The sequence below is a fragment of the Rhodococcus sp. BE178 genome, assembly GCF_050433545.1.
GTDB lineage: Bacteria > Actinomycetota > Actinomycetes > Mycobacteriales > Mycobacteriaceae > Prescottella.
The window spans coordinates 288,358-342,568 of sequence record NZ_JBNPXA010000004.1; the positions used below are offsets into that span (position 1 = coordinate 288,358).

Below are 54,211 nucleotides of genomic sequence, written 5' to 3' on the forward strand. Positions count from 1 at the left end.
GCCTGGGTCCGGTCGCGGCGATCGGCATCGCGTGCACGTACCTGGTGATGATGACGTTCCTGCCGGTCGCGCTGTCCGCGGTGGGGCGCTGGGTGTTCTGGCCGCGCAAGCCGAAGGTGGACGGCGCCACCGACCTTGCCACCCACGGGATGTGGGGCCGGATCGCGGAGTTCGTCGGTCGCCGCGACCGTCCGGCGTGGATCGGTGCGACCGTGCTGCTGGCGGTGCTGTTCGCGGTGGGCATCGGCAGCCTGCAGACCTCCGGCCTCACCGCGTCCGAGAACTTCACCAACGAACCCGACGCCGTGGATGGCCAGGCGCTGTACGACGCCAACTTCGATCAGGGCGCCGGGGCGCCCGCGGTGGTCGCGACTAGCGCGTCCGGCGTCGACGCGGTGATCGCGGCCGCGAGCGGGGTGGAGGGCGTACGCCAGGGGCCGGGATCGGTGTGCGTGCAGGTCGACATCGAGAAGGCGAAGGCGCTGTTGCAGAGCTTCGGCGGCAACGTCCCGCAGCAACTCCCGCCCGGGTGCGCGCCCACGACGCTGAACGTCGCGCCCATCGACGGGCGCACCGTGATCAATGTGGCCCTTGCCGATTCGTACGATTCGCCCGAGGCGCTGCAGACCGTCGAACGCCTCCGCGACACCCTGCACGCGGTGCCCGGCGCGGACGCCCTCGTCGGTGGCAGTTCCGCCGCGACGCTCGACGTGCAGACCGCGTCGGTGCACGACCGGAACCTGATCATCCCGATCGTGCTCGTGGTGATCTTCATCGTGCTGGCGATCCTGCTGCGGGCGCTGCTGACGCCGCTGATCCTCATCGCGACGGTGGTGCTCAGCTTCGCCGCGACGCTGGGTGTGTGCGGGTTCTTCTTCACGCACGTCTTCCACTTCGCGGGAGCAGACCAGTCGTTCCCGTTGTTCGCGTTCGTGTTCCTCGTCGCCCTCGGCATCGACTACAACATCTTCCTGATGACCCGGGTCCGGGAGGAGACGCAGGAGCACGGTACGCGGTCGGGCGTGCTGCGCGGCCTCGCGGTCACCGGCGGCGTCATCACGTCGGCGGGCGTCGTGCTGGCCGGCACGTTCGCGGTCCTCGGCGTGCTGCCGCTGGTGTTCCTCGCGGAGGTGGGCTTCGCGGTGGCGTTCGGCGTCCTGCTGGACACGATCGTGGTCCGCAGTGTGCTGGTCCCGGCGCTCTCCCACGACATCGGCAAGCCGATCTGGTGGCCGTCCGCGCTGGCGCGGGCCAAGGACTGAACGAGCCAGCGCCGGTGGAGGTCAGGCGATTTGGAAGCGGTCGTCGCCGAGTTCGACTTCGACTCTCAGAGAGCCACCGACGGCCTCGACGTACCTGCGCAAGGTTTCGATCTGGATACGCGCAAGGTCGCCGCGCTCGATGTTGGAAACGCGGTTCTGGCCGACACCGAGACGGTCCGCGACCTGGCTCTGCGTCATTGCCGCACTTTCGCGGAGCTCCTTTAGTCGGTAGGCCCGGACCTCCTCGATCATGCGGTTCTTGTGCGCGTCCACGGCGGCCCTGTTGACGGGCCGCTTGACGAGCATGTCGTCGAGACTCTTCGCCATCACAGTCACTTCCCTTCCAAACTCGCGAGATGGGTATCGAAACGGTCGTCGGCGATTGGGATGTTCGTCTTGTACCACTTCGTCCACTGACCTGATTTGTCCCCCGCGACGAGCAAGATCGCCTTCCTGTCGGGGTCGAAGGCGAACAGGACCCGCAGTTCCGAGCGCCCACTCGATCCCGGTCGTAGCTCCTTCATGTTCTTGTGGCGGGATGCTTTCACCGTGTCGACTAGTGGTCGCCCGAGCTGAGGTCCACGTTCTTGCAGCAGTTCAAGCGCCGCGACGACCTGCTCGTAGGATGACTGATCCAACTGCTCGAGCCATTCCCCGATGAACTCGACGTCCACGCTCCAGATCGACACAACCTCAGAATATCATGTATGAGTGATATCACCTATAGGTGCTATGCAACGCATCGCCGGGCGACGAAGTCCTCGAACTACAGACCGGCGATCTCGCGGTACCGATTCGCCGACACCTCACGGTAGGCGGGCAGTGGCTCGTCCACGGATCTCTCCCCTCACCGACAGTCGTACCGAACCAGCGTGGCACATCGGTTGACGGATCGGCCGGGAAGTGGTCGGGTGGTAATTGATGGATGGCGCGCCCGGTACGCGCCGCGTACCCGGTCGAGCTCTCCACCGACGATGCTCTGCAGCCCAAACACTTTCGCGAGCATCGCCTCTTCTACCCGCACGGTGACGTGACTCGTAGGGAAGGAATGAGATGTCAGATCCGAACTACACCACCGACGACTCCGGAATCCCGGTACCCAGCGACGAACATTCGCTCACCGTCGGACCCGACGGGCCGATCCTGCTCCAGGACTACTACCTGATCGAGAAGATGGCCCAGTTCAACCGCGAGCGGGTGCCCGAACGGCAGCCGCATGCCAAGGGCGGGGGTGCATTCGGCACCTTCGAGGTCACCAACGACGTGAGCGCCTACACCAAGGCCGACCTGTTCCAGCCCGGCAAGACGACGGAGATGCTGGCCCGCTTCTCCACGGTCGCCGGCGAGCGGGGCAGCCCGGACACGTGGCGCGATCCGCGCGGGTTCGCCCTGAAGTTCTACACCGAGCAGGGCAACTTCGACATGGTCGGCAACAACACCCCGGTGTTCTTCGTGCGCGATCCGATGAAGTTCCAGGACTTCATCCGCTCGCAGAAGCGGCGGGCCGACAACAACCTGCGTGACCACGACATGCAGTGGGACTTCTGGACGCTGTCCCCCGAGTCGGCGCACCAGGTGACGTGGCTGATGGGCGACCGCGGTATCCCCCGCACGTGGCGGCACATGAACGGGTATTCGAGCCACACCTACATGTGGGTCAACGCGAAGGGCGAACGGTTCTGGGTGAAGTACCACTTCAAGACCGATCAGGGCATCGAGTTCTTCACGCAGGAGGAGGGCGACCGGAAGGCCGCCACCGACACCGATTTCCACATGCGCGACCTGTGGCAGGCCATCGACCGCGGCGAGTACCCGACGTGGACGCTGAAGATGCAGATCATGCCGTACGAGGAGGCGAAGACGTACCGGTTCAATCCGTTCGACCTCACGAAGGTGTGGCCGCACGCCGACTACCCGCTGATCGACGTCGGCACCATGAAGCTGGACCGCAACCCGGCCGACTACCACTGCGAGATCGAGCAGGCCGCGTTCGAGCCGAGCAGTTCGGTGCCCGGCACCGGGCCGAGCCCCGACAAGATGCTGCTGGGCCGCTGGTTCTCGTACCCGGACGCGCACCGGTACCGCATCGGCTCCAATTACAAGGAGCTGCCGGTCAATTCGCCGCACGCGGCACCGCTGGGCTCGTACACCAAGGACGGGCAGCTGCGGCACCACAATCGGGGCGACCCGGTGTATGTGCCCAATTCGAAGGGCGGCCCGCACGCCGAGCTGGCGGTCTCCGGAGAGTCGCCGGGCTGGTTCACCGACGGCGAGATGGTGCACCAGGCGTACACGCTGCGCAAGGACGACGACGACTGGGGCCAGGCCGGCACGATGGTCCGCAAGGTCCTCGACGACGCCGGGCGAGACCGGTTGGTATCCAACATCGTCGGGCATCTACTCGACGGCGTCACCGAGCCCGTGCTGGTGCGGGCGTTCGAGTACTGGCGCAATGTCGACAAGGGTCTCGGCGACCGGATCGAGAAGGGGGTCCGCGCCGGTCAGGGGTGACGCGGATTCACAGGAACGCCTGCGCCGTCCACAGGTGGAACAGGGCGTAGGCCCGCCAGGGCCGCCACGGCTCCGATGCCGTGGCGGCCTCGCGCGCGGTCTTCACCCCCAGTGCCCGACGCAGCACCAGATCGCCGGACGGATACGCGTCGCGGTCGCCGAGGACGCGCACCGACAGGTAGTCCGCCGTCCACGGCCCGATGCCGGGCAGCGCGAGCAGTCGGGTGCGGAACTCGTGCGGATCGACGCCCGGATGAAGCTCGAGCCCGTCGGACGCCGCGGCGGCCAGCGCCTGCACGGTGCGGGCGCGGGCGCCGGTGAGGCCCACCGCTTTCTGGATGACGAGCGGGTCGAGTCCGGCCAGTTTCTCCGGTTCGGGGAAGCTCACGAACCCGTCGAACTCGGTCGGGGTGCCGAATGCCGTCACGAATCGCGATCCGAATGTTCTTGCCGCTGAGAGCGACACCTGCTGTCCGAGCACCGTCAGCACGGCGGTCTCGAAGCCGTCAACGGAGCCGAGCACGCGCAGCCCCGGGCGGGCGGCGACGTGGTCCGCGAGCGCCGAATCCGTGCAGAGTGCCGCGTCGATCACGGCCGGGTCGGCGTCGAGGTCCAGCCAGCGGCGCACCAGCGATTCGAGGTGCGGGACGTCGTCCGGATGCGCCGGCAGCACCGTCGCCGTCACATGATCCGGGGCGTCGAACTCCACCGTCACCACGGCGGGGCCGTGCGGGCCCGGGACGACGCGGGTGTGCGCGCCGGTGTCGCTGTCGTGCCGCTCGAGCCCGTCGACGGCGTGCGCGGCCAGCGCGCCGAGCATCGGGGCCGTGGTGAAGGGCGGACGGAACAGAAGGCTCAGTGTTACCGCATTCGTCATTCGTTCTCCAGCCCGTAGCTCGCCTCGCCGCGCTCAGCTGTTCACGAGCTGACTGACGCGCTGGTACGACAGGCCGAGCAGAGCGCCGATGTCCCGCACGGGGACGTTCGCCGCTGCGAGTTCCTGGGCGAGACGCTGCGACTCTGCGAGCGCCCGGGCCTCCGCGGCTTCCGCCTCGGCGCGGACAGCCTTGATCTCAGCCGCTCGGCGTGCCAAATCCTCCCCACCCTCGTCGAGCTGAACATGCACGCTGACAGCCACGTCCCGGAGCGTCGCCCCGGTTTCCAGCGCAATGAGCTCACGTGCCATCTCCTCCGCTTCGGAGAGGCGTCGAGCCTGGGTGAGGCCGTCGATCGCGGGCACTCCAACCATCCACCAGCGACCGTCTCTGGTGACAATCACGTCGTAGTTCTTTGTCACTACTCTTCCTCCAATCCGGTGACCCGCAGCGTGATGTTGAGTCGCCCCGACGTGAGCCCGCAGCCCGGGTCGGCGGTGCCCGGAAAGACCTTGGGCACACCGTGGTACGCGAAGCGGGACGGGCCACCGAAGACGAACAGATCGCCCGAGTGCAGGCCCACGTCGGTGTACGGCTTGCCGCGGGTCTCGGCATTGCCGAAGCGGAAGGTGCAGGTGTCGCCGATGCTCAGCGACACGACCGGCGCGCCGCAGCGCTCCTCCTGGTCGCGGTGCATGCCCATGCGGGCGGCGTCGTCGTAGAAGTTGATCAGCGCGGCATCGGGCTCGTAGGCGGCGCCCGCGGCCGGGTCGTCGTACGCGTCGGCGACGGCGCGTTTCCCCAACTCCGCCAACCATTCCGGCACCGGCAGCACCCGGCCGCCCCCGGCGTCGTCGGCGACGCGGCTGTAGCGGTACGGCTGCCAGTGCCAGCCGAGGCAGACGGTCTGTACCGACATCTCGTGCCCGGTCGGCAGCCGGGCCGCCCGCATCGGTACCGGTCCGCGCGCCCACTCGCGGCACGCGTCGACGATGCCGCGCTGCCGGTCGACGTCGAGCCAGTCGGGGACCAGCACCGCACCGTCCGCGACGGTGCGGCGGGGCCGCGGGATGAGCGCCGACATCTAGCGACTCCCCTTCCGGCTGTGCGCCTTCCAGGCGTTGTACTTGTCCCGCAGGCACACCGCGCAGGGCCGGTAGCCAGCGGCGATCGCGGTGTCCTCGTCCGCGAAGAACACCCGCTGCGTCACGTACCCGCCGCGGGCGATGGCGCGGGCCGCACCGGGGCAGTCCAGCGTGCCGTAGATGCGATCCTTCCGGTGCCCGCCGAGCGTGCCGGGAGTGGCGCTCTCGTGCGGCTTCCCGTCCCTGCCGATCAGCGTGTACATCGCCGGGTCACTCCGCATCGTGCAGGACCAGACCGAGTGTGCGCCGGATGCCGCTGCGCACCGTGCTCACCCCGTGCCGCATCGGCGCGGCTGACCAGCCGCGCACCGACTGCACCGGCCGGTCGTTGGTGGTGAACACGAACGCATGCCCCTGCCGCAGCACGGTGGCGGTGCCGCGGGACTGGGCGCGGGCCCGCTGCTCCACGAGCAGGAACTCGCCGCCCTCGTGATCGACGCCGGGCCGGTCGAGCCCGATCACCACCTGCAGCGGAAACACCAACTCGCCGTACAGGTCCCGGTGCAGCGCGTTCCAGTCACCGGTCCCGTAGCGCAGCAGCAGCGGGGTGGGCCGGCGCTGCCCGGCGGCGTGGCACATCGCGAGCCACTCGTCGAGGGTGTCCGGCCACGGCGCCGGCCGCCCGAGTCGCCACGCCCACTCGCGGGCCACGGGGAGCAGTTTCACGTAGAACATCGCGCGCATCTCGGCGATCGGCGCGGGCAGCGGGTAGTCGAAGTACCGATACTGCCCGGCCCCGTAGCGGTGCCGGGCCATGTCGACGGTGGACCGGAACCGGCCGGCGTCGTCGTACAGGTCGACCAGCTCCCGACACTCGTCCCGCGTGAGCAGTGGGCGGGCGCTCTGGGCACCGCCGAACGTGTCGAGCTCGTCGAGCAGCGGCACCCAGTCGACGGCGTCGACGCGCTCGGTCAGCGTCGCGGCGCTCATGCCGCCTCCAGTGTCAGCAGCGCGCGCTTGGTCTCGGCGCCGCCCGCGTACTGCCCCATGCTGCCGTCGCTGCGGACCACCCGGTGGCACGGCACGAACAGCGGCAGCGGGTTGGTGGCGCACGCGGTGCCGACCGCCCGCACGGCGCGCGGGCTGCCGGCCGCCTCGGCGATCTGCGCGTAGCTCGCGGTGCGGCCGTACGCGATGTCGGGCAGGTGGGTCAGCACCGAGCGCCGGAACCCGCGCGACAGCCGCAGGTCGAGGGGGACGTCGAAGCGGGTGCGGCGGTGGTCGAAGTACTCGTCGAGCTGGCGGGCCGCGTCGGCCAGGCGGGCGGGCGCCTCGAGGATCCGCGCGCTGACCTGTTCGGCGAGCATCGCGAGCACGGCGTCGTGGTCCTCGCGGGCGTACGCCACCCGGACGAGGCCCGCCTCGGTGGCGGCCAGCATCAGCCGTCCGACGGGGGTGTCGACGGTGCGGTAGGCGATGTCGAGCAGGCCGTCACGGTCGGCAGCGGCCGTCAGGCGGGCGTGCAGCGAGCTCAGCGCGTCGGCGTCGGCGTCGTCGTGCGCATCGGGGAACGTCAGGGCGCTCATCGTGCGGCTCCTTCCTGTGCGAGCGGTTCGGGGTCGGCGGCGGCCGGATAGGTCCGTCGCAGGCGGGCGACGCCGTCGGACGCGGCCCGTCTGGCGGCGTCGGTGCTGTTGCCGAGGATCCCGGCGACCTCCGCGTAGGGCAGGCCGGCGAGGTGGTGGTAGACCACGGCGGCGCGCTGGGTGAACGGCAGGTCCGCGAGCGCGTCCCACAGTTCGTGGTTCCACGAGCCGGGCAGTCCCGTGACGGTGGCCCGGTCCGGTACCTCGTCGGTCGGGATCGGAACCCGCTGTCGGGTCCGGTGGACGTCGACGGCCTTCCGGTGCGCGATGGTCACCAGCCACGCCTCGACGTTGGCGCCGGGCGGCAGGTCCGGGTAGGCCCGGAGCGCGGCGAGGAAGGTCTCCGACCAGGCGTCCTCGGCGTCGAGCGGGCCGAGCAACGCCCGGCACACCCGCAGCACCACCGGCCCGTGCTCGGTGACGATCTGTTCGAACGGTTTCAGTCCCACACCCTGTAGACGCTCCGGGGCGCCGGAACGTGAGGTGTCACCGCCGTCAGAACAGTCCATCCTGGATTCCCACGGAGGCCGGGCTCTCCAGATCCAGCAGGAACTGCTTGCGTTCGAGCCCGCCGGCGTACCCGGTGAGCGAGCCGTCGCTGCCGACCACGCGGTGACACGGCACGATGATGCCGATCGGGTTCCGGCCGTTCGCGGCGGCCACCGCGCGGATCGCGGCCGGGTTGCCGAGGTGCTCCGCCAACTGCAGGTACGTCCAGCGTTCGCCGTACGGGATGGTCCGCAGCGCGTCCCACACCCGCTGCTGGAACTCGGTGCCCGCCGGCGCGAGCGGCACCGTGAACTCGGTGCGGGCGCCGTCGAAGTACTCGGCCAGCTGCGCGGTCACGTCGTCGAATCCCGCGTCGACGCGCGGGCCGAACCGCTCGCTGTCCGGCAGGTGCCGCTGCAGGTGCATGTAGAGCCCGCACAGGCCGGCCGGTGTCCGGACCAGCGTCAGCGGCCCGACGGGCGATTCGACCACGGTGTGCACGGCATCCACGTCCTCGATACTCCCAGCACCCACCGACAGTTCGCGAGGATCGGGCAGGATGGCGGGATGCTGCCGTTCCCCGTCAATCCACTCCAGATCCTCCCGACGGTGCAGAAGGCAGCACAGTCGTCCCTGCAGTGGTCCGTCGACACCGCCGTCTTCGTCGTGGGCCTTCCGACGCGGGTGGCCGCGCTGCTCGACGAGGCCGAGGGCCTGGTGCGACAGGTGTCCGGCGTGGTCGATGGCGCAGCCCGCGCGGTGGCCGCGGCGGACGCCGTGATCGCCGCGTGCGCGACGCTGGTGGACCGCACCGCGGTGGTCGCGAACGAGACCGAGGTCGTGGTCGCCACCGCGGCCCGCTCGGCCGCGGTCGCCGACGAGCTGCTCGGCATCTACCAGCCGCTGGCGCTGGCGGCCGCGCCGCTGGCGTCGCAGTTCGTCGACGAGATCAGCGAGGACGAGGTTCATGCCGCGGTCAGGCTGTTCGACCAGCTGCCCGAGCTCACCGACCGGATGACCGCGCTGATGCCGATCCTCGCGACCCTCGACACCGTCTCCCCGGAGATCCACGAACTGCTCGAGGTGGTCAAGGACGTGCGGCAGGCGATCATCGGAGTTCCCGGATTCCGCTTCTTCCGGCGGCGCGGGGAGGACAAACTGGGAGAGGGCGAGTAGCCGACACCCCACCCGCCCGGAACCTTCGAACGGGAGAGCCCGATGGATCCGCAACCGCGAGGCACGCTCGACCGCGCAGGCGACGGCGTCGACCTGCGCATCACCCGCACGTTCGACGCCCCGATCGCGGACGTCTGGGCGTCGATCACCGAATCCGACCGCACCGCAGGATGGTTCGGCCCCTGGGAGGGAGAACCCGGCGCCGGCAACACGATCCGGGTGCAGTTGGCGTTCGAGGAGGACACACCGTGGAGCGAGATGCTGATCGACGCGTGCGATCCGCCGCGGCACCTCGCGCTGTCGGTGACCGATCCGGGCGGGGCCTGGCGGCTGTCCGCCGATCTGCGTGAGGCGGACGGGGCCACCGAGCTGACGCTCACCCACCTCGGCATCCCCGTCGACACGGTCAGCGAGGTGGGGCCCGGGTGGGAGTACTACCTGGACATGCTCGTCGCGGCACGCCGGGGCGCGACGCTCCCCGAGTTCGGCGACTACTTCCCGGCGCAGAGCGGGTACTACCGGGGCCTCGCCGACGACCTCGGCTAGTGCTCGACCGACTTCGCGAGCAGCGGCAGCGTCCGGAAGGGCACCACCTGCGAGAGCACCACCACCGACACCGACCGCGCGACGGTCGACGAGTGGTGCAGTTCGATGAGCAGCGTCTGCAGGTCGTCGTGCGACGCGGCCGCAACGCGGCACAGGACGTCGCCGACGCCGGTGGTGGCCCACGCCTCGACCACCTCGGGGAACTCCTCGAGTTCCTTCGTCAGCTGCCCCAGCGAGCCCTGCGCGATCTCCAGTGTCACGAACGCCTGCACCGGGTATCCGGCTGTGCGCAAGTCGATCTCGGGGCCGTAGCCGGTGACAATCCCGGACTCCTCGAGTCGGCGCAGCCGGGCCTGGACGGTTGCTCGCGCGACCCCCGCCCTACGGGAGAGTTCCAGCACCCCGATCCGCGGCTCGTCCCGCAGCCGCGTGATCAGGTCGACGTCGAGAGCATCGAGTCGGTGCCCACCCCGATCCACGACTGGTCCGGACTCTCAGGGCGTGACTCGGGAGCGGGCGACGATCACCGGGCACTGCGCGTGGTAGAGGAGTGACTGGCTGGTCGAGCCGAGGACGGCGCTCTCGAACCCGCCGAGGCCGCGGCTGCCGACGACCATGGCGCGAGCGGATGCACTGAGCGAGACGAGGTGCTTCGTGGGGCCGGCCTTCGCGATCACCGTTTCGGCGGACACCGACGGGAACTTTGCGCCCCATGTCGCGATCAGCCGGTCGATGCGGCCGCGGGCCTCCTCGTCAGCCTCCTGGCTGCCGCGCCGGCGGCGGGCGTGGATCGCGATCAAGTCGGCGTGGCGGATCGACGCCTCCTGCATCGCGGTGCCGACCACGATGTCGGCACTATCCGAATGGTCCACACCTGCAATGATCGGGCCGGATGTGGGCGGCACGGGGCTGCCGTCGGCGCCGCGGATGATCGCGACCGTGCACTTGGCGTGGTGCGCCAGCGACAGGGCCGTGGAGCCCAGCACCATCCGCTCGAAGAAGCCGGCACCGACCGAACCGACGACCAGCAGGCTCGCGTTCTCGGACAGATCGACGAACGCGCGATTGACCCGGCCGCGCAGCAGTTCCACCTCGACGTCGACGGTGTAGTCCTCGACGGTGGCGGCCTCGCGGGCGGCCTTGAGGGATTCGCGCCCGAACGCCTCTTCTTCCTCGAGGTCGTCGGCGACGAACGGGAAGTCGTTCTCGGTGTCGATGACGTGCACCAGTTTCAGCGGCACCTTGCGGGCGTGCGCTTCGACGGCTGCCCACTTGACGGCATGGATCGCGGCGTCGGATCCGTCGACGCCGACGATCACCGGCCTGGTCTCGTTCGCTGGTGACATCGTCCACTCCGATCGCCTCGGTGCTGCACATTCGGTATCAGACTAACGGCGAAACCCGTCCGGGGGCGTGAGCTTGGGACGGCGGTGCCGGAGAGGTTCAGGAGGCGATTTCGTCCGACGGATCCTGATTCGTCCGGTTGACTGCGGCTTCCTCGAACTCTGTGAGACTCGCGCGGATCAGGGCGACGTATCTGTCGGTGTCGGGCATCATCCCGCGGTCGGCCATCACGGTCAGTGTCAGGTCTCCACCAGCAGCGGCCGCCAGGAAATGACGCAGACCGTCCCCGTCCACCGGCGGCTGCCCGCCGAACACCGCCGCGGCCGGCGCACCGTTCAGGGTGAGGCTGTCGACCCCGAATGCCACGTTGCTGATCATGGTGTGCTGGTGGCGGGGGTGGCCGGGGTCAAGATTGGCGGCTTCCCTGCGCGTGTATATGAACAGTCGCATCATGGGCGGAGGCACCGTCTCCATCGCCGCAGCGGCCCTGCGAACCGCAATGTGGGAGGTGCGGGCCTTCTCGGACTTCGACGATTCGGCGATGCGCGCCACCCGTTCGAGCGGATGCTCGACATCGGTATGCATGTCGACGTTCATGATTGCCAACTGGTTCGCCGATTCCCAAGCCTCCACCTGCCGCACCGATCGTGGCACGATCGCGACGAGCGAGCCCGGGTGGGGCTCGCCCTTCTCGGCGAGGTAACGCGCGAGAGCATCCCCCACGACAGCTAGCAGGGCGTCGTTCACGGTCGCGCCGGGAACGGCTTCTCTGATACGGCGGAGCGATGTCGTGGGCAAAGTGATCGGCACCATGGCGCCGGATCCACTCACCTTGCCGTTGAAACGGATGCCCGGCTGTTCGGCGTTCGCCAACCAGGCACCGGACATCTCGGCCTCGTTCAGGGCCCGATCGGCGGCACGGTTGCCCGGAACATCCTTCGCGAACCGGATCAGCTGACGCGGAAAACCCAACACCGACTTGGCGAGCAGCCGGGCACCGAGGCACCGCGCTGGGTGGGCAGGGGCAGGAGTGCACGTCTCGTCCGAGAAGACCTTTTCCACCAACTGCAACACCCCCAGCCCGTCTCCGATGCTGTGGTGGGCCTTGAGCGCTACCGCGGTGAGGCGGCCTGGCTGATCGACGATCCCGGAGACACCGGTGAAGAAGTGCAATTCCCACGGTGGTCGGGTGAGGTCCATACGTGAGGTCAGCAACTCGGCGAACGGCGCCTCGAGGGGCGCCCATCCGGGTTCGCTGACTGTAGTGGCCCGCACGTGGGCACTCAGATCGAAGTCGGGAACAGGGATCCAGTGCGGATGTTCCAGACCCAGCGGCACACGGCGGATGCGATGGGTGAACATGTGGTGGTGGCCGAGCCGTGCACGAACCCACTCGACTGCGCGTTCCTGGGTTAGCTCCGCATCCGGATACTGCGTGGTGTCGAAGACATACACGACAACGAAGTGCCCCAGGTGCCCGTCGGTCTCCCCGTAGATGAACTCGGCATCCCGGGTCGGAATGGGCCAAGTTCCCGCCGCGAGCCAGTCGGCAAATCTCATACGCACCTTACTCTTTTGGGTTCTTCTGCTTACAGGATGCGCAACGCGCAAAAGCCCTGAAGCACGCTTCAGGGCCTCGCGACTCCGTTCGAGCCGTGCGCGGACGAGCGGAACCGACCGACTGCCGCGCTACTTGTTCTTGATCGCGTTGCTGCCGATCCCCATGAGGGTGAAGTTGTTGGCCATCCAGAAGATCATTTTGTTGAGGTAGTCAGGAATCATTGTCAGCCCTTTCCGGAAGTAGGCATTGGTCAGGTGAACAAGGCGAGCAGATACTGCGTGATCGAATTCACGAGACTGACAGATCCGACTCCCACGAGATCAGAGCTGTAGGTGAGCGACGACTCGAACATGTTTCTCCTCCCGTTTACAGGCCGGCGACAGAGCCGATGACTGTATCGACGCTTCCGAATATCGCGACCGATCCGGCGTTCCCCATATTGAGGAGGCCCGCCACGATCGCGGCCACACCGTCGACAAGACCCTTGAGGGAGTTGATCGGCGCCACCATCGATGCCGGATCAACACTCGTGACGAGGTCCAACAGGCTTCCGCTATCCATTTTCACTTACCCTTTCTTGCGTTTCAGTTGTCACTCGAACGGAGGCATCCAGTTGAAGTCGACCGAGAAGCCGAACGGCAGGAAGATCAGCATTCCGATCAACGGCCTGAGAAAGGCACCAGTTTCGCCATCCAAGGCGGTGGCGACGGATCCGAGACTACCCATTATTCTCCCTTAACTCTCTTGATGCGGCTCACGCCGCAATCATCAGCTGAGTTCGATTGACGAGACCAGCGCATCGGACACGAGGTTGACACCGGGCATAAATGAGCCCGCCCAGGCCCCGCCCAGCAGATTCAACATCAAAGCCTTAGTCGCGTCGAAAAAGACTACGCTCATACGAAATCCCACCCTCTCGATCGGCGTTGGAAGCATTCCTCGGAAACCTGCACGGCATCGCACCCGCCTTCCACGCAGAAGCGATATCGAGCAGCACACAGACACTCAGGAAGCACACACATCTGAGGCCCTGATCGCCCCTCTCGGGTCCCTTTGTAGCCGTGATCGAAAGGAAACTAACCCATGCCCGTCCCCTTTGGGAGGCTTTTTGCGGAAGATCCTCCAGCAACCCCAAGGCGACACCATCAGACCTGGTCAGAGAGGTGCACGGAGCGAAGCCCGTGTCCACAGCATCCCCGTCGATCGGCGCTCGGAGATTGATTGCACTGGAGTCCAATGAATGCCGACGATCAAATAATCAAAATGTACTGCAGTGCAATTTTGAAGGTCCGTGGGCAGTATCTGAGACGAGTGCCAACACAATGCCGACCGGGCAACCTCCGAGCGGATGTCCAGCTCACTTCTGTACACATTGACCACCCATGTGGCGCTCAAGCGATGCAGATCGTTCAATCTGAACAGAGAAATCAGTCGATGTTGCCGAGGCGGATGCGGCGAAGGTGTGATCAAGACACGTCGTCCACGGGAGGTTCGCTCATGACCGTCGACCAGTCACTCGGCCGCCTCGACGACGCGGCGCTGCGCCAGCTGCTCGGGCTTGTCGAACACGATCCGTCCACCGATCCGTTCCCGGTGGTCGGCTGGGACGCGATCGTCTGGGCGGTGGGCAACGCGACGCAGGCCGCCGCGTACTACCGCACGGTGTTCGGGATGGACCTCGAGGCGTACTCGGGTCCCGAGACCGGCAACCGCGACCACCGCGCATACGTACTACGCAGCGGCGCCGTCAGATTCGTGCTCACCGGCGGCGTCGACCCGTCCAGCCCACTGCTCGACCATCACCGCCGGCACGGTGACGGCGTCTACGACGTCGCACTCGAGGTCACCGACGTCGACCGCTGCATCGCGCACGCGCGCAGCCAGGGTGCCCGGATCCTCGTCGAACCGCACGACGTCACCGACGAGCACGGCACCGTCCGCACCGCGAGCATCGCCGCCTACGGCGACACCCGGCACACGCTCGTCGACCGCTCCCGCTACACCGGGCCCTATCTGCCCGGCTATGTCTCACGCAGGCAGTCCCACGGCACCGGCCGGCAGGTGATCCAGGCGCTCGACCACGTGGTCGGCAACGTCGAGCTGGGCAAGATGAACGAGTGGGTGGCCTTCTACCACCGCGTCATGGGATTCACCGACCTCGCCGAGTTCGTGGGCGACGACATCGCCACCGAGTACTCGGCGCTGATGAGCAAGGTGGTCGCGAACGGCAACCACCGCATCAAGATCCCGCTCAACGAACCTGCTGTGGGGCGCAAGCGGTCTCAGATCGACGAGTTCCTCGAGTTCTATCGCGGCCCCGGATCGCAACATCTAGCACTGGCGACGTCCGACATCCTCGGCGCGGTGGACCACCTGACGGAGGCGGGCGTCGAGTTCCTGCCGACACCCGCGTCGTACTACAAGGACCCGCAACTGCGCGCCCGGATCGGCGAGGTGCGTGTCCCGATCGAGGAGCTCGAGCGCCGCGGCATCCTCGTCGACCGCGACGAGGACGGCTACCTGCTGCAGATCTTCACCAAGCCGATCGGCGACCGGCCGACGGTGTTCTTCGAACTCATCGAGCGGCACGGCTCACTCGGGTTCGGCAAGGGCAACTTCCAGGCCCTGTTCCTCGCGATCGAACGCGAGCAGGAGCGGCGCGGCAACCTCTGATCGCGCCGCCCCTGTGCGGTCGAATCAGATGGACGTGATGCCCAGGTCCAGGGACATCTGCGAACCGGTGACGGTGCGCGACCGGTCGCTCGCCAGGTACAGCACGACCTCGGAGACGTCGTCGACGGTGCACTTGTTGAGGCCGGCGAGCGGCCACTTGTAGTTGTCCAGGTAGCGCGGGAACTGGGAGAGGATCTTGCCGACGTTGGCGTCCTGGCCCATCGGGGTGTCCACCGCGCCGGGGTGGATCGAGTTGACGCGAATGCCGAACTCGCCCAACTCGATCGCCGCGGTCTTCGTCAGACCCACCAGGCCGTGCTTGGCGGAGGTGTAGTTCGACGTGCCCGGGCTGGCCTTGATGCCGGCCGCCGAGCTGACCACGATGATCGAGCCGCCGCGGCCGCCGTCGATCATCGCGGGCACGGCCGCCTTGAGCGTTCGCCACACACCGTTGAGGTTGATGTCGATCATCGTGGTCCACTGCTCCTCGGGCATCTCCCAGAAGCGGTTCCACGTCGAGATGCCGGCGTTCGCGACCACGATGTCGAGACGGCCGAAGCGCTCCACACCGGCGTCGACGGCGGCCTGCAGCGCGGCCTGGTCGCGCACGTCGCCGATGGACGTGACGATCTCGCGGCCCTCGGCGCGCACCAGGCGGGCAGTCTCCTCGAGATCCTCGGGCGTCGCCGCCGGGTAGCCGACGTCGTCAGAGATCGGTGCGCAGATGTCGAGCGCGATGATGTCCGCACCCTCCTGGGCGAAGCGCACCGCGTGGTTGCGCCCCTGTCCGCGTGCCGCGCCGGTGATGAAGGCGACCTTGTTCTCGAGCAGTGCCATGCGAATCCCTCCGGATCCCTCGTCGTCCAGTGTCTTCGCAGATTAGGACGGCTATCCGGACCAGCGGCCCAGCATTCCAGTGACCGGGAACACAGCGCCTCCAGCGCTCGGTGGTCATTCGGGCTCCGAAACTCGTGTAAGCTGAAATTACCGACGCGGGGTGGAGCAGCTCGGTAGCTCGCTGGGCTCATAACCCAGAGGTCGCAGGTTCAAATCCTGTCCCCGCTACAAATGAAAGACCCGGTATCGCACCAGCGATACCGGGTCTTTTTGCATGGTGCCGGCAGACCCCCGGCAGTGCGCAAGATAGGTGCGTCAGACCGTCCCGCCTTGGCAGTCCGCTCGTCGACACGATCGCCGCGTCGCGACACCTGACGCGCTCGAACCGCGCCGGGCACTCGCCACGCGGGAAACGGCCTGTCCACAAGTAGCGGTTGCGGGCCGCCTTCCCGCTGCCAGGTTCCGGCGCTCCGCTTCCACTGCGCGCGTCGCCTCATGCACTAGGAACGGTGCGTGGCGGCGTAGTCCTCGAGTATTGCGTGTGGAATGCGGGATCTGTCGTGGACGCGGTAGCCGTGTTCGTGTGCCCACCGCCGTACGTCGCGCAGGCCGTTGTCCGACAACGGGTTTGTTGCGGTCCGCCGCTTGCGGCCGCCCATGCGGCGGGCGTGCCGGATGTAGCCGCCCAGCAGGCGGCGCAACGCCGCTGAGTTCTCGTCCCTGAGATCGATCGAATATTCGACCCCGCCCACGGAGAACTCGATCGTTTCTCCGCCGGATTCGATCTTCTTCCCGTCGAGATCGTCGAAGATCTCCACGACCACCTTGTACACCACAACCCCCTCGTTGTGAATGTGGTTGGGCTGGTACAGCCTCCGTGTCCGTCCCTGCTTCCCGTGGGTTTCCGCGGTTCTTCCTTTGGAGGTCCTCGCCAGCATCGAGCCCGCGATCGAGCCCGAACACGCGTAGGGCCCCTGCCTCGTCGGCAGGGGCCCTACGCACTTGCGGTAACCGATGAGGCCCGTCAGCCGAGGCTTTGCCAGCCACCACCTTGCGCCGAGGCTGTGTAGAGGCCGATCAACGTGATGTTGCCCAGGCCAACGATGAGGTCGAGGGATCCGTCGAAGAACTTTCCGAGCATGATGTCTCCTTTATGAGAGTGCCTTGAGGAAGTCGGTGCCGAGCCATGCGGAACCGGTGTAATCACCACCCATCCACGAGCCCATCCCCACCCGGAGTAGATCTGTCAAGAGCTGCCGGAAATCCACGTCGATGTTTCCTTTCTGCTGGTTTCTATCCGAGTTAGGCGGGTGCGCCCAGGGACAGCGTCACGGGCCCCTGCACCAGGAGCAGGAACAGGATCGGGAGCATCTGCTCGACGGTCTGGCCGAGCGAGCTGGTTGCGTTCTGAATCGAGAGCATCGTTCCTCCGTTGGGTTTCGAGCTGCTAGGAGTAGCTGTTTCCGGACATGGTGTTCAGTCCGGTCAGCGAGCCACTGAGGATCGGCGCGAACCCCATCACGAATGTGCGCAGGGCTGCGAGGAGATCGTAAGACATGTATTTCCTTTCCAGAGGTGTGTGTCACTGCATGAGCCACCATTCATCGCCCCCCGGCAAAGGGATGCCGAGGGGCGATGAACAGCGTGCAGATGGATCAGAGAGTGCCGTTGAACCCGTAGGCAGAATTGAAGTACACGGAATCCACGTGGGTAAAGAAGTCGCCAGTGCCGATACCCGACGTCCCCCAGGTTCCGAAGTTGACCGCGGAGGTCCCGTTGGTCCCGGAGAGGACGACCTTGGCACCGCCGAGGACAGCACTCTTCATTGCCGCGTTGCCCTGAAGGCAGTACCCGCCGTCAGAAGCCGTGGTGGCCGTGTAGGTGCCGCCGGTGCTCAGGTTGCCGGTGACGGAGACGCCACCGACGCCAGCCCCGCCACTGGTCACGTTTCCGCACATCTGGTAGTCCGCGGTCGGACGCTGCGGGGTCCCGGCCTGTGCAACGCCCGCACCGAGCGCGGTCATCGCGGCGGCGCCGGCGAGGACGCCGGCAAGTGCTGCCTTGTTCCGAACGTTCATACAGATTCACCTCTGGATTCCATATGGCGGCCCACTAGGAAGATCGCCGTCACGGGGTCGGGCCGTCGGATGTCCCCAGCGACATGCGGAACGCTATTACGGATCAATCAAGTCCGTTAACGATTCCGCATATCTACTATTCGGTAACTTTTCAAACAACAGCCGCCGAAGATTATTGCGGGGTCCCAGTTACGTTAACAAAACTCGCGGGCGGCGTTAATTTTGAACTGCGGTACAATTTAGTCCGCGTCGGCAGCTTGCTTCTGAACGTTTGTTTTAGATCGAGGAATAAGTGCAGGATATAGTCCGCACGCTAAGGCACACGACAGCAAGTGGATCCCTCCCAGTCCGACGTGCGCCAGGTCCGGGAGCGGCGACGCCAGCGCCCTTTGCAGTCTTCGCAAAAACGTCATACGGCTCGCGTCGCTGCGACGTCATCGACGATGGTTCCGCCGCCGTGCGCTCACCAGTCGCGCGCGGGAGACGAGGTTGCGCGCGGCGACCGCCCGGGTCGACGCGCAACGCACCCTCCCGCCGACACCCCCGTCGGCGCTAGATTGCTTGTATGGCCGATCGCGATCGGGACACCCTCGGCAAGCCCCGCAACGCCCGCCCCCGGGACCGGTTGGGCCGGCCGCTCGAGTGGGGCGAGGAGGGGTTTCCGACGATGCCCGACGATCTGGATCTGGATCCCGGCGAGGCGATCACCGAGGCGCAGCGCCTGCTCGACCACGACCTGCCGTTCCACGCGCACGAGGTGCTGGAAGCGGCGTGGAAGAAGGCGCCGCACGAGGAACGCGGGCTGTGGCAGGGGCTGGCGCAGCTGGCCGTCGCCGTCACCCACCAGATGCGCGGCAACCCGGCCGGCGCGGTGTCGCTGCTGAGGCAGGGCCGGCACCGGATCGTCCCGTTCGAGGAGAATCCGCCGCACGCCCTCGACATCACCGGGCTGGTCGCGTGGGCCGACCATCTGATCATCGAACTGGACCGGGACACCCCGCCCGACACGGTCCCGGTTCCGAGGCTCCGAATGCCGTGATGGGCCATTCTGGTCGAATGACCGTTCTGCCCATGTTTCCCCTCGGCTCGACGCTGCTGCCCGGGGAACGGTTGCCGCTGCACGTGTTCGAGCCGCGCTACCAGGCGCTGGTGCGCGACTGCCTGGCCGCCACCGAGGGGCCACGGTTCGGCACCGTCCTCATCGCGCGTGGCCACGAGGTGGGTGGCGGCGACGTCCGGCACGAGGTGGGCACGTCGGTGCGCATCGTCTCGCACGTCGACATCGGCGACGGCCGCTACGCGCTGAACTGCGTGGGCGAGGAGCGCATCCGCATCCGGCACTGGCTCGACGACGACCCGTACCCGCGGGCCGAGGTGGAGTCGTGGCCGGTGGGACCGGGCGGCCGGGTGGACGACACCCGGCTCGAGCAGCTCACCGACCGGCTCACCGAGCTGTACGTCCTGCTCACCCGCATCCGTGGCCGCGAGGACGACCCCCAGCCGGCGCCGCCGCGGCTGTTCGACATCCTCGAACAGCCCGGCGATCACCTGTATGCGCTCGCGGCGTGGGTGCCGATGGGCGCCGCGGACCAACTCCAGGTGCTGACGGCGGAGTCCGCGGACGACCGCTACCGCGCGGTGTCCGAGGCGATCGACAACGCGCGCGAGATCGCCGAATTCCGACTTTCAGGGCGCCAGTGACGGGGGTCACGTTCGACGTGTACTAGCGTCCACTCTCCAGGTTGTTCAGGGGAGGGGAGAACTCATGATTCACGTTCGCCACAAGGCGGTGGCCGTCGTTCCCGTCGAGCTGGCCTTCGCGCACATCGACGACTACCGCAACGTGCCCGACTGGATGTTCGGCATCACCCGGTTCGACCCGATCGGCGCGCTCGACCAGGGCCTGGGCGCCACCTACGACGCGACGATGCAGCTCGGCCCCAAGGCACTGAAGTCGACGGTCGAGGTCACCGAATGGGAGCAGGACCGGCTGATCACCCTCAGCTCGGTCTCCGGGTTCGGGAACCGGTCCAGCTGGATGTTCACGCCCGTCGCCGACGACCACACCGAGCTGTCCGTGGACTTCGGCTACGAGCTGCCCGGCGGGCTGGCCGGCAGGGCGCTCGGCAAGCTGATCGAGCCGTTCGTCGTCACCGCGATCAAGCAGACCGAGGCGAACCTGCGCAGGCAGATCGAGGCGCGGAGGCTGTAGCTCAGGCCGAGTGCCGACCGCGGTATCCCAGTGCGCGCCGGGCGAAGTCGAGGCTGAAGGCGATCGTCATGGTGCTCTCCTTCAGGACCGTGCCCATCACCGGGTAGGCGTGGATCTGGCCGCTCCACACGTGGGTCTCCACGGCCTGCCCGGCGTCCTCGAGCATCCCGGTCATCGCCTCGACGTCGGGGCGCATCAGTTCGTACTGCCCGACGCTGAAGAACGTCGGCGGGTACAGGTGCGGGTCGGCCTCGATCGGTGAGTCGGCGCCGACGATCGGATCCGGCCCGCCCACCCACTTGTCCTTGAGCGCCTCCACCTGGCTCATCGGCAGGTAGGCGTCGCGGCGCATGTAGTCCGGATCGTGCTTCTCCAGCGCGAGATTGAGCAGCGGCGAGTAGCCGATCACCGCGGCCGGGGTGATCATGCCGCGGGTCGCCGCCAGCTCGGCCACCTTCATCGCGAGGTAGCCGCCCGCCGAGTCCCCCGCGACGATGATCTTCGTCGGATCCGCGCACGTGCCGAGCAGCTCGGTGTACGCGGCCATCGCGTCGTGGATCGAGGTGCCGATGCCGCCGTACGGCAGCTGCCGGTACTCCACCGAGATCACCGGGATGCCCGCCCGCGCGGCCAGGACCGCACACAGGCTGCGGTGAGTGGCCAAGCCGCAGAACACGAATCCGCCACCGTGGAGGTACAGGATGGTCGCGCCGGCCAGCGAGTCGGAGGCCTGGCGGTGATGCCTGATCAGCTCGCTCGGCACGCCCCCGAGGGTCATCGGCTCGATGTGCACGCCCCGCGGCCGCGGCAGCCGATCCACCACCTTCTCGAGATGCCCGAGGGCCGCGATGCCGCGATCGGTGGTGGGCCACGCCGCGAACAGCGGTTTGACGAAGATCCGGGCGAACCAGAACACCAACCACGCCCGCAGGCTCACCTTCCAGTGCCGGATGATCGTCGTTTCACGCGTTCGCATGCCGCCCCCAGTCGTCTCCGCACGGGTGGCTCCGTCCACCCCGTCCGCCACCCTAGAGACCAACGACGCCGCGCGCAGCCGCTCCGACGGTCAGATTTGCAGCAGCGGCACCAGCAGTTCGTCGTCGGTGAGCGCCCCGTGCTGCCCCGCCAGCATCGACATCCGGGGTTCGGCCTCGCTGCGCACGATCGCCGACCCGCCGCGGGCGATGGCCACCACGTCACCGATCCGGCGCCGCGCGGCCTCCGACGGGTCCGGGCCGAGCAGTCCCGCGGCCACGACGTCGTCGCGGGTCCCCACCCACGCCCGCTCCCCCAGCTCCGCCCGCCACCGCCGCAGCACCGCCTCGGTGTGCCCCGGCTCGGTGCGGACGTAGCGGCAGCGGGCCTCGCCGGTGAGCGCCGCGACCCCGTCGGACAGCGCGGCATCGCCGTCGAAGTCGATCCGGTCGGCGGCGGCCACGGGCACCATGCCGTGATCGGCGGTCACCAGCAGGTTCACGTCGGATCCGAGATGCGCGACGAGGTCCTCGACGAACCGGTCGACGATGGTCAGCTGCGCCACCCAGCCGTCGCTGCCGGGGCCGTACACGTGGCCGAGGGTGTCCATCTGGCTCAGATAGCAGTAGACGAGCGTCCGCTCCCCCGCCTTCGCGGCGTGCACCGTCGAATGCAGCAGGTCCCCGTACGCGACGGTGCCGACGAAGCGGGCGCCGCGCAGCACCGCCCGCGTCAGCCCCGTCCCGGCGAACTCGCGGGGCAGCACCGTGGTGGTGACGATGCCGTCGGCCGCCGCCCGCTCGAAGGCGGTGTGGGACGGCTGGATCCGCTCCGGCACCACCTGCCCGAGCACGTCGCGGTGGTCGCCGACGCGCTGCCAGCGCAGCCAGTTGAACGGGCCGCCGGCCTCCGCGACGTCGGAGACGTACCCGGTGACGCCGTGCCGCCCCGTCGGCAGACCGGTGCCGAACGACGCGAGACTGGTCGCGGTGGTGGTGGGAAAGCCCGCCCGGATCGGCCGGCCCGCCGCCTCGTCCAGGAAGGGCGCCGCATCGACGTTGTGACGCAGCAGGTTCCACCCCAGGCCGTCGACCAGCAGCACCACCGTCCGGTCGGCGCGCGGCAGCCCCAGGGCGTCGACCTCGCCGGGCACCCCCAGCGACGCCAGCACCGACGGCAGCACGTCGGCGAGGGTGGGCTCGGCATACACGTCCCGCAGCGGAAGGTCGTCCGACACTTGTGGTCACTCGCAATCGTCGCTCGGTGTGCTGGGGTTGTACCCGACTGTAGGCGCGCACCCCCGCCGAGTTCGGGGAATCGGCACCGAGAAGCGGCCCGCAGTGCCAACCTGAGTTCATGACCGCCGCACATGCCCGTTCACGAGGTGATCGCTGATGGCCCGCCCGGTACGCGTCGTGGTGCTCGGGTCAGGCTCGTGGGGCACCACCGTCGCCAAGCTCGCGGCCCACAACACTCCGACTCTGCTGTGGTCGCGTAATCCCGAGACGGCCGACGAGATCAACATCGAGCACCGCAACTCGCGCTACCTCGGCGAGCACGAATTGCCCGAGAGCCTGCGGGCGACGTCCGACATCGTCGAGGCGGCGAACGAGGCCGACGTCCTGGTGGTGGGGGTGCCCTCGCACGCGATCCGCAGCACGCTGGGCCAGATCTCGAACGAGGTCCGCGCGTGGGTGCCGGTGCTCTCGCTCGCGAAAGGCCTCGAGCCGGGCACCCGGCAGCGGCCCACCGAGGTGATCTCCGAATGCCTGCCCGGACATCCCGTCGGGTTGCTCGCCGGACCGAACATCGCGAAGGAGATCGCCGACGGCCTCGCCGCCGCGTCCGTCGTCGCGACGCAGGACGTGGACGTCGCGACCGCGTTGCAACCGCTGTTCGCCTCCAAGGTCTTCCGCGTGTACCGCAACACCGACGTGTTGGGCTGCGAACTCGGCGGGGTCCTCAAGAACATCGTCGCGATCGCGTCGGGCATGGCCGACGGTCTGGGCGTCGGCGACAACACCCGCGCAATGGTGCTCGCGCGGGGACTCGCGGAGATGACCCGCATGGGCGAGGCGATGGGCGCGAACCCGCGCACGTTCGCGGGCCTGACCGGGGTGGGTGACCTGATCGCGACGTGCATGAGCCCGGCGTCGCGCAACCGGCGCGTGGGCGAGGCCATCGCGCGCGGGCTCACGGTGGAACAGGCCGTCGAGAAACTCGGGCAGGTGGCCGAGGGCGTCAAGACCGCGCCGACGGTGATGGAACTGGCCCGCGACTACAACGTCGAGATGCCGATCGCCGCCGAGGTCGAGGCCGTCGTGGCAGGCCGTCGAACGCCCGAGGAGGCCTACCGCGGCCTGCGGAAAGTCGCCCCCGGCGGCGAGGACGAGGTGGCCTGACCCGGCCGACCGATTTGTCTTGAACACCGTTCAAGTTGCACACTGCTGACGTCAGGCGGTGAGGGGAGGCGCTGCGCGAAACCTCACGGATCGGAACGCAGCGTGTCACAGGAGCAGGTTCGCCGTACCCGGGCGCTGATCGTCGGCGCCGGATTCGCCGGACTCGGGATGGCGCTCGAGCTCACGCGCCGCGGCGAGCGCGACTTCCTGATCCTCGAGCAGGCCGACGCCGTGGGCGGTACGTGGCGACAGAACACCTACCCGGGCTGCGAGTGCGACATCCCGTCGGTGCTGTACTCGTATTCCTTTGCACCCAAGCCGGACTGGAGGTCGTCGCACGCGGCGCAGCCCGAGATCCTGGACTACCTGTCCCAGCTCACCGACCGACACGGCCTCGCGGACCGCATCGAGTTCGGGACCACCGTCGCCGGCGCGCGCTGGGACGAGAACGACTGCCGCTGGCACGTTTTCGACAGCACCGGCGGCGAGTACGTGGCGCAGTACCTCGTGATCGCGTCGGGCGCACTGAACGTGCCCCGCCTGCCCCGCATCCCCGGCGCCGAGACGTTCACCGGTGTCAGCATGCACTCGGCGGGCTGGAACGACGCCGTCGAGCTCACCGGCAAGCGGGTGGCGCTCGTCGGGACCGGGGCCAGCGCGGTGCAGTTGGCGCCGCAGCTCGCCCGCGCCGCCGCGAAGCTGCACGTCTTCCAGCGCACACCGGCGTGGGTGCTGCCGCGCCGGAAGCTTCGCGCGGCGGTGGCGGCGAGTCGTCGGAGCACGCTGGCGCGCAGGCTGTTTCGTACGGGAGCGTACTGGGCGGCGGAGACGCTCGCGCTCGGCCTCGGCCGTCGGCCCCGGCTGCTGGGGATCACGCAGGCGCGCGCCCGGCGACACCTGCGCCGGCAGGTCCCCGACCCCGCCCTGCGCGCGGCGCTGACACCGGACTACCGGATCGGCTGCAAGCGGATCCTGCGCTCCAACGACTTCTACCCCACGCTGACCCGACCGAACACCACGCTCGTCACCGACGCCATCACCGAGATCCACCCGGACGGTCTCGTGACCGCGGACGGAACCCACCACGCGGTGGACGTCATCGTGTACGCCACCGGATTCCGCGTCGCCGGCGCCCTGAACCGGATGCAGCTCGTGGGCCGCGGCGGCGTCAGCCTGCTCGAACGCTGGCAGCGGGGCGGAGTCCGCACCCACCTGGGTGTCACGATCGCCGGCATGCCCAACGCGTTCTTCCTGTCCGGTCCCAACACCGGCCTGGGCCACAACTCGGTGATCGTCATGATCGAGGCGCAGATCGCGCACGCACTCGAGGCGATGCACCTGGTCGAGCGGCACGGTGCGGGCGGGCTGGACGTGCGCACCGAGGTCCAGGACGCGTTCGATGCGGCCCTGCGGGAACGGCTCTCGCGCGGCGTGTGGAGCACGGGCGGCTGCGCCAGTTGGTACCTGGACGCGCGCGGGTCCAACCACGCGCTGTGGCCCGGGTCGTCGTGGAGCTACCGGCGCCGCACCCGCGTCGTCGATCCCGCGGACTACGAGCTTCTCCGAGCCGCTCCGGAATCGGTCGCGTGACGGGGAGTCGACGATCGGCAGGAAATTGGCTGGACGGGATTCGGTTCCGGTTGATAGCGTGCGCCCGACCGTGACTTCACGCCAGGAGGTGAGACCCATGTACGCAACATCCATGTGGGTGCTCCCCCTCGTGTCCACGGTCGGGCGATTGACGTAGGTGTCGCCGGGAGCGCCTGAACAAGGCAATCCCGAAAGGCCACACCATGCATTTCATCTCCGAGACATCGTCGAACGGTGTCATCGAACGCAATTTCATTCTGGACGGGATCACCGGCGTGCTCTGGTCGCCCGCATCCGGAACCGTCGGCGCACCGCTGCTGCTGTCGGGGCATTCCGGCGGCATGCACAAGAAGGCGCCGGGGCTGGTCGCCAGCGCACTCCACAGCGTCACCACCTGCGGGTTCACCGTCGCCGCCATCGACGCCCCCGGCCACGGTGACCGGCCGCGGAACCTGCAGGATCAACGATGGGCCGAGGCGATCCATCAGGCGCGGGCGGCGGGCGAGCCCATCGCCCCGATCGTCATCGACTACAACATGTCGCTGGCGGAGCGTGCGGTGCCGGAATGGCAGGCGACCCTGGACGCCCTGCAGGCGCTGCCCGAGATCGGCGCCGACGCGCCGATCGGCTACGGCGGCATGACATTGGGTGTCGCGACCGGGCTGATGTTGACGCCGGTCGAACCCCGGATCGCGGCCCTGAGCCTCGGCGGGGTCTTCGTGAACGACGCCCTGATCGAGGCCGCAAGACAGATCACCGTCCCGGTCGAGTACCGGATTCCGTGGGACGACGAGGAGATCGACCGCGTGTCCGGGCTCGCGCTGTTCGACGCCTTCGCCTCGAAGGAGAAGACGCTGCACGCCCACCCGGGCCGGTACTTCCAGGTGCCCGAGCACGAGCGTGACAGTTCGGCCCGGTTCTTCGCCCGCCATCTGGGCCGGACCGCCGACACGCCTTCGGACTGACGCGAGGCGGTATCGGCGTCCGGCCCCGCGCCGGACGCCGATACCGGCACCGCGCCCCGGACCCGCGGACGTCCCCACATGCACGAATGCAGATCTTCGACTTTGACAATGATTTTCATTACCCTATAGACCTTGCGGCATGATTCGCATCGAACCCACACCCCGACGCCTCACGCTCGCCGCCTCGGTCGCCACGTGCGCGGCCCTGCTCGCCGGCTGCACGTCCACCGCCGACGGCGCCACCACCGAGACGTCGACGTCGTCGTCGGCCGGGTCGACCGAGCCGACGCAGGCCCGGTCCGCGACACCGCGGCTGGCACTGACCTACGACGGCGGCATCCTCGTCGTCGACGCCGAAACCCTCTCGGTGGTAGGCGAATCCGAGCTCGACGGGTTCAACCGCATCAGCCCGGCCGGCGACGACCGGCACGTGATCGTCTCCACCGAGGGCAGCTTCCGGGTCCTCGACACCGGCACGTGGTCGGAGGCGCACGGCGACCACGCGCACCACTACACCGCGGCCCCGGCGCTCACCGACATCACGTTCGACGCCGACAAGCCCGGCCACGTTGTCCGGCACGCGGGCCGCACCGTGCTGTTCGACGACGGCACCGGCCGCGTCGAGTCGTTCGACCCCACCGGGCTGGCCGACGGCATGCCGCAGGTCTCGACGTTCACCACCCCGCACGCGCATCACGGCGTCGCCGTCGAACTCGCCGACGGCGGCCTGATCACCACGGTCGGCGACGAGAAGACCCGCACCGGCATCGTCGTGCTGGACGCCGGCCGGGGCGAGGTGACCCGCAACGAGCGGTGCCCCGGCCTGCACGGCGAGGCCGTCGCCGCGAACGAGGCCGTGGTGTTCGGCTGCCAGGACGGCCTGCTGATCTACCGGGACGGCGCGATCACCAAGGTGACCAGCCCCGATCCGTACGGGCGGATCGGCAACCAGGCCGGGTCCGAGGAATCGACCGTGGTGCTCGGCGACTACAACAGCGATCCCGACGCGAAGCTGGAGCGTCCGCAGCGGGTGTCGCTCACCGACACCGTCACCGGTGAGCTGCGGCTCGTGGATATCGGCACCAGCTACACGTTCCGGTCGCTGGGCCGCGGAATGTTCGGTGAGGCCCTGATCCTCGGCACGGACGGCGCGCTGCACGTGCTCGACCCGGCGACCGGCGCGACGATCCGGACCGTGCCGGTGATCGACCCGTGGACCGAGCCCGAGGAGTGGCAGTCGCCGCGGCCCGCGCTGTTCGTGCAGGGCTTCACCGCGTACGTCACCGACCCTGCCACCAAGCGGATCCACGCCGTCGACATCGAGAACGGCCAGGTCACGACCAGTGCCGAGCTGCCGCACACCCCGGACGAGATCACCGGCGTGCGCGGCTGACTCGGTCGGAGGGTTGCGTGTATCCGCGAGTCGCGCTTAGAATCCTCGGTCATGCAGCGCATTCAGGTAGTAGTTCACCGCCGTAGCGGGGTCTGATTCGGACCGACCCCTCGCTGCGGGTCGTTGAGCTATCTACTTGTCGGTCCTTCCTTCACTTCAGGAAGACCCCCGAAAATGCGCACCTCCCAGGCTTTCGCCACCACCACCGCTTCGTTCTCCGACGATCCGTTCTCGCTCCGCTTCGGCCTCCCGCTGCCGCGCGACATGCGCGCCCAGGCACAGGGTCTGACCTGGGCCGAGTTCACCGAGCGCTTCGGCCCCACCGGCGGCCCCGTCCGCCTGGGCAGCTGGACGTCGGAGCACCTCGGCGCCGGTCGGCACACCTTCACCGCCACCCTCGGGCTCGGCGACACCATCTCGTCGGCGTCCGCGACGGCCACCGGCCCCATCGCGGCGCTGACGTCGATGCTCTACGACGCCGGTTTCCAGCTCGAGATCCTCTCGTTCCACCAGCAGCGCACGTCGGCGGGCACCGCGACGTTCCTCCTGTGCGAGCACGAGGGCGAGCGCCGCTGGGCGATGTCCATCGCCGACGACTGCAACTCGTCGGCGCGGGAAGCGATCATCGCCGGCGCCAACCTGCTGCACCGCTGAGAAAGTGATCATCCGGACCGATCCGGGGTGGGAGGCGGCTCCGAATACCGGGTGACCGCCTCCCCCTCGGAAAGGACCGCCATGCGCGCCACCAGGAAAGTCACCGCCGGATTGTTCGCCGCTGCCGCCGCGGCACTGCTCGTCAGTGCGCCCGCCGCGGCCCAGCCCACCGGATCGGCCGACCTGTGGCAGCCGCTCGCCCCGATCCCGTCGTTGGACGTCGCCCGCTACGCCGGCACCTGGTACCAGCTCGCGGCCGTGCCGCAGCCGTTCAACCTGGACTGTGCGCGCGACACCCGCGCCACCTACGGCGTGATCGACGCGTCCAACGTCAGCGTGAACAACACGTGCACCACATGGACCGGCGGGACCAACGGCATCGTGGGCAACGCCCGCGTCAACGACCCGGCCACCAACGCTCAACTGCACGTGAGCTTCCCGTCGGTGCCGTTCCAGAACTCGGCCGACGGCCCCACCAACTACGTCGTCACCTACATCGCCGACGACTACTCGTGGGCCCTGGTCGGCGACCCGATGCGCGTCTCCGGGTTCGTGCTCTCCCGCACCCCCGCCGTGAGCGCAGAGGGCTGGCAGCAGATCCGCAGCGTCGTCGAGTCCCGCGGCTACAACTCGTGCCTGCTGCTCACCTCGCCCACCACCGGCGGACGCTCCGACATCGCGCCGCTGTGCACCGTGTGATGCTCAACGATCGGTGACTGCCCCCGAACCGGCCTCGTCCTCGTCGGCCAGTTGATCGAGCACGGCCGACAGCCGACGGATCGAGGCGAGCGCGTCGGCCAGCTCGTCCCGTCCCATGGCCCGCGCCAGCCTGTCGGCGAACGCGGCGTGAGCGGGGCCGATCCCCGACACCGCCCGACGCCCCTCCGGCGTGGGCGTGACGAGCTTGGCACGGCGGTGCGCGGGGTTCGGCTGGTACTCGGCCAGACCCCGGGTGACCAGCAGATCGGCGATGCGCTGCACGCTCTGCCGGGTGATGCCCATCTGGCGGGCGATGTCGGCGACCGACAGCGGCTGCGTCAGGACGGCGCCGAGCACCTGCCACCACGCGGCGGTGAGACCCACCGGGCGGGCCAGCCCCTCCGCCACCTCGAGGAACTGGCCGTTGAGCCGGAACGAGCCGAGCGCGAGACCGCTCAGCAGATCCTGGTCGTCCCGTGCACTCATTCCGCCATCAGTTCGTAGAAGCCCGCGGGATCGCGGTCCCCGTAGAGCTTGAACCAGGACGCCAGCACACCCGGCGCGAACACGTCGAGCCGTTCGAGGATCTCGCGGGCGAAGTGGACCGGCGCGTTGGCCGCGCCCGTGATGAGGTCGCGATCGGTGACGGCCGGCTCGTCGCGGTACAGGTGCCCGCCCGCATACCCGACCGAGTTCAGGAACTCGGCCGCGTTGCTCGTGTGCGCGCGGTCGTCGAGCAGTCCGGCCATCGCCAGCCCACCCGTCGCACCGCAGATCGCGGCCACCGGCACCCCCGCGTCGAGGAAATCGCGAGCCTTCGCCGCGAACGGCGAGAACTGTTCGGTGTTCCAGATGTCGTTGCCCGCCAGGATGAGCATCGCGCTGTCCTGCGGCCTGACCACGTCCAGCGTGGTGTCCGGGACGACGCGCATTCCGCCCATCGTCACGATCGGGCTCGCGGTGGCGCCGACCGTGGCCACGGTGAATCGGCCCGGCTCCCGGTGCCACATCGGCTTGTTGATGTGATCGATCGCCAGACCGATCTCCCAATCGACGAAGGTGTCGTACACGGCGACATGCACTGTTTCAGTCATGACAGGAGGCTGTCACTTTGACAGCATTCTGTCAATACCCACCGGGCCGCACTCAACCGGTCGCGGCGTACTCCCGCGCCGCGGCGCCGGTGATGTTGGTGAGCATGCCCTTGAAGATGATCCCGTGGAACGGCAGGATCGAGTACCAGTAGAGCCGTCCCGCAAGACCTTTCGGGAAGAAGATGGCGCGCTGCTCGAGCCGGGAGCGGTGCGGGCCGTCCGGGTGCACTCGCCATTCCAGCCAGGCACCGCCCGGCGTCCGCATCTCCGCGCGCAACCGCAGCAGCGAGCCGCGGTCGATCTGCTCGACGCGCCAGAAGTCCAGGGGGTCACCGGTGTTCAGGCGGCGGGCGTCGCGTCGCCCGCGGGTGAGCCCGACCCCGCCGACGAGCCGGTCCAGCCAGCCGCGGATCACCCACGCGAGCGGGAACGAGTACCAGCCGTTCTCGCCGCCGATGCTCTCGAGCACCCGCCACAACGTGTCTGCGTCCGCGTCGCAGCCGGCGCCGCGCTCGTCGGTGTACACCGCCTCCCCCGCCCAGTTCGGGTCGGACGGAAGCGGATCCGACGGCGCACCCACCGGCGACGCGCTGGCCCAGTTGGTCTCCACCTCGCCGCTCCGTATACGGCGCAGCGCCAGCCGGACGGCCTGCCGGTACGGCGTCAGCCCCTCCTTCGGCGGCGGGATCACGTCGTCGATGTCGCGGTTCGCGGCGACGGCGTCGTTGTGGAGCGACTCGATGAGCGCCCGCCCCAGCGAACTCGGGATGGGCGTCACCAGCCCGATCCACAGTCCCGCCAGCCGCGGGGTGAGCACCGGCAGCACCAGGACGCGGCGACGCCGCAGCCCCGCCACGTCGGCGTACACCTTCATCATGTCGCCGTACGTCAGGACGTCGGGGCCACCGATGTCGAAGGTGCGACTGCCCGGCAGCGGGGCCTCGGCCGCCGCCACCAGGTAGTAGAGGACGTCGCGCACCGCGATCGGCTGGATCCGGTTGTTCACCCACCGGGGCGTGGTCATCACCGGCAGCCGATTCGTCAGGTGCCGGATCATCTCGAACGATGCCGATCCGGACCCGATGACGACCCCGGCCTGCAGCACCATGGTCGGGATCCCGGAGTCCACGAGGATGCGGCCGACCTGCGCGCGCGAGCGCATGTGCGGCGAGAGTTCGGTGCCCTCGGGGTGCAGTCCCCCGAGGTAGACGATGCGGCGGACGCCGCTCGCCTTCGCCGCGGCCGCCAGGTTGGACGCCCCGATCCGTTCGGTCTCCACGAACTCCGTCGACGTCCCCATCGAGTGGACGAGGAAGTACACGACGTCCATGTCGGCGGTGGCCGCCGTCAGCGAGTCCGGATCGCCCAGATCGCCGCGGACGATCTCGACCTGCTTCGCCCACGGCACGTCCCGCAGTTTCTCCGGGGACCGCACCAGCACCCGCACGTCGTACCCGGCCGCGAGCAGGCGCGGGGCGAGACGGCCACCGATGTACCCGGTGGCCCCGGTGACCAGCACCCGTGGTCGCTGCACCGTTCCACGGTAACCTCGATGTTCATGAGCGCGCTCGACGAACCGGTCCTCCTCGACACCGACGGGGTGTACGGCTACCTGCACCGCCCCGCAGGCGACGCGGTCGGCAAGCTGGTCCTCGCCCACGGTGCCGGCGGCGACTGCGAGGCAAAACTGTTGCAGGCCATGGCGGCCGGATTCGCGGAGCGCGGCCTGCTGGTGCTGCGCTACAACCTCCCGTTCCGGCAGCGGCAGCCGTCGGGCCCGCCCAACCGGGCGCGCGCGGCCGCCGACCGCGACGGCATCGTCGCGGCCGCCGACGCGATCCGCGCACTCGCCGACGGCCCGATGATCCTGGCCGGACACTCGTACGGCGGCCGCCAGTCCACGATGCTGGCCGCGGAACGCCCCGAGGTCGCGGACGGGCTTGTGCTGCTGTCGTATCCGCTGCACTCACCGGGCAAACCGGAGAAGCAGCGCACCGAACACCTGCCGCAACTGCGCACGCCGTCGCTGTTCGTGCACGGCGACCGGGACCCGTTCGGCACCCCCGACGAGGTGCGCGCCGCCCTGGAACTGATCCCCGCCGAGCACCCCCTGCTGTTGATCGAGGGCGGCCGGCACGGGCTCGACCCCGACCGCGCCGACGTGGTGGCACGGACCGTCACCGCCGCCACCGAACTGTTCGCGCTGCCCGCCGTGCGCTGACGCCGGAGCCGTTGTCCCACATCGTCTATCGGTACCCGATCCCCGACGAGCGGGAGGTCAGGGCATCAGCGCCGAGCTGCCCGCACTGACGTCGAGCGACGTGCCGGTGACGTACCGCGCCTGTTCCGAGACCAGGTACAGCACCGCGTGCGCGATGTCCTCCGGCGCCACCCACGGCACGCGCATCGGGGTGATACCGGCGTACCGGGACTCGACGGTCTCCCGCGTCGGATTCTCGACATCCGGGGCGAACAGCCCGTAGAAGGCCTCGTTGTGAACCATCGGGGTGTCGACCGAGCCCGGACAGACGGCGTTGACGGTGATCCCGTATCGGGCGAGTTCGAGCGCGAGCGTCTTCACGAGGCCGATCACGCCCCACTTCGCGGACACGTAGTGGGCGAGGTTCGGGATGCCGGCGCGCCCGCCCATCGACGACGTCGCGACGATGCGTCCGTAACCCCGTTCGATCATGTGCGGGGCCACCGCACGCAGCGTCTTGAACACGCCGGTGAGGTTGGTGTCGACGACGGCGTCCCACATGTCGTCCGTCAGGTCCCACGTCTTCGCGAACGCGCACACACCGGCGTTCGCGACGCAGATGTCGATCTTGCCGAACTCCGCGATCGCGGTCGCGACGGCCGCGTCCACCGCCGCGCGCTCGCGCACGTCCACGACTGCGGTTCGGCAGCGCACGCCGTGCTGCTCCACCAGCCGCCGCGTCTCGTCGAGGTCCGCGACGGCGGCCAGCGGGTACGGCACCGTCGCGACGTCGGCGCAGATGTCGATGCCGAAAACGTCCGCGCCCTCCGCGGCGAGCGCGAGAGCGTGCGCGCGGCCCTGGCCCCGCGCGGCGCCGGTCACGAATGCGGTCCGCCCTTCGAGTTGCCCCATATCTCCTCCAAGTCTCTACTGCCCCAGATCATTACCGATAGGACGCCCGTCCGGTCCAGAGTCTCTTCCACGGAGCGGGCAACGGGCCCTTTCCAGAGCGGGAACCGCGCCGTCCGCAAAGCACTGCCGCGACGTGACCGCGCTGGGTAGTCTGAAAAGCGACCAACTACCGGGAGGTCGAGGAATGCTCTACAGCGATATTCCGAGTCATGCCGAGGTTCGCCGGCTCGCCGGGGTGGAGGGCCACACCTGCATCTCGATCTACACGCCCACCGAGGACGACATCCAAGAGCCGGGCAAGAGTCGTATCGAGTTCACGAACCAGGTCAAGTCCGCGCTCGAGCAAGTCGAAGACCACAAGGAACGGGTGGCATTCGAGCAAGCATTCGACGACCTGATCGAGGACGAGGCTTTCTGGTGGTATCAGGCGCGGACGCTCGTCGTGCTCGCCACGACGGACAGGGTGCGGCGCTACCGACTGCCCAACCGACTCGGAGCGTGTGCCATCGTCAGCGACCGCTTCTACATCAAGCCGCTGCTGCGGACGGTGACCTTCCCGCAGACCGCGTTCGTACTGGCCCTCGCCGAGGGATCCGTCCGATTGATCGAGGTCACGGCCGATCAGCCGCCGGCAAAGATCGACGTGCCGGGTCTGCCCAAGGACGCTGCGAGCTACGCCGGCGTGCCATCACTCGGCAGGACGACCGGCGGCCGCGTGCACGGTCGGGGAGGATCCGCCGGGGGTGCCGGGAGCGGGCGGGCGGCGCCCGACCGCGCGCCGGGGCGGGTGCAGGGCGAAGAGGGACGAAAGCTGCGCGTGCGCGAGTACGCCCGCGCGATCGACCACGAACTGCGCAGCGTGCTGACGGGACGGGACACTCCCCTGATCCTGGCCGCCGCCGAACCGACGGCCTCGATCTACCGTTCGGTGAACAATTACCACCAGCTGCTCGACGAGGGCATTCAGGGCAATCCGGAAGAAATGAGCGACGAGCAGATCGCCCGGACCACTCGCACGGTCCTCGACGGTCACTACGCCCAGCAACTCGCGGACACCCGCAAACAGTTCGACGACCTGCGCTCGAAGGGCCGGGCCCAGGTCGAGATCTCCGACGTGGCCCGCTCCGCGACGTTCGGCCGAATCGAGACGCTGCTGGTCGACATCGAGGGCATCGTCCCCGGCACGATCGACCCGGACAGCGGAACCGTCGAACTGGCCGAGCTGAACGGCAACCACGAGTACGGCGTGGTGGACGAGATCGCCCGGCGGGCACTGCTCACGGGCGCGAAGGTCCTCGCCGTCCGCTCGGGCGACGTGCCCGACGAGGTACCTGCGGCCGCGATCCTGCGGTTCGCGCAGTGAGCGACGGAACCCACTGCACCGGAACCGATCCGCGGCATGGGGCTAGGACGCCCCCGATCCGAAGGAGCCACCCGAGCCCGTAGCGAGCGCGTCGGGTACGTACAGGGCGAACCCGATGGGCGGGATTCCGTACCCGTACTCGGCACCGGTGTGGGTCCACGTCCCGGGAAGGCGGCTTGTCCCGCGTCCTCGAAGATCGGGACGTTCGCGTCGAACGCCGCTTGCAGCGTGGCCAACGTCGGCGGCAGTGCCGCATCGGTTCCCCCACTGGATCGACACAAGGCGGCCCGGTTTCCGGTGCCACTACCGGGCTTGTCGCCTGCGGCCGCTGCACCGTTACCGGGCACCCCGTACCGAGCTCCGAGGGCGCCGCGTCACGCCCCCGCGTCGTCGCGTGCCGCGAGGAACTGGGACAGGGTCGCGACGATGAATGCGTCGGCCGCCGCCTTGTCCACTCCCAATTCGGCGAGCACGCCGGCGCCGTCCTCGAGTTCGAGCAGCGCGAGGAGCAGGTGCTCGGTGCCGATGTAGTTGTGCCCCAGCCGCAGTGCCTCCCGGAACGTGAGTTCGAGGGCCTTGCGCGCGCCGGCGTCGAAGGGGATGAGCTCGGGCAACTCGTCGACGCCCTCCGGCAGGACCGCGGTGGCTGCCTGCCGAACGGATTCGGGAGTAAAGCCCTGGGCGGCGAGCACTTTCACCGCGATCGCCTCGGGGTCCGCCAGCAGGCCGAGCACCAGGTGCTCCGGGGTGATCTGGTCGTTGCCCGCGGCCCGCGCCTCGTTCTGCGCCGCCATGACGACGTTGCGGGCGCGGGGGGTGTACCTGCTGAAGCCCTGACTGGCATCGAGGTCGGCGGGCTCCTCGGGGCCCTTCGGCACGAACCGCTTCTGTGCGGCCTGCTTGGTCACCCCCATGCTGCGGCCGATGTCGGTCCAGGACGCGCCCGAGCGTCGGGCCTGGTCCACGAAGTGGCCGATCAGGTGGTCGGCCACCTCGTCGAGGTGCTCGGCGGCGAGGACCGCGTCGGTCAGCTGTTCGAGTGCATCGGTGTGCACCTTCTTGATGGCTTCGATGAGATCGTCGAGCCGCACGGGGTTCGACATGCGCGTCGGATCAGTCATACGACAACCGTAGGTTGACGATCCGGGATCGTCAACCCCGGGTTGTCGATTCTTTCGGTACTCGGACCGGCGCCTCGGCACCTATCGTGAGGAGAGGATCGTCACCAGACGAAGGAGCCCGCTGTGCCCGACTACGGCCACACCATCCGATTCGGCTACTTTCTCGTCCCCGATGCCCACGCTCCGCGAGCGGCACTCGACACCGCCGCCGTGCTGGACGAAGCCGGCTTCGACCTCGTCGGCATCCAGGACCACCCCTATCAGAAGAGTTTCCTCGATGCGTGGACCCTGTTGTCCGCCATTGCCGCTCGCACCGAGAAGCTCGCAGTGTTCCCGGACGTCGCCAGCCTGCCGCTGCGCCCGCCCGCGGTGCTCGCGAAGGCCGCCGCGAGCCTCGATCTCCTCAGCGACGGCCGCGTCGAACTCGGACTCGGCGCCGGCGCCTTCTGGGACGCGATCGCGGCGATGGGCGGCGAGCGACGCTCGCCCGGGGAGTCGGTGCAGGCCCTCCGGGAGGCGGTATCGGTGATCCGTCTGATGTGGAGCGGCGAGCGATCGATCCGGTTCGACGGCGAGTTCCACTCCGTGAACGGCGTCCACCCCGGGCCCGTTCCCGCGCACCCGATCGGCATCTGGATCGGCGGCTACAAGCCGCGCATGCTCCGCCTGATCGGGGAGATGGGCGACGGCTGGCTGCCGTCGCTCGGCTACATCGACGCCGACGGGATCGCCTCGGCCAGTGCGGCGATCGACGACGCGGCCACCGCCGCGGGCCGCGACCCGTCGCGCATCCGACGCGTCCTCAACATCGGCGACGGAATCGACGTCCGGGACGTCGAGAACCTCCCCCGCGCACTGTCCTCGCTCGCGCTCGATCACGGCTTCGACACGTTCGTCCTCAGCGGGCCCACCGACGAGCCGTCCCTGCGGTACCTGGCGGGCGAGGTGTTCCCACGCGTGCGCGAACTGGTGGACCAGGGCCGTTCCGGAGCCCGCTGACGGACGGGTCAGTCCTCCGCCGTCACGAACCCCCGGTCCACCAGCCACTGCCGGGCCACGGCCGCCGGATCCTTGCCGTCGACGTCCACCTGACGATTGAGTTCGGTGATCGCCTCGTTGGTGAGCACCGCCGAGATCGGCGCCATCACCTCGGCCACCTCCGGGTACTGCTCGGCGAAGTCCGCCCGCATCGTCAGCGCCGGGTTGTACTTCGGGAAGAACTGCCGGTCGTCCTCGAGCACCACGAGGTCGAGGGCCGCGATTCGGCCGTCGGTGGTGAACACCTCGCCGAACTTGCACTGGCTGCCGTCGGCGGTGGCCTGATAGATGATGCCGGTCTGCAGGATGCGCTTCTCCGCGCGGGCGGGATCGAACCCGTACGCCGCCGCCATACCGGGGAAGCCGTCCTGACGGACGTTGAACTCGGTCTCGACGCACGTCGCCGCCGCGGCCGGATCGCGTTGCACCAGAGCGGCGTAGTCCGACAGCGTGCGCACGCCGGTCTGCTCCGCGGTGGCCCTACTGGTGGCCAGCGCGTAGGTGTTGTTCATCGGCGCCGGGTCGGTCCACACCATGCCGTTGCGCGCGAGGTCCTCGTCCCGGACGGCCTCGAACTGCGCCTGCGAATCCGGGATCGGCTGCTCGTGACCGAGGTAGTTGATCCACCCGGTGCCGGTGTACTCGTAGCTCACGTCGATCTGCCCGGCCAACTGCGCGTCACGGGTGCTGTTGGACCCCTGGATGTTCGTGAGGTCGCGGACATCGGCACCGGCGGCGGACAGCGCGAACTCGATCATGTAGCCGAGAATGATCTGCTCGGTGAAGTCCTTGGAGCCGACCGTGATCCGGGCACCGTCGAGCTCGGGCACCGGCTGGATGCTCGCCGGGCCGACCTTCAGCGGCAGGGCGCCACCGGATTCCAGGCCGCACGACGCGAGCAGGGTGGTCGCGAGCACCACCGCGGTACCGGCCAGGACGCGTCGAATCACCGTCATGTCAGCGCAGCCCCTTCGGCCCGAGGTACGTCTCGGCGAGGGCACCGAGCCAGTCGACCAGCAGCGCCAGCGCGACCGCGAGCACCGCACCGACGACGAGGGTCACGTTGTCGCGCAACTTGTATCCCGTGTCGATGAGGATGCCGAGGCCACCCGCGCTCACCAGGAAGCACAGCGTCGCCGTACCGACGGCGAGGACCAGCGACGTCCGCAGCCCGGCCAGGATGTACGGCACCGCCAACGGGAACTCCACCCGCCGCAGCACCGCGAGCGCCGACATCCCCTGTCCGCGTCCGGCGTCGACGAGGGCCGGGTCCACCTCCTGATAGCCGAGAATCGTGTTCCGCAGCACCGGCAGCAGCGAGTAGAACGCGATGGGCAGCACGCCGATCCAGAACCCCGTCGTCCGCGTCGCGAGGTAGAACAGCACCAGCAGGCCGATCGCCGGGGCGGACGCGCCGATGTTGGCGATTCCCACGAATACCGGTGCCAGCTTGGTGAATCCGGGGCGGGTCACGAGGGTACCGAGCGGCACCGCGAGCGCCAGCACGATCAGGACCACCACGACGGTGATGAGCACGTGCTGCCACGTGAGGGTCGCGATGTTGCCGATGCTGATGCTCGCCTGCTGGGTGGCAGTGAGATCGCGGGTGAAGGCCCACCCCAGCACGCCCCCCACCAGCAGGAGCACGAGCAGCGGCTGGACCAGGAGCCTGGCCCGTTCGGCGCGTTGCGCGGCAGCCGGTGTCTGCGTGGTCATTTCGACGAGTCCTCCGCCGCACCGGCAGTGCTGTTCTGGGCGTCGACATGATCGTCGGCGTGTTCCTCGCGCATCTCCTGCAGCGCCTGCACCAGGGTGTCGATCGTGATGAGCCCGACGAACTCGCCGCGCCGGCCGGTGACCGCCGCCGACGCGCTACTCTGCACCAGCAGCGCCTCGAGCGCGTCCTGCAGCGTCGACTGCACCGACACCAGCTCGCCCACCGGTTCGCCGATGTCCTGCAACGACGCCGCCGACGCGAGCTGCGCCGGCGACACCCACCGCAGCGGGCGGTCGCGGTGGTCCAGGATCAGCCCCCAGTGGGCGTCCTGTTGCGCGAGCGCCCGGCGCAGGTCGGCCACGGAGCCGTCCCGGTACGCGGTGGGACAGTCCGTCATCTCGACGTCCCGGACCCGGGTGAGCGTGAGCTGCTTGAGCGAGGCGTCCGCCCCCACGAACCCGGCGACCATGTCGTTGGCGGGATTCGCCAGGATCGCCTCGGGAGTGTCGTACTGCATGATGTGGGACTGACTGCCCAGCACGGCAATCCGATCGCCGAGCTTGACCGCCTCGTTGAAGTCGTGGGTGACGAACACGATGGTCTTGCCGAGCTCCGACTGCAGGCGCATCAGCTCGTCCTGCAACAGCCCGCGCGTGATCGGATCCACGGCCCCGAACGGCTCGTCCATCAGCAGCACCGGAGGGTCGGCCGCCAGGGCCCGGGCCACCCCGACACGTTGCTGCTGACCGCCGGAGAGCTGGCGCGGGAACCGGTCCCGATAGGTATCGGGATCGAGGCCCACCAGGTCGAGCATCTCGTCGGTGCGCTCGGCGATGCGCTTCCTCTCCCACCCGACCAGGCCCGGGACGGTGGCCACGTTCTTGGCCACCGTGAGATGCGGGAACAGCCCGGCCTGCTGGATCGAGTAGCCGATCCCCCGCCGCAGCCGGTCCGGATCGATCGAGTGGGTGTCGCGGCCGGCGATCGTGATGGTGCCCGACGTCGGCTCGATGAGCCGGTTGATCATCCGCATCGTGGTGGTCTTCCCGCAGCCCGACGGCCCCACGAACACGACGATCTCGCCGGCGGGAATGGTCATCGACACCCCGTCGACGGCGGCAACGCCCTGCCCGGGGTACTGCTTGACGACGTCGTCGAGCACGATCTCGACGCCCTTGCCGGTCTGTTCTTCGGCGGGTAGCAGTTCAGTCACGGATCCCCCTGGAGGTGGTGAGGCGCCCGACGAGGACCAACAGTCCGTCGAGAACGAGCGCGAGAATGACGATGAGCACGGTTCCGGTGAGCGCCTGCGGCACCGCGGTGGGGCTGCCGACGCGGGACAACCCGGAGAAGATCAGGTTTCCCAGGCCCGGGCCCTTGGCGTAGGCCGCGATCGCGAGGATGCCCATCAGCATCTGGGTGCTGACCCGGATGCCGGCCAGGATCGACGGCCAGGCCAGCGGCAGTTCGATCCGGCCCAGGACGCGCAACCGGTTCATCCCCACCCCGCGGGCCGCGTCGGTGATCGCGGGATCGACCGACGCGAGGCCGATGATCGTGTTGCGGATGATCGGCAGCAGCGCGTACAGCACCAGAGCCGTCACCGTGGGCGCGACGCCCAGCCCGAGAATCGGGATGAGCAGGCCCAACAGGGCGAACGACGGCAACGTCAGGATCGTGCTCGCCAAACCCGTCGCGACCGCCGACCCGATGGGACTGCGGTAGACGGCAATCCCGATCAGGACCGCGATGATCCCGGCGATGACCACCGACTGGACGACGGCACTGACGTGGAGGTACGAGTCCGTGAGCAGCTGCTGGCGCCGCTCGAACACGAAATCCCACAAGGTCTGGAAATCCAAACCGGGCACTCCCTTCTGCAACGCGGAAGGGCGGAAACGCCCACCCGGACAGTCCGAGCAGGCGTTTCCGTTTCGACGCCGCGCTGCGCTTGCCGTCCACATTGCCCCTATCGGGCGGGTTCTGCACGGCAATCGAGTCAGAGCGTCAGCGTTCGTGACCGAAGAGCAGTCCGCTCCGCGCGATCGGACGAACCGCGATCCGTACCAACGCCAGCGCACTGTCGTCCCCGGCCGACCGGTTCGAACCGATCCACCCGCAGCCGGCACAGCGGTGGATGATCACCCATTCGCCACCGTCACGCACGGTGATCGAGATGGGGTCCATCCGGCCCCGACACGACGACGCGCGGTCGCCGGGTACGGTCCGGTCCACGTGCCGACTGCACAGACAGTGCGGACAATGGTTGCGATGAGCGGTGCCGGGCGCGCGCATCGGCACGTCCAGCCCGCACCCGACGCACCGGAACGACGAGCCGCGCCGCGTCGGGCCGTCCCTGTGCACCGGCTTGCCGCGTTGCCGTCGTCCGGCTCCGATGTTCCTGCGTGCCATTCGAACTCCTCCCCGCGCTACAACTGGGCGAGGTGCTCGAGCGGGAACGGCGGCTGCGCCAAGGGTTTCACCGCGATCCGCACCAGCAGCAACTGGTTGTCGTCGCCGGCCACCGGGCTGGCCGACAACCGGTCGCAACCGGTGCAGCGATGGATCAGCATCCAGTCACCGTCGCGGAGCACGGCGATGGCGATCGGGTGGGTCCGCGAACCGCAGCGCTGCTCGGCGGTCGAGCCGTGCTTGCCCGCCAGGCAGTTCGGACAGTGCGTGCGCGGGCCCGCGTCCGGCGTCGCCCGAGACACGGCGAGTCCGCAGCGGATGCAGGTGAAGGTCGAGAGATGTGAAATTGGTGTGCCTCGATGGGACACGCGGATTCTCCTCCGTGAGATCGATTGAACGGCAGCGATTGCCGAGCATGTCGATCCCGCGAGAAGCTCACACCGGACGGAAGACCCGATGTCGTCGTCGGATCACCGGCCTGAGCAGTTCACGGGAGCGTGAAGGTACTCGGCGGTTGTCCGGGGCATAGTTCACCACTTTCACCAGCGCAGGGACCGGCCGTGTGCCGGATGTCGTGAACCCTAGGTTCCCGTCGGTGGTGCCGCAATCGAATTATCGCGCTGCGGATGCGGTGGCACCGAACTGCAAGTGCGCCAGCGCTACCCGTGCATCGCCGATAGTCGGCGGACACCTCCGGCGGCGGCGGAATCGCGCGGGGCCGGGTGTAGTTGCGGACCCGGCCGCCGTCGGGATCGACGAAGCGGGCGCCGACCACCACCACCGGGTACGCGGCGACGACGAACCGGTGGCGACACTCGAACGCGAATGGGCCGAGGTCGCCGAACTGTGGCGCACCAGCCTCGAGCAGCGGCGCACGGTCCAGCAGCACCTCATGGAGGCACTCGCCGGCAAGGCCGTCGACGTGGCACTGGCCCTGCTCAGCCCGGAGATCTACACGCAAATGGTCTTCGACAGCGACTGGTCGCCCGAACGGTACGAGCGATGGGTGCACGACACAGTGTCGGCCGCAGCCGGGATCTGATCGGAATTCCGAGGGGCGAGAGTTAGTCTCGGGCGATGACCACCCAGAAGTCCGATTCGATCCTGACCCGCGTATCACCGACCCAGTGGGCCGCACTCGCGCTCGCCGTCCTCGCGATCATCTTCGTCGCCCAGAATCGGCACGACGTATCGATCTCGCTGTTCTTCATCTCGGTGACGGCGCCGCTGTGGTTGACGCTGCTCGTCATCTTCGCGATCGGGTGGCTCGTGGGGATGCTCACCACGCGGCGGCGCAAGTCGTCGAAGGGCTGACCTCGGACTGCGATCGTCCCGACGCCCGGACAGCACCGTGCGAAGTCAGCGTCGACGGCTGAACCAACCCCGCTTGCGTTTGCTCCGGTCGGCATCGAACTTCAGGCGGAGGACGGTCCGGTCGGGGTCGAAGGCGCTCGGGGAGTGGTCGACGACGATCTCGGCGGCTTCGGTGGTGCCGATCGTGTCGCCGTCGTTGATGACGGGTCCTTGCTCGACAAGGTACGAGGCGATGCTCGTGAGGCGGTCGAAGGTGTCCTCGGCGGACTCGGGGGTCTCCGGGATTTCGACGTCCGGGAGGCCGAGCATGTCGAGACCCCGTGTGTGGCCGGTCATCACGCCGTCCGGGCGCTCACCGATGTTGATCGCGACCCATGCAAGCAACGACGGTTCGGGCAGCGTGTCCAGCATGAGATCGCGGAACAACGCCGGCAGGACGACGTGATCGGCACTGCCGAAGTACACAGCGCGAACGGTGTCGGTGAGCGCGATGATCGACGCAACGACGCGGGACAACAACACGGCGTCCGCGATCGCGTCCTCGTGTCCGTCCCCTCGGCCGAGGACAGTGACAATCGTGTGTGCCGAGTAGTCCGCCGGCGCGGGTACCTCGTTCGGCCACAGGCGGCTGTGCTCGACGATCTCGGCGACGTCGTCACCCGCCGGGGACGGGACCGTCAGCAACGCGATCATCTTGCCGTCCAGGTCGAGACACATCGGCGCATCACGGTCGGCGGACTCGTCCCCGCCGACGGCCAGCCCGGAGAAGTCGACGTCGGGCCAGTCCAGCTGCAGTTGCGCAGCCAGGGCTCCTTCGGTGACATCGGCGTCGAGTCGGTCCTGGAACAGCATCGCGAGCGTGGGCATGACTCCCCCTCAGGCTTGGTCGTGTAGCGCGATCGGTCACCTCGCCGGGTGCTTCCGGTGTCCGGTTCGCGCGTTACACCCTATCGGGCAACCGGACAGGGCCTAGGTTGGGCGCACCCCGTCCAGTACCAGCCGAACCAGGTACTCGACGAGGTCGTCCTCGCTCCACGACGGCCGCGTGAGGATCAGCATCGTGACGGCTCCGCGCAGGGTGTCGAGCACCGCACCGCCGTCCACGTCGGCGCGTACCTCTCCGGAATCGATTGCGCGACGGAACACCTCGACGTACCGGGCCCGTACCGGCTCGATGAACCGGCGTTCGGCGGCCTCCTGCAACGCCGGGTCGGCGACCATGTCTCCGATGAGTCCGGGCAGCCCCCGGCGGTACTGGGGCAGGGCGTGCAGCGCCACCATGTCCCGCACCATGGCGGTGAACGTCTCCGCGAAGGTCGCGTCGGCGGGAACCGCACGCGCCGAGAGCGGTTCGGCACGGAACAGCACCTCCTGCACCAGTGCCGCCTTGGAGCCCCACCACTGGTAGAGCAGCGGCCGCCCGACGCCGGCCCGCCGGGCCACCGCCGCGAGGGTGAGCGCCTCGTAGCCGTCGTCGATCAGCAACTCGGTGGCGGCGGCGAGCACTGCACGATGCCGCTCGCGGTCGCGGGGACGACCCCGCCCCACACCTGTCTCGCCCACTCGACACTCCTCCGCCGGATCTACTGACAAATAATCTTACGTCGTGTAAGGGTAATAGTCGGACACTTCACGTCCGGTCCGAACGAAGCGGAGCCCGAATGCCTTTGATCGACGTATCCCGGCCCAACCCGGCCGTCACGGTGCTCACCCTCAACCGCCCCGAGCGGCTCAACGCGCTCAGCTACGCCCTCGTCGAGGAACTGCACGCCGCGCTCACCGAGCTCGAGTACGACAACTCGTGCCGCGTCGTGATCCTCACCGGGGCGGGACGCGGCTTCAGCGCCGGCCTGGACCTCAAGGACTCGACGCACGTGGCGCCCACCGCAGCCGGACTCACCGGACCCGCGGCCGGGATGCGCACACAGGAGTACATCGCCTCGCTGGTCCCCCGTCTGCAACGGCTCCCGCAGACGGTGATCGCGGCGGTCAACGGGCCCGCCTTCGGTGGCGGTCTGGCTCTGGCCGCGGCGTGCGACCTGCGGATCGCCGGGGCGTCGGCGCGCTTCGGGGTGCAGTTCGTCAAGGTCGGAGTCTCCGGCTGCGACATCGGCATCAGCTACACGCTGCCACGGCTGATAGGCGCGGGACGTGCCACCGAACTGATCACCACGGCACGGGAGTTCGACGCCACGGAGGCCGAGCGCATCGGATTCGTCACGCGCATCGCGCCCGACGACGAACTGCTCGACGCGGCCCTCGAACTCGCGCGGACGCTCTGCAACCACAGCCCGTTCGCCCTGTCCATGACCAAGCAGGTCCTCGCCGCGAACTCGTCGGCGGGCAGCGTCGACGCGGCGATCGCACTCGAGAACCGCACCCAGATCCTGGCCGGCACCGGCGGCGAGTTCGCCGAGGCCGCAGCCGCATTCATCGAACGCAGACAACCCGCCTGGGTGGACACAGGAGACCGACCGTGAATCGCGACAAACTGACTCGCCTCTTCGACCTCACCGGCCGTACCGCCGTCGTCACCGGTGGCACCCGCGGCATCGGGCTCGCCCTCGCCGAGGCCTACGTGGCCGCGGGTGCGAACGTGGTGGTGGCCAGCCGCAAGGCGGAGGCGTGCGCGCGCGCCGAACAGCATCTGAAGGACATGGGCGGCAACGCACTCGGGGTGCCCACCCATCTCGGCGAACTGGACGACCTCTCGACGCTGGTCGATCGTTCGGTCGACACCTTCGGAGGGATCGACATCCTCGTCAACGCGGCCGCGAACCCGCTCACGCAGCCGCTGGGAGCGTTCACGCCCGACGCATGGACCAAGTCCTACGACGTCAACCTGCGCGGCCCGGTGTTCCTCACCCAGGCCGCACTGCCGCACCTCGAGGCCAGCCCGCACGCGGCCGTCCTCAACGTGATCTCGGTGGGCGCGTTCATGTTCTCACCGGGCGTCGCGATGTACGCGGGTGCCAAGAGCGCCCTGCTGTCGTTCACCCGGTCGATGGCGGCGGACTTCGCGCCCCGCGGGATCCGGGTCAATGCGCTCGCCCCCGGATCCGTCGACACCGACATGGTCCGCAACAATCCGCCCGAGGCCATCGAGGCGATGCGCACGATATCGCTGCAGAAGCGGATCGCCGATCCCGACGAGATGGTCGGTCCCGCACTGCTCCTCACGTCCGATGCCGGCAGCTACATCACCGGGCAGGTGATCATCGCGGACGGCGGAACCGTCGTGCACTGACCCGGAGTGTGACCCGTACCACTGAGCGAGAAGCGTCCTTCACATCCCCGCCCCGACGCGAGATGGTCTGCCTCGAACCGGACAGTCCGGTTCGAGGCAGACCTCGGAGGACGCATGGCACGGCTCGACGGCAAGATCGCGATCATCACGGGCGCAGCGCAGGGCATGGGCGCCGCGACGGCCCGCCTCTTCGTCGCGGAGGGCGCTCGTGTCGCGCTCGGCGACGTGCTCGAGGACAAGGGCCGCGCGCTGGCCGAGGAACTGGGCGACGCGGCGTTCTTCGCGCCCCTCGACGTGAGCAGCGAGGCGTCGTGGACCGCATTCGCCGACCAAACGGTCGAACGATTCGGCGGCCTGGACATTCTGGTCAACAACGCCGGGGTCATGCACTGGTCTTCGATCGAGGACATCGACGTCGCGAAGACCGAGCGCCTGCTGGACATCAACGTCCTCGGAAACCTGCTGGGCGCCAAGACCGTCGTGCCGACGATGAAGCGCGCCGGTCGCGGCGTGATCGTCAACATCTCGTCGGTGGACGGCCTGCGCGGCGTCAACGGGCTCGCCGCCTACACCGCCAGCAAGTGGGCGGTCCGCGGGCTCACGAAGGCGCTCGCCTACGAACTCGGCCCGGCCGGCATCCGGGTGTGCTCGGTGCACCCGGGCGGGGTGGACACCACGCTCGGCAATCCCGGCGGCCTCCGCGGCGACGACCTGCAGAGCAAGTACACCGGTGTGCCGCTGCAGCGCATCGGCGAATCCGAGGACATCGCGCGGGCCACCCTGTTCGTCGCGAGCGACGAGGCGTCGTACATCTCGGGCGCCGAACTGGCCGTCGACGGCGGCTGGTCGGCCGGCACCTACTACCCGGGTCTGCCGGGCACCCCGGCGGCGCTGCTCCCCTGACGTACCGGTGGCCGCCGCCCGCCCGGCGGCGGCCACAATGTACGCCGTGAGTTCCGAGATCGCCCCGCCCGTATCCACCCCGAGCACCACCCCGACCGGGCGCGTACGTCGGATCCACCCGGCCTGGCCCGCGGCCGCCGTCGCCTTCCTGGCGCTGGTGGGCGCCGCCGCATTCCGGGCGGCACCGTCGGTGCTCATCGACCCGCTGCACGACGACTTCGGCTGGTCCCGGGCGAGTATCTCGGCGGCCGTGTCGGTGAACCTGGTGCTGTACGGGCTGACGGCGCCGTTCGCGGCGGCGCTGATGGAACGGTTCGGCATCCGGAAGGTCGTGACCGCCGCGCTGGCGCTGATCGCGCTCGGCAGCGGCCTGACCGTGTTCATGACCACGACGTGGCAGCTGGTGCTGCTGTGGGGCGTGCTGGTGGGCCTCGGCACCGGATCGATGGCACTCGCCTTCGTGGCGACGGTGACCGACCGCTGGTTCGTCGCACGCCGCGGACTGGTCACCGGCATCCTCACCGCCGGTGGCGCGGCCGGGCAGCTGGTGTTCCTGCCCGTCCTCGCGACGCTGGCCGAGCGCTACGACTGGCAGACGGTGTCGGTGACGGTGTCGTTCGCCGCGCTGGCCGTCGTGCCACTGGTACTGCTGTTCCTGCGCAACCGTCCCGAGGACGTCGGCACCACGCCGTACGGCGCCCCCGCCGACTACGTGCGGCCCGCGACTCCGGACGCACCCGGCGGCGCGGTCGGCCGGGCGCTCGGCGTCCTCCGCTCGGCCGCGCGCACCCGCGTGTTCTGGCTGCTGGCAGGCACGTTCGCGATCTGCGGCGCCAGCACCAACGGACTGGTCGGCACTCATTTCGTCCCGGCCGCGCACGACCACGGCATGCCCGTGACGGCGGCCGCGAGCCTGCTCGCGGTGATCGGCATCTTCGACCTGGTCGGCACCATCGCGTCGGGCTGGTTCACCGACCGCTTCGACGCCCGCAAGCTCCTCGGCATCTACTATCTACTGCGCGGCATCTCACTGATGGTGCTGCCGCTGCTGTTCGCACAGACCGTGCACCCGCCGATGATCGCGTTCATCATCTTCTACGGCCTCGACTGGGTGGCCACCGTGCCGCCCACCGTCGCGCTGTGCCGCAAGCACTTCGGCGCCGACGGCCCCATCGTGTTCGGCTGGGTGCTGGCGTCGCACCAGATCGGCGCCGGACTGGTGGCGTTCCTGGCCGGACTGGTCCGCGACCGCTTCGGCGGCTACGACGCCGCCTTCTTCGTCGCCGGCGGGCTGTGCGCGATCGCGGCGGTGATGGCCCTCGCGATCGCGAAGTCACCGCGACGCTGACGACGCACCCGCGATGAGTTTCTTCTCCTCCGTCGGTCAGTATCGAGGGGTGCCCCGGGCACGATCGACGAAACGGGAGGTATGCGATGAACGAGACCACCGACGCGAGCATCCAGGCGATGATCGCCGCCGAACGCGGAGAGATGGCGGACCTGCTGGCCGCGCTCCCGGCGGACCTGTGGAATCGCCAGACGCTGTGTGAGGGCTGGCGGGTCCGCGAGGTGATTGCCCACACGACGATGCCGTACCGCTACTCGACGCCACGCATCGTCCTGGGAATCGTCATGGCGGGAGGCAACTTCAACCGCTTCTCCGACCGGGCGGCGCGACGCGACGCCGAGGCAGTCGCCTCCGACCGACTCGTCTCGTGTCTGCGGGAGAACGTCCACCACCCGTGGAAGCCCCCGGGCGGCGGGTTCGCCGGCGCGCTGTCCCACGACGTCATCCACGGCCTCGACATCACCGTCGGGCTCGGACTCGACCGGCAGGTGCCGCTCGAGCGGTTGCAACTGGTCCTCGACGGGGTGACGCCGAAGAACCTGAAGTACTTCGGCGTGGACCTCGACGGCGTCGAGCTGCGCGCCACCGACCTGGACTTCACGCTCGGCTCGGGCAGCCCCGTCACCGGATCTGCGCAGGACGTCCTGCTCGCCGTCAGCGGGCGCAAACTGCCGCCCGGTCATCTGCACGGTGTGCAGGCGCACCGATTCACGCGGAGCTGATCGACGCCGCTCGCTGGTGGCCGCCATCCCTTTCCGTGGCACTGTTCGGGTCAGGGCAGGAGCACGAACTTCCCACGCGCATGCGGTTTCCGGAGCGCCCGGTGCGCTTCGGCCGCGTCGACGAGAGCGAACCTGGTTCCGACGGCGACGTCGAGACCACCGTCGCCGGCCATGTCCACCAGCAGCGGGCGGGCTTCACGGCGAATCCTCGCGCTGTTCTCGTTTCCCCCGCCGATCGACAGGAAGCCGTCCTGCTCCGCCCGGCCGAACGCGACGATGGTGACGATCCGGTCCCGCGGGGCTCCCAACGCGAGCGACGCGTCGACAGCCTCGTCGCTACCGACCGTGTCGATCACCGCGTCCACCCCGTCGGGGGCGATCGCGCCGATCCTCTCGGGCAACCCCTCGCCGGGCAGCACCGGCAGCGCCCCCAGGGTGCGGAGGAAGTCGTGGTGCCTCTCCCATGCCACCCCGACTACCACCGCACCCCGTGCGACCGCCAACTGCACGGCCAACTCGCCGACCCCGCCGGCGGCGCCCTGGATGACGACGACATCGCCCTCCCCGACACCGGTCACCGTGAGTGCGTCGATGGCGGTTCCGCCCGCTACGAGCAGGCCCGCCGCCGACTCCCACGACAACGCGTCCGGTTTGGGCAGAACGTCTTCCGCCGGCAGCACCACCTGCTCGGCGTAGGCGCCTTCCCCGGCGTACGCGATCACCTCGTCGCCGACGCGAACCGCGTCGACGTCGTCACCGACCGCGATGACGACGCCGGCGCCTTCGACGCCCGGACGGACGGGCAGTCGCGCTGGGTCATGTCCGAAACTGCCGTTGTAGAGCTTGTAGTCGACCGGATTCACCCCGATCGCCCTCATCTGCACCACCACCTGCCCGGACTCGGGCGGCGGGATGTCCCGATCGACCACCTCGAGGACCTCCGGCCCTCCGTACGCGTTCGCGACCACGGTTTTCGCCATAACCGAAGAACCGTGGCCCCGCGACGCGTTATTCCCCTCGCCGCCTAACCGTTACGCCCCTTACCTGCGGAAACTAGTTGGATGCGGCGGCCGCGGCGGTGCGACGCTCGATGTTCTCGGCGACCTCCCGCTGCCAGGCCGCGACGGGCTTGGTGGTGTCCATCTCGAACTCGAAGCGGTTCACCATGTCCGGGGTGATGTCGGCGACGTCGACGTAGAACTGCTCGTACCAGCGACGCAACTGGTACACCGGCCCGTCCTCCTCGCACAGCAGTGGATTCTCGATCCGGGTCTTGTTCTTCCAGATCGCGACGTCCTGCTCGAAGCCGATCGTGATGTACGACGCCATGCTGGCGGCCAACTCCTGCGCCTCCTCGCCCCGGATCTCGTCGGTCTGCTTGACCTTGATGCCGTACATGAGCACGAACTTGTCCGGCGTGATCGGGTAGTGGCAGTTGATCAGGATCGAGTCGATGTCGAAGTCGGGGTAGCGGTACTTGAGTTCGTCGACCATGAAGGACGGCCCGTAGTACGCCGCCACGGAGTCGTTTCCGATCGGAGTGGTCTTCTCCGCCCCGGCCCGGCGCATGTCTTCCCGACCGACGCCCTCGTAGTACTGCGTGGCGACGTGGCCCTCGAAGATGTTCTTGAACTTGATGGGAAAGCCGTAGTGCACGTAGAAGAAGTGCGCCATGTCGACCACGTTGTCGATGATCTCGCGACAGTTGGTGTCGATGGTGATCGACTTCCACACCCAGTCGGTCCACTCCTCACCGGGCTGGCTCATGTCCGGGATCGTGACCTCCGGCGGCGGCGGGTTGCCCTCGGGGTCGTGCCAGACGAACACCAGTCCGTCCTTCTCCATCGTGGTCCACGCCCGGGTCCGGGCCAGCGGGGGCACGCGGCGGGCATACGGGATATCGGTGCACTTGCCCTTGCCGTTCCACCGCCAGTCGTGGAACGGGCACGCCACCGAATCGCCCTTGACCTCGCCCTGACTCAGGTCGCCACCCATGTGCCGGCAGTACGCGTCGAGCACCTGCAGCTCGCCCTGGCTGTCCGCGAAGACCACCAGTTTGGTGCCGAACGCGTGCACCGGGTGCGGCTTGCCGTCGTTGAGGTCCCGCGTGAGTCCGACGCAGTGCCAGCCCCGCGCGAATCGCGTCGGCGCCGCACCGGCGTCGATCATCCGAACTTCTTCGCTATCCGTCTCTATCGCCGTCATGTCCGCTCCCCGAATCCCTTTCGGTGAAATTGTTCGATCGTTCGATCAACCGCTCGGGCGATCGCGTGTCCTGGCTCACAATCCGACAGGTGTCCGGCGAGAGTGACACGGATCTCACTCAATGGGACCGAATCGGACCATTTGTCCTCGATTGGTGACCAAAGTCCATACGGATCCGGCGATTGAATGCCCGCTCCGACGACCGGCGGGGCATCGTGGAGGAAGCACTGGGTACGCGTTCCACGACCCGGAAGGATCCGCCGATGTCCGACACGCCTGCGGCGCAGTCACCCGATCCGACGGCCTCGAACGGTGCACCGCCGGTCATGTTCGTCCACGGCCTGTGGCTGGCGGCCTCGTCCTGGGATCCGTGGCGCGAGAAGTTCGGCGCGGCAGGGTTCTCGACCCTCGCCCCCACCTGGCCCGGCGAGGCACCGACCGTCACCGACACCCGCGCCCACGCCGACGACCAGGCCGGCATCGGGATCGACGAGGTCACCGCCCATTTCGCCGAGGCGATCGCGCCACTGGGACGCAAACCGATCGTCGTCGGGCACTCGTTCGGCGGCCTGATCGCCCAGAAACTCCTGGCCGCGGACGTCGCCGCCGCCGCGGTCGCGATCGATCCCGCACAGATGCAGGGCGTGAAGGCGCTCCCGTTCGCGCAGCTGCGCTCCTCGTTCCCCGTCCTCGGCAACCCCGTCAACGCCAAACGCAGCGTCACGCTCACCCCGGACGCCTTCGCCTACGGTTTCGGCAACGCGCTCGACCGGAGCGAATCGGACTCGCTGTACGACCACTGGGCCATCCCGTCCCCGGGCCGGCCGCTGTTCCAGGCCGCGTTCGCCAACTTCCTGCCGGGATCACCCGCCCACGTCGACACCAACGTGGAACGCGGACCGCTGCTGATCCTCGGCGGCGGACAGGACCACACGGTGCCCGAATCGGTCAGTCGCTCGGCGTACCACCGCTATCACCGGGCGCACACCGACAACGACTACCTCGTCTTCCCGGACCGCGGTCACTCGCTGACCGTCGACCACGGCTGGCCCGAGGTGGCCGACACCGTGATCGAGTGGTTGGCGACGAAGGGATTCGGCGCGGCGGTCAGCCACTAGATCCCCCGTCCTATCGGGATCTACCGTTCGATCTCCAGTTCGCCCATCCGTGACCAGTCGACTCCGGGAATCTCGGTGTTGATGATGCGCGGAGTCTCACGCAGAGCCGGGCGCATCGCGTCCAGTCCCTTCTCGAAGTGCGCGGAACCGACGTGGTCGGCGCCGGCCTGTCCGTCTCGGAACGCCTCGATCAGGATGTACTGCCCGGGACTGTCCACGCTGCGGGTCCATTCGAACCAGAGGTTTCCCGGTTCGGCCCTGGTCGCATCGGTGAATTCCTTGGTGATGACCATCCAGTCGTCCACGCGTTCGTCGAGGACCTCGAACTTCACCACGATAAAGATCACGACGGCTCCAATCTTCGTCAGTAGATATTGGACGGACGGACCATGCCTTCGGCGAGATCGCCGAAGCCCGGAGCCATGATGGCACCAGGATTACCGATGACCTCTTCCACGATGGCGGTCTCGGTCGTGATGAGTAGCGCTGCAATCGATGCCGCGCTTTCGAGGGCGGCACGGGTGACCTTGAACGGGTCGATCACACCGTCGTCGAACATGTCGCCGTACGCCCCTGTGAGCGCGTTGAACCCGTGCCCCAGCGGCAGGTCGGCGACCACCCTGACGACGTCATCGCCATCGAAACCCGCGTTGATCGCGATCCAGCGCAGCGGTTCGTCCAGGGCCCGCCGGACGACGTCGCACCCGATCGCCTCGTCCCCGGCAAGATCGACGTCTGTGAGCGCGCGATGCGACTGTGCCAGCGCGGTTCCGCCCCCGGACACTATCCCCGCCTCGACTGCAGCACGGGTGGCGGCCAGAGCGTCCTCGACACGGAGCATCCGCTCCTTGAGCTCCACGCTGGTGGCGCCTCCGACGCGGATCACGGCCACCCGCCCCGTGAGCCGGGCGATGCGCAGTTCGAGGCTGTCCCGATCGGCATCGATCTTGGCCCGCTCGAGCTGAGCCTCCAGCTGCCCGACTCGGGCATCGAGGAGACGCTGATCCCCGTGTCCGCCGACAATGGTCGTCTCGTCCTCGGTCACGGTGATCCGGTCACACGACCCGAGGCGTTCGAGTGTCACCTCCGACAGCTCGATGCCGGTGTCCTTGGCAATGACGTGCCCCCCGAGCGCCACCGCGAGGTCTTCCAGTTCGGCGACACGGCGGTGTCCGAACCCCGGTGCGCGGACGACCACCGACTGCATCGTCCTGTGCATGTTGCCGCCGACGAGGAGCTGCAGAGCCGGGCCGTCGACATCCTCGGCCAGCACGACCAGGGGCCGGTCGGCGCGCTTGGCCACCTCGATGCTCGGCATGATGTCCTGCACCTGGGTGATCTTCTTGTTGGTGAGCAGAATCAGCGGATGGTCGTGGACGGCTTCCATCCGCTCGGGGTCGGTGACCATGTAACCGGACGTGTAACCGTGATCGAATGCGATCCCGTCGACGATCTCGACCGACAGCCCGAGTGCTTCGCTCTCTTCGGTGGTGACGACCCCCGACTCGCCGACGTAGTCGACTGCCTGTGCGACAACATCTCCGATCGACTCGTCATCGCTCGCGGCGAGCGTCGCGATCCGCTGCAGGTCGTCCCGACCCCCCACCTGAGTCGCCTGATCACGGAGCGCCTCGACGACCACCGTCACGGCCCGTTCGATTCCCCGGCGCACACGCATGGGGTTGGCGCCGGCTTCGACCGAACGAAGCCCCTCGCGAACCATCGCCTGGGCCAGCACGGTCGCGGTGGTGGTGCCGTCGCCGACCACACCGTTGGTCTTCATCGCCACTTCCTTGACCAGCTGCGCGCCCATGTTGGTGAAGGGCTCACGGAGCTGGATCTCCCGTGCGATCGTCACGCCGTCGTTGGTGATCGTGGGCGGTCCGGTGAGCTTCTCGAGCACCGCGTTGCGACCCTTGGGGCCGAGGGTCACCTTCACCGCGTCGGCAAGGGCGTTGACGCCCTGCTCGAGCCGCGATCGCGCATCCGTGTTGTACCGCAGCTCCTTGGCCATGGCCGGCATTCCTTTCGTGGATTTCTGTTGCGGGAGAAGTGCATCTGCGGGAGAACGCGGCTGTCAGGGGACGAGAATCGCCCGGCCTCGCACTCTCCCGGCGTCGAGATCGTCGAGTGCTTGCTGAAAGTCCTCGAGGGGGTACTCGGTGGTATGCAAGGTGACCTTGCCCTGGGCCGCCAGGGTCATGAGCTCCTGCAGGTCGTTGTAGGTGCCGACGAGATTCCCGATGAAGTTGATCTCCGCGGAGATCACGTCGATCGTCGGGACGTCGATGTTCTCGCCGTAACCGACGACGTAGTAGTTGCCGGCGCGACGCAACACCGAGATCCCTTCGCGAGTGGCGCCACCCTCTCCGACGAAGTCGACGACGGCTTCGGCGCCCTGCCCGCCGGTCAGCTCCAGGACCTGCTGGACGTGGGTACCGTCGGCGACGATGCCGTGATCCGCACCGATCTCCACCGCGAGGTCGACGGCGGCGGGATTGCGATCGAGGACGACCACGGTCAC

The 54,211-nt window shown here is 68.5% G+C and carries 63 protein-coding genes and 1 tRNA gene (2 of these 64 running past the window's edge); 26 read left to right on the top strand and 38 right to left on the bottom strand.

The genetic code is table 11. The features are described 5' to 3' along the window. Positions 1-1,262, top strand: partial view of an MMPL family transporter gene (locus J2X34_RS10615; protein WP_429517060.1) — the 3' portion only. It extends 967 nt beyond the left edge of the window; the window shows 1,262 of its 2,229 coding nt (coding positions 968-2,229); its start codon lies off the left edge, out of view; the stop codon is at positions 1,260-1,262. A 21-nt stretch (positions 1,263-1,283) separates the two neighbouring features. Here the strand turns inward: J2X34_RS10615 and J2X34_RS10620 are convergent, their stop codons facing one another. Then, entirely contained in the window at positions 1,284-1,589 is a 306-nt protein-coding gene (locus tag J2X34_RS10620) for a helix-turn-helix domain-containing protein (protein ID WP_114723262.1), read from the bottom strand. A 5-nt stretch (positions 1,590-1,594) separates the two neighbouring features. Next, entirely contained in the window at positions 1,595-1,945 is a 351-nt protein-coding gene (locus J2X34_RS10625) for a type II toxin-antitoxin system RelE/ParE family toxin (protein WP_181818872.1), read from the bottom strand. Positions 1,946-2,315: 370 nt separating this feature from the next. On the opposite strand from J2X34_RS10625, the gene J2X34_RS10630 reads away from it, so the two are divergent. Further along, positions 2,316-3,773 (top strand): catalase, encoded by a 1,458-nt coding sequence (locus tag J2X34_RS10630; protein WP_429517062.1) that lies wholly within the window; start codon positions 2,316-2,318, stop codon positions 3,771-3,773. Positions 3,774-3,780: 7 nt separating this feature from the next. Here J2X34_RS10630 and J2X34_RS10635 read toward each other — a convergent pair whose 3' ends face one another. The 8 genes from J2X34_RS10635 to J2X34_RS10670 are packed head-to-tail and all read right to left on the bottom strand — an operon-like array spanning position 3,781 to position 8,378. Then, positions 3,781-4,650, bottom strand: coding sequence for a DNA-3-methyladenine glycosylase family protein (locus J2X34_RS10635; RefSeq protein WP_429517064.1), 870 nt, complete (start codon positions 4,648-4,650; stop codon positions 3,781-3,783). 33 nt (positions 4,651-4,683) lie between these two features. Next, a complete protein-coding gene (locus J2X34_RS10640) occupies positions 4,684-5,070 on the bottom strand; it encodes a HicB family toxin-antitoxin system (protein ID WP_429517066.1) in 387 nt (128 codons plus the stop codon). Further along, a complete protein-coding gene (locus J2X34_RS10645; protein WP_429517068.1) occupies positions 5,070-5,732 on the bottom strand; it encodes an alpha-ketoglutarate-dependent dioxygenase AlkB family protein in 663 nt (220 codons plus the stop codon). Before J2X34_RS10645 ends, J2X34_RS10640 begins: the two co-directional genes overlap by 1 nt. Continuing rightward, the gene (locus J2X34_RS10650; RefSeq protein ID WP_429517070.1) at positions 5,733-6,014 is read right to left on the bottom strand and encodes a metal-binding protein; all 282 of its coding nucleotides are present in this window, start codon (positions 6,012-6,014) and stop codon (positions 5,733-5,735) included. Further along, positions 6,004-6,723 carry a 2OG-Fe(II) oxygenase gene (locus J2X34_RS10655; RefSeq protein ID WP_429517072.1) on the bottom strand — a complete coding sequence of 240 codons (720 nt, stop codon included), beginning with the start codon at positions 6,721-6,723 and terminating at the stop codon, positions 6,004-6,006. The genes J2X34_RS10650 and J2X34_RS10655 overlap by 11 nt, the downstream gene beginning before the upstream one ends. Then, entirely contained in the window at positions 6,720-7,319 is a 600-nt protein-coding gene (locus J2X34_RS10660) for a methylated-DNA--[protein]-cysteine S-methyltransferase (RefSeq protein WP_429517074.1), read from the bottom strand. The genes J2X34_RS10655 and J2X34_RS10660 overlap by 4 nt, the downstream gene beginning before the upstream one ends. Further along, positions 7,316-7,828 carry an RNA polymerase sigma factor gene (locus J2X34_RS10665; protein ID WP_429517194.1) on the bottom strand — a complete coding sequence of 171 codons (513 nt, stop codon included), beginning with the start codon at positions 7,826-7,828 and terminating at the stop codon, positions 7,316-7,318. Before J2X34_RS10665 ends, J2X34_RS10660 begins: the two co-directional genes overlap by 4 nt. A gap of 46 nt (positions 7,829-7,874) precedes the next feature. Further along, complete coding sequence (locus J2X34_RS10670) at positions 7,875-8,378, bottom strand: methylated-DNA--[protein]-cysteine S-methyltransferase (protein ID WP_429517076.1); 504 nt, start codon at positions 8,376-8,378, stop codon at positions 7,875-7,877. A 60-nt stretch (positions 8,379-8,438) separates the two neighbouring features. On the opposite strand from J2X34_RS10670, the gene J2X34_RS10675 reads away from it, so the two are divergent. Beyond that, positions 8,439-9,044: a ribulose 1,5-bisphosphate carboxylase large subunit gene (locus tag J2X34_RS10675; protein WP_429517196.1), complete on the top strand. Its 606-nt coding sequence runs from the start codon at positions 8,439-8,441 to the stop codon at positions 9,042-9,044. A 42-nt stretch (positions 9,045-9,086) separates the two neighbouring features. Then, entirely contained in the window at positions 9,087-9,590 is a 504-nt protein-coding gene (locus tag J2X34_RS10680) for an SRPBCC family protein (RefSeq protein ID WP_429517078.1), read from the top strand. Here J2X34_RS10680 and J2X34_RS10685 read toward each other — a convergent pair. The 5 genes from J2X34_RS10685 to J2X34_RS10705 all read right to left on the bottom strand — a co-directional run bounded on the left by J2X34_RS10685 (position 9,587) and on the right by J2X34_RS10705 (position 13,221). Further along, entirely contained in the window at positions 9,587-10,069 is a 483-nt protein-coding gene (locus tag J2X34_RS10685; RefSeq protein ID WP_429517081.1) for an Lrp/AsnC family transcriptional regulator, read from the bottom strand. The two genes, J2X34_RS10680 and J2X34_RS10685, sit on opposite strands and share 4 nt — an antisense overlap. Before the next feature lie 15 nt (positions 10,070-10,084). Next, the gene (locus J2X34_RS10690; RefSeq protein ID WP_114723882.1) at positions 10,085-10,936 is read right to left on the bottom strand and encodes a universal stress protein; all 852 of its coding nucleotides are present in this window, start codon (positions 10,934-10,936) and stop codon (positions 10,085-10,087) included. 97 nt (positions 10,937-11,033) lie between these two features. After that, positions 11,034-12,494 (bottom strand): wax ester/triacylglycerol synthase domain-containing protein, encoded by a 1,461-nt coding sequence (locus J2X34_RS10695; protein WP_114723883.1) that lies wholly within the window; start codon positions 12,492-12,494, stop codon positions 11,034-11,036. 367 nt (positions 12,495-12,861) lie between these two features. Continuing rightward, positions 12,862-13,038 (bottom strand): hypothetical protein, encoded by a 177-nt coding sequence (locus J2X34_RS10700; protein ID WP_181818924.1) that lies wholly within the window; start codon positions 13,036-13,038, stop codon positions 12,862-12,864. A gap of 48 nt (positions 13,039-13,086) precedes the next feature. Further along, complete coding sequence (locus tag J2X34_RS10705; protein WP_258558129.1) at positions 13,087-13,221, bottom strand: hypothetical protein; 135 nt, start codon at positions 13,219-13,221, stop codon at positions 13,087-13,089. 771 nt (positions 13,222-13,992) lie between these two features. Here J2X34_RS10705 and hppD point away from each other — a divergent pair. Then, on the top strand, positions 13,993-15,168 hold the full coding sequence (hppD, locus tag J2X34_RS10710; RefSeq protein ID WP_429517082.1) for a 4-hydroxyphenylpyruvate dioxygenase: 1,176 nt from the start codon (positions 13,993-13,995) through the stop codon (positions 15,166-15,168). A gap of 24 nt (positions 15,169-15,192) precedes the next feature. Here the strand turns inward: hppD and J2X34_RS10715 are convergent, their stop codons facing one another. Beyond that, on the bottom strand, positions 15,193-16,005 hold the full coding sequence (locus J2X34_RS10715) for a mycofactocin-coupled SDR family oxidoreductase (RefSeq protein ID WP_174913756.1): 813 nt from the start codon (positions 16,003-16,005) through the stop codon (positions 15,193-15,195). 154 nt (positions 16,006-16,159) lie between these two features. On the opposite strand from J2X34_RS10715, the gene J2X34_RS10720 reads away from it, so the two are divergent. Then, positions 16,160-16,233: transfer RNA gene (locus tag J2X34_RS10720), tRNA-Met, on the top strand. Between the two features lie 272 nt (positions 16,234-16,505). On the opposite strand, the gene J2X34_RS10725 is transcribed toward J2X34_RS10720, so the two are convergent. Then, positions 16,506-16,841 (bottom strand): histone-like nucleoid-structuring protein Lsr2, encoded by a 336-nt coding sequence (locus J2X34_RS10725; protein ID WP_429517084.1) that lies wholly within the window; start codon positions 16,839-16,841, stop codon positions 16,506-16,508. An 819-nt stretch (positions 16,842-17,660) separates the two neighbouring features. Beyond that, positions 17,661-18,083: a hypothetical protein gene (locus J2X34_RS10730; protein WP_429517086.1), complete on the bottom strand. Its 423-nt coding sequence runs from the start codon at positions 18,081-18,083 to the stop codon at positions 17,661-17,663. Between the two features lie 565 nt (positions 18,084-18,648). On the opposite strand from J2X34_RS10730, the gene J2X34_RS10735 reads away from it, so the two are divergent. The 3 genes from J2X34_RS10735 to J2X34_RS10745 all read left to right on the top strand — a co-directional run bounded on the left by J2X34_RS10735 (position 18,649) and on the right by J2X34_RS10745 (position 20,295). Then, positions 18,649-19,122: a DUF309 domain-containing protein gene (locus tag J2X34_RS10735; RefSeq protein ID WP_429517088.1), complete on the top strand. Its 474-nt coding sequence runs from the start codon at positions 18,649-18,651 to the stop codon at positions 19,120-19,122. Positions 19,123-19,139: 17 nt separating this feature from the next. Then, positions 19,140-19,784 (top strand): LON peptidase substrate-binding domain-containing protein, encoded by a 645-nt coding sequence (locus tag J2X34_RS10740; protein WP_429517090.1) that lies wholly within the window; start codon positions 19,140-19,142, stop codon positions 19,782-19,784. 64 nt (positions 19,785-19,848) lie between these two features. Next, complete coding sequence (locus J2X34_RS10745; RefSeq protein WP_429517092.1) at positions 19,849-20,295, top strand: SRPBCC family protein; 447 nt, start codon at positions 19,849-19,851, stop codon at positions 20,293-20,295. Position 20,296: 1 nt separating this feature from the next. Here J2X34_RS10745 and J2X34_RS10750 read toward each other — a convergent pair whose 3' ends face one another. Both J2X34_RS10750 and J2X34_RS10755 read right to left on the bottom strand, forming a co-directional pair. After that, positions 20,297-21,271, bottom strand: a complete 975-nt coding sequence (locus tag J2X34_RS10750; RefSeq protein WP_429517094.1) for an alpha/beta hydrolase fold domain-containing protein — start codon at positions 21,269-21,271, stop codon at positions 20,297-20,299. Between the two features lie 90 nt (positions 21,272-21,361). Next, positions 21,362-22,507, bottom strand: a complete 1,146-nt coding sequence (locus tag J2X34_RS10755) for an alkaline phosphatase family protein (protein ID WP_429517096.1) — start codon at positions 22,505-22,507, stop codon at positions 21,362-21,364. A gap of 157 nt (positions 22,508-22,664) precedes the next feature. Here J2X34_RS10755 and J2X34_RS10760 point away from each other — a divergent pair, with 157 nt between their 5' ends. The 6 genes from J2X34_RS10760 (at position 22,665) to J2X34_RS10785 (ending at position 28,973) form a co-directional block, all read left to right on the top strand. Then, positions 22,665-23,672 carry an NAD(P)H-dependent glycerol-3-phosphate dehydrogenase gene (locus J2X34_RS10760; RefSeq protein ID WP_114723894.1) on the top strand — a complete coding sequence of 336 codons (1,008 nt, stop codon included), beginning with the start codon at positions 22,665-22,667 and terminating at the stop codon, positions 23,670-23,672. A gap of 102 nt (positions 23,673-23,774) precedes the next feature. Continuing rightward, positions 23,775-25,262 carry a flavin-containing monooxygenase gene (locus J2X34_RS10765; protein WP_429517098.1) on the top strand — a complete coding sequence of 496 codons (1,488 nt, stop codon included), beginning with the start codon at positions 23,775-23,777 and terminating at the stop codon, positions 25,260-25,262. A 203-nt stretch (positions 25,263-25,465) separates the two neighbouring features. After that, positions 25,466-26,227: an alpha/beta hydrolase gene (locus J2X34_RS10770; RefSeq protein WP_429517100.1), complete on the top strand. Its 762-nt coding sequence runs from the start codon at positions 25,466-25,468 to the stop codon at positions 26,225-26,227. A 139-nt stretch (positions 26,228-26,366) separates the two neighbouring features. After that, positions 26,367-27,620, top strand: a complete 1,254-nt coding sequence (gene aztD / locus J2X34_RS10775; protein ID WP_429517102.1) for a zinc metallochaperone AztD — start codon at positions 26,367-26,369, stop codon at positions 27,618-27,620. Between the two features lie 174 nt (positions 27,621-27,794). Continuing rightward, positions 27,795-28,274: a 2-isopropylmalate synthase gene (locus J2X34_RS10780; RefSeq protein WP_114723898.1), complete on the top strand. Its 480-nt coding sequence runs from the start codon at positions 27,795-27,797 to the stop codon at positions 28,272-28,274. Positions 28,275-28,355: 81 nt separating this feature from the next. Then, entirely contained in the window at positions 28,356-28,973 is a 618-nt protein-coding gene (locus tag J2X34_RS10785) for a lipocalin family protein (RefSeq protein ID WP_114723899.1), read from the top strand. A 3-nt stretch (positions 28,974-28,976) separates the two neighbouring features. Here J2X34_RS10785 and J2X34_RS10790 read toward each other — a convergent pair whose 3' ends face one another. Genes J2X34_RS10790 through J2X34_RS10800 form a run of 3 tightly spaced genes read right to left on the bottom strand, consistent with a single transcriptional unit; the run spans position 28,977 to position 31,601 of the window. Next, positions 28,977-29,459 (bottom strand): MarR family winged helix-turn-helix transcriptional regulator, encoded by a 483-nt coding sequence (locus J2X34_RS10790; RefSeq protein ID WP_429517105.1) that lies wholly within the window; start codon positions 29,457-29,459, stop codon positions 28,977-28,979. Beyond that, on the bottom strand, positions 29,456-30,067 hold the full coding sequence (locus tag J2X34_RS10795) for a DJ-1/PfpI family protein (RefSeq protein WP_429517107.1): 612 nt from the start codon (positions 30,065-30,067) through the stop codon (positions 29,456-29,458). Before J2X34_RS10795 ends, J2X34_RS10790 begins: the two co-directional genes overlap by 4 nt. Before the next feature lie 52 nt (positions 30,068-30,119). After that, complete coding sequence (locus J2X34_RS10800; protein WP_174913776.1) at positions 30,120-31,601, bottom strand: SDR family oxidoreductase; 1,482 nt, start codon at positions 31,599-31,601, stop codon at positions 30,120-30,122. A 24-nt stretch (positions 31,602-31,625) separates the two neighbouring features. On the opposite strand from J2X34_RS10800, the gene J2X34_RS10805 reads away from it, so the two are divergent. Beyond that, on the top strand, positions 31,626-32,288 hold the full coding sequence (locus J2X34_RS10805; RefSeq protein ID WP_174913779.1) for an alpha/beta hydrolase family protein: 663 nt from the start codon (positions 31,626-31,628) through the stop codon (positions 32,286-32,288). 57 nt (positions 32,289-32,345) lie between these two features. Here the strand turns inward: J2X34_RS10805 and J2X34_RS10810 are convergent, their stop codons facing one another. Next, positions 32,346-33,179 carry a mycofactocin-coupled SDR family oxidoreductase gene (locus J2X34_RS10810; protein WP_174913782.1) on the bottom strand — a complete coding sequence of 278 codons (834 nt, stop codon included), beginning with the start codon at positions 33,177-33,179 and terminating at the stop codon, positions 32,346-32,348. A 184-nt stretch (positions 33,180-33,363) separates the two neighbouring features. On the opposite strand from J2X34_RS10810, the gene J2X34_RS10815 reads away from it, so the two are divergent. Continuing rightward, positions 33,364-34,542, top strand: coding sequence for a hypothetical protein (locus J2X34_RS10815; protein ID WP_114723905.1), 1,179 nt, complete (start codon positions 33,364-33,366; stop codon positions 34,540-34,542). Positions 34,543-34,916: 374 nt separating this feature from the next. On the opposite strand, the gene J2X34_RS10820 is transcribed toward J2X34_RS10815, so the two are convergent. Then, entirely contained in the window at positions 34,917-35,663 is a 747-nt protein-coding gene (locus J2X34_RS10820; RefSeq protein ID WP_174913785.1) for a Clp protease N-terminal domain-containing protein, read from the bottom strand. Positions 35,664-35,786: 123 nt separating this feature from the next. Between J2X34_RS10820 and J2X34_RS10825 the strand changes: the two genes are divergently transcribed. Further along, positions 35,787-36,662, top strand: a complete 876-nt coding sequence (locus J2X34_RS10825; RefSeq protein ID WP_114723907.1) for an LLM class flavin-dependent oxidoreductase — start codon at positions 35,787-35,789, stop codon at positions 36,660-36,662. Positions 36,663-36,670: 8 nt separating this feature from the next. Here J2X34_RS10825 and J2X34_RS10830 read toward each other — a convergent pair whose 3' ends face one another. The 6 genes from J2X34_RS10830 to J2X34_RS10855 all read right to left on the bottom strand — a co-directional run bounded on the left by J2X34_RS10830 (position 36,671) and on the right by J2X34_RS10855 (position 41,198). After that, positions 36,671-37,657 carry a glycine betaine ABC transporter substrate-binding protein gene (locus J2X34_RS10830; RefSeq protein WP_429517114.1) on the bottom strand — a complete coding sequence of 329 codons (987 nt, stop codon included), beginning with the start codon at positions 37,655-37,657 and terminating at the stop codon, positions 36,671-36,673. Between the two features lies 1 nt (position 37,658). Beyond that, entirely contained in the window at positions 37,659-38,417 is a 759-nt protein-coding gene (locus J2X34_RS10835; RefSeq protein ID WP_114723909.1) for an ABC transporter permease, read from the bottom strand. Next, a complete protein-coding gene (locus tag J2X34_RS10840; protein WP_429517116.1) occupies positions 38,414-39,631 on the bottom strand; it encodes an ATP-binding cassette domain-containing protein in 1,218 nt (405 codons plus the stop codon). The genes J2X34_RS10835 and J2X34_RS10840 overlap by 4 nt, the downstream gene beginning before the upstream one ends. Further along, positions 39,624-40,280 carry an ABC transporter permease gene (locus J2X34_RS10845; protein ID WP_114723965.1) on the bottom strand — a complete coding sequence of 219 codons (657 nt, stop codon included), beginning with the start codon at positions 40,278-40,280 and terminating at the stop codon, positions 39,624-39,626. Before J2X34_RS10845 ends, J2X34_RS10840 begins: the two co-directional genes overlap by 8 nt. Before the next feature lie 145 nt (positions 40,281-40,425). Beyond that, a complete protein-coding gene (locus J2X34_RS10850) occupies positions 40,426-40,830 on the bottom strand; it encodes an RNHCP domain-containing protein (RefSeq protein WP_429517118.1) in 405 nt (134 codons plus the stop codon). A gap of 17 nt (positions 40,831-40,847) precedes the next feature. Next, positions 40,848-41,198 (bottom strand): RNHCP domain-containing protein, encoded by a 351-nt coding sequence (locus tag J2X34_RS10855; protein ID WP_114723912.1) that lies wholly within the window; start codon positions 41,196-41,198, stop codon positions 40,848-40,850. Positions 41,199-41,635: 437 nt separating this feature from the next. On the opposite strand from J2X34_RS10855, the gene J2X34_RS10860 reads away from it, so the two are divergent. Continuing rightward, entirely contained in the window at positions 41,636-41,872 is a 237-nt protein-coding gene (locus J2X34_RS10860; RefSeq protein ID WP_429517120.1) for a hypothetical protein, read from the top strand. Between the two features lie 35 nt (positions 41,873-41,907). Then, positions 41,908-42,144 (top strand): lipopolysaccharide assembly protein LapA domain-containing protein, encoded by a 237-nt coding sequence (locus J2X34_RS10865; RefSeq protein ID WP_114723913.1) that lies wholly within the window; start codon positions 41,908-41,910, stop codon positions 42,142-42,144. Between the two features lie 45 nt (positions 42,145-42,189). Here the strand turns inward: J2X34_RS10865 and J2X34_RS10870 are convergent, their stop codons facing one another. Both J2X34_RS10870 and J2X34_RS10875 read right to left on the bottom strand, forming a co-directional pair. Continuing rightward, positions 42,190-43,011, bottom strand: a complete 822-nt coding sequence (locus tag J2X34_RS10870; RefSeq protein WP_174913801.1) for a DUF4261 domain-containing protein — start codon at positions 43,009-43,011, stop codon at positions 42,190-42,192. A gap of 102 nt (positions 43,012-43,113) precedes the next feature. Beyond that, a complete protein-coding gene (locus J2X34_RS10875) occupies positions 43,114-43,707 on the bottom strand; it encodes a TetR/AcrR family transcriptional regulator (RefSeq protein ID WP_429517123.1) in 594 nt (197 codons plus the stop codon). A 98-nt stretch (positions 43,708-43,805) separates the two neighbouring features. Here J2X34_RS10875 and J2X34_RS10880 point away from each other — a divergent pair, with 98 nt between their 5' ends. The 5 genes from J2X34_RS10880 to J2X34_RS10900 all read left to right on the top strand — a co-directional run bounded on the left by J2X34_RS10880 (position 43,806) and on the right by J2X34_RS10900 (position 48,364). Next, on the top strand, positions 43,806-44,624 hold the full coding sequence (locus tag J2X34_RS10880) for an enoyl-CoA hydratase/isomerase family protein (RefSeq protein ID WP_114723915.1): 819 nt from the start codon (positions 43,806-43,808) through the stop codon (positions 44,622-44,624). Next, positions 44,621-45,391: an SDR family NAD(P)-dependent oxidoreductase gene (locus J2X34_RS10885; protein WP_429517125.1), complete on the top strand. Its 771-nt coding sequence runs from the start codon at positions 44,621-44,623 to the stop codon at positions 45,389-45,391. The genes J2X34_RS10880 and J2X34_RS10885 overlap by 4 nt, the downstream gene beginning before the upstream one ends. Before the next feature lie 114 nt (positions 45,392-45,505). Then, on the top strand, positions 45,506-46,294 hold the full coding sequence (locus J2X34_RS10890) for an SDR family NAD(P)-dependent oxidoreductase (protein WP_429517127.1): 789 nt from the start codon (positions 45,506-45,508) through the stop codon (positions 46,292-46,294). 46 nt (positions 46,295-46,340) lie between these two features. Next, entirely contained in the window at positions 46,341-47,642 is a 1,302-nt protein-coding gene (locus J2X34_RS10895; protein ID WP_429517129.1) for an MFS transporter, read from the top strand. 86 nt (positions 47,643-47,728) lie between these two features. Beyond that, positions 47,729-48,364: a maleylpyruvate isomerase family mycothiol-dependent enzyme gene (locus J2X34_RS10900; RefSeq protein WP_181818927.1), complete on the top strand. Its 636-nt coding sequence runs from the start codon at positions 47,729-47,731 to the stop codon at positions 48,362-48,364. 50 nt (positions 48,365-48,414) lie between these two features. Here J2X34_RS10900 and J2X34_RS10905 read toward each other — a convergent pair whose 3' ends face one another. Then, entirely contained in the window at positions 48,415-49,344 is a 930-nt protein-coding gene (locus J2X34_RS10905; RefSeq protein ID WP_429517131.1) for an NADP-dependent oxidoreductase, read from the bottom strand. 73 nt (positions 49,345-49,417) lie between these two features. Then, a complete protein-coding gene (locus J2X34_RS10910) occupies positions 49,418-50,569 on the bottom strand; it encodes a Rieske 2Fe-2S domain-containing protein (protein ID WP_429517133.1) in 1,152 nt (383 codons plus the stop codon). A gap of 263 nt (positions 50,570-50,832) precedes the next feature. Here J2X34_RS10910 and J2X34_RS10915 point away from each other — a divergent pair, with 263 nt between their 5' ends. Then, positions 50,833-51,687 carry an alpha/beta hydrolase gene (locus J2X34_RS10915; RefSeq protein WP_174913819.1) on the top strand — a complete coding sequence of 285 codons (855 nt, stop codon included), beginning with the start codon at positions 50,833-50,835 and terminating at the stop codon, positions 51,685-51,687. 20 nt (positions 51,688-51,707) lie between these two features. Here J2X34_RS10915 and J2X34_RS10920 read toward each other — a convergent pair whose 3' ends face one another. The 3 genes from J2X34_RS10920 to J2X34_RS10930 all read right to left on the bottom strand — a co-directional run. Then, on the bottom strand, positions 51,708-52,034 hold the full coding sequence (locus tag J2X34_RS10920) for a putative quinol monooxygenase (RefSeq protein ID WP_429517135.1): 327 nt from the start codon (positions 52,032-52,034) through the stop codon (positions 51,708-51,710). A gap of 17 nt (positions 52,035-52,051) precedes the next feature. Continuing rightward, positions 52,052-53,701 carry a chaperonin GroEL gene (groL, locus tag J2X34_RS10925; protein WP_429517137.1) on the bottom strand — a complete coding sequence of 550 codons (1,650 nt, stop codon included), beginning with the start codon at positions 53,699-53,701 and terminating at the stop codon, positions 52,052-52,054. A 63-nt stretch (positions 53,702-53,764) separates the two neighbouring features. Further along, positions 53,765-54,211 carry the 3' portion of an NAD(P)-dependent alcohol dehydrogenase gene (locus J2X34_RS10930; protein ID WP_174913828.1) on the bottom strand. Its footprint extends 579 nt past the window's final position, so the window shows 447 of its 1,026 coding nt (coding positions 580-1,026); the start codon falls outside the window, past its right edge; the stop codon is at positions 53,765-53,767.

What these genes read in the sequence shown, in the direction of transcription:
- J2X34_RS10620 (WP_114723262.1), bottom strand. Translation starts at nt 1,589, where the DNA reads ATGGCGAAGAGTCTCGACGACATGCTCGTCAAGCGGCCCGTCAACAGG.
- J2X34_RS10630 (WP_429517062.1), top strand. Translation starts at nt 2,316, where the DNA reads ATGTCAGATCCGAACTACACCACCGACGACTCCGGAATCCCGGTACCC.
- J2X34_RS10635 (WP_429517064.1), bottom strand. Translation starts at nt 4,650, where the DNA reads ATGACGAATGCGGTAACACTGAGCCTTCTGTTCCGTCCGCCCTTCACC.
- J2X34_RS10645 (WP_429517068.1), bottom strand. Translation starts at nt 5,732, where the DNA reads ATGTCGGCGCTCATCCCGCGGCCCCGCCGCACCGTCGCGGACGGTGCG.
- J2X34_RS10650 (WP_429517070.1), bottom strand. Translation starts at nt 6,014, where the DNA reads ATGCGGAGTGACCCGGCGATGTACACGCTGATCGGCAGGGACGGGAAG.
- J2X34_RS10655 (WP_429517072.1), bottom strand. Translation starts at nt 6,723, where the DNA reads ATGAGCGCCGCGACGCTGACCGAGCGCGTCGACGCCGTCGACTGGGTG.
- J2X34_RS10660 (WP_429517074.1), bottom strand. Translation starts at nt 7,319, where the DNA reads ATGAGCGCCCTGACGTTCCCCGATGCGCACGACGACGCCGACGCCGAC.
- J2X34_RS10680 (WP_429517078.1), top strand. Translation starts at nt 9,087, where the DNA reads ATGGATCCGCAACCGCGAGGCACGCTCGACCGCGCAGGCGACGGCGTC.
- J2X34_RS10690 (WP_114723882.1), bottom strand. Translation starts at nt 10,936, where the DNA reads ATGTCACCAGCGAACGAGACCAGGCCGGTGATCGTCGGCGTCGACGGA.
- J2X34_RS10695 (WP_114723883.1), bottom strand. Translation starts at nt 12,494, where the DNA reads ATGAGATTTGCCGACTGGCTCGCGGCGGGAACTTGGCCCATTCCGACC.
- J2X34_RS10705 (WP_258558129.1), bottom strand. Translation starts at nt 13,221, where the DNA reads ATGGGTAGTCTCGGATCCGTCGCCACCGCCTTGGATGGCGAAACTGGT.
- hppD (WP_429517082.1), top strand. Translation starts at nt 13,993, where the DNA reads ATGACCGTCGACCAGTCACTCGGCCGCCTCGACGACGCGGCGCTGCGC.
- J2X34_RS10715 (WP_174913756.1), bottom strand. Translation starts at nt 16,005, where the DNA reads ATGGCACTGCTCGAGAACAAGGTCGCCTTCATCACCGGCGCGGCACGC.
- J2X34_RS10730 (WP_429517086.1), bottom strand. Translation starts at nt 18,083, where the DNA reads ATGAACGTTCGGAACAAGGCAGCACTTGCCGGCGTCCTCGCCGGCGCC.
- J2X34_RS10735 (WP_429517088.1), top strand. Translation starts at nt 18,649, where the DNA reads ATGGCCGATCGCGATCGGGACACCCTCGGCAAGCCCCGCAACGCCCGC.
- J2X34_RS10740 (WP_429517090.1), top strand. Translation starts at nt 19,140, where the DNA reads ATGACCGTTCTGCCCATGTTTCCCCTCGGCTCGACGCTGCTGCCCGGG.
- J2X34_RS10745 (WP_429517092.1), top strand. Translation starts at nt 19,849, where the DNA reads ATGATTCACGTTCGCCACAAGGCGGTGGCCGTCGTTCCCGTCGAGCTG.
- J2X34_RS10750 (WP_429517094.1), bottom strand. Translation starts at nt 21,271, where the DNA reads ATGCGAACGCGTGAAACGACGATCATCCGGCACTGGAAGGTGAGCCTG.
- J2X34_RS10760 (WP_114723894.1), top strand. Translation starts at nt 22,665, where the DNA reads ATGGCCCGCCCGGTACGCGTCGTGGTGCTCGGGTCAGGCTCGTGGGGC.
- J2X34_RS10770 (WP_429517100.1), top strand. Translation starts at nt 25,466, where the DNA reads ATGCATTTCATCTCCGAGACATCGTCGAACGGTGTCATCGAACGCAAT.
- aztD (WP_429517102.1), top strand. Translation starts at nt 26,367, where the DNA reads ATGATTCGCATCGAACCCACACCCCGACGCCTCACGCTCGCCGCCTCG.
- J2X34_RS10780 (WP_114723898.1), top strand. Translation starts at nt 27,795, where the DNA reads ATGCGCACCTCCCAGGCTTTCGCCACCACCACCGCTTCGTTCTCCGAC.
- J2X34_RS10785 (WP_114723899.1), top strand. Translation starts at nt 28,356, where the DNA reads ATGCGCGCCACCAGGAAAGTCACCGCCGGATTGTTCGCCGCTGCCGCC.
- J2X34_RS10790 (WP_429517105.1), bottom strand. Translation starts at nt 29,459, where the DNA reads ATGAGTGCACGGGACGACCAGGATCTGCTGAGCGGTCTCGCGCTCGGC.
- J2X34_RS10795 (WP_429517107.1), bottom strand. Translation starts at nt 30,067, where the DNA reads ATGACTGAAACAGTGCATGTCGCCGTGTACGACACCTTCGTCGATTGG.
- J2X34_RS10805 (WP_174913779.1), top strand. Translation starts at nt 31,626, where the DNA reads ATGAGCGCGCTCGACGAACCGGTCCTCCTCGACACCGACGGGGTGTAC.
- J2X34_RS10810 (WP_174913782.1), bottom strand. Translation starts at nt 33,179, where the DNA reads ATGGGGCAACTCGAAGGGCGGACCGCATTCGTGACCGGCGCCGCGCGG.
- J2X34_RS10815 (WP_114723905.1), top strand. Translation starts at nt 33,364, where the DNA reads ATGCTCTACAGCGATATTCCGAGTCATGCCGAGGTTCGCCGGCTCGCC.
- J2X34_RS10820 (WP_174913785.1), bottom strand. Translation starts at nt 35,663, where the DNA reads ATGACTGATCCGACGCGCATGTCGAACCCCGTGCGGCTCGACGATCTC.
- J2X34_RS10830 (WP_429517114.1), bottom strand. Translation starts at nt 37,657, where the DNA reads ATGACGGTGATTCGACGCGTCCTGGCCGGTACCGCGGTGGTGCTCGCG.
- J2X34_RS10835 (WP_114723909.1), bottom strand. Translation starts at nt 38,417, where the DNA reads ATGACCACGCAGACACCGGCTGCCGCGCAACGCGCCGAACGGGCCAGG.
- J2X34_RS10850 (WP_429517118.1), bottom strand. Translation starts at nt 40,830, where the DNA reads ATGGCACGCAGGAACATCGGAGCCGGACGACGGCAACGCGGCAAGCCG.
- J2X34_RS10865 (WP_114723913.1), top strand. Translation starts at nt 41,908, where the DNA reads ATGACCACCCAGAAGTCCGATTCGATCCTGACCCGCGTATCACCGACC.
- J2X34_RS10870 (WP_174913801.1), bottom strand. Translation starts at nt 43,011, where the DNA reads ATGCCCACGCTCGCGATGCTGTTCCAGGACCGACTCGACGCCGATGTC.
- J2X34_RS10880 (WP_114723915.1), top strand. Translation starts at nt 43,806, where the DNA reads ATGCCTTTGATCGACGTATCCCGGCCCAACCCGGCCGTCACGGTGCTC.
- J2X34_RS10890 (WP_429517127.1), top strand. Translation starts at nt 45,506, where the DNA reads ATGGCACGGCTCGACGGCAAGATCGCGATCATCACGGGCGCAGCGCAG.
- J2X34_RS10900 (WP_181818927.1), top strand. Translation starts at nt 47,729, where the DNA reads ATGAACGAGACCACCGACGCGAGCATCCAGGCGATGATCGCCGCCGAA.
- J2X34_RS10905 (WP_429517131.1), bottom strand. Translation starts at nt 49,344, where the DNA reads ATGGCGAAAACCGTGGTCGCGAACGCGTACGGAGGGCCGGAGGTCCTC.
- J2X34_RS10910 (WP_429517133.1), bottom strand. Translation starts at nt 50,569, where the DNA reads ATGACGGCGATAGAGACGGATAGCGAAGAAGTTCGGATGATCGACGCC.
- J2X34_RS10915 (WP_174913819.1), top strand. Translation starts at nt 50,833, where the DNA reads ATGTCCGACACGCCTGCGGCGCAGTCACCCGATCCGACGGCCTCGAAC.
- groL (WP_429517137.1), bottom strand. Translation starts at nt 53,701, where the DNA reads ATGGCCAAGGAGCTGCGGTACAACACGGATGCGCGATCGCGGCTCGAG.